The following is a 55,241-nucleotide window of genomic DNA, read 5'->3' as shown; positions in this document are numbered from 1 at the left end:
TGTCGTAGGCCTCCTTGGCCTTCACGGCGTACTCGGCGGCCACGCCGACCCCGCGCAGGGCCAGGTCCTGGGCGGTCTCCCCGAGCTTCTTCGGGTCGATCGCGCCGAGCACCTCGGCGACCTTGGCGGTGACCGCCTCCTGCGCCTCCTTGGCCTTCTCCTGCACGGCCTTCGAGTCGGTGTTGCGTACGGCATCGATGCGCGCCGGGGCCTCGGCGCGCAGCTGCTCGATGAGCCCGGGCACCTTCTTGGCCTGCTGCACCGCGAGGTCGGCGGTGCCGGCGGCGAAGTAGAGCGGGGTCGGGTCGGTGAGGGTCTTCTTCAGGTCATCGGCGATGGCCATGTGCTTGGTCCTCCCGGATCACAGTTCAGTTCGTGGCCGTAGGGGGCATCGCGTCGCCGACGCCGGCCGGATCGGCCGGGTCGACCGGGCCGGCCTCGAGCGCGTTCTCCTTGCGGAAGGATTCGTAGATCTGGAGCAGCACCTGCTTCTGCCGCTCGTTGACGGACGGGTCGGCGAGGATCGCGGCCCGCGTCTCCACCTCGTCCCGATCCCGCTCGTCCAGGATCCCGGCCTGCACGTACAGCGTCTCCGCGGAGATCCGCAGCGCCTTGGCCAGCTGCTGCAGGATGTCCGCGCTCGGCTTGCGCAGGCCGCGCTCGATCTGACTCAGGTACGGATTCGACACTCCCGCCGCGTCGGCCAGTTGCCGCAGCGAAAGTTGAGCCTGCCTGCGCTGCTCGCGCAGGTACTCGCCGAGATTTCCGACGTTGAGCGATGCCATGCTCCGATCCTGCCCGATACTGCTAACTATTGCAAGCAGTTGCTTGCAACATCACGCACGGGCAGGTGCGATTCGGGTCGTCACCAAACGGTCTTGTTCATCGCGCCCCTTGCGGTTACGTTCCGTGAACGTGCGTACGCTGCGTAACCGTAAGGAGTGTCCGAAAGCCCGGCAAGGGCGCACGGCAGCCCGAGGGGGGCGTGACCGCCTCAAGGGGGCGTGAGGGGGGCGCACGCACCGCGCCCTTCCTTCACTCCGTGGGCGCGCGGCCGATGATCACCGTCGCGTCGTACTCGTCCGAGGTGACCTCCTGGACCCACAGGCCCGCCGCCGACAGGGCCGAGGCCGTCACCGGGGACTGGCGGGAGCTCGTCTCGATCAGCAGGTGGCCGCCCGGGGCGAGCCACGCGAGGGCGCCCGCAGCGATGCGCCGGTGCAGGTCGAGGCCGTCCGCGCCGCCGTCGAGGGAGATCAGCGGCTCGTGGTCGCGCGCCTCCGGCGGCAGCAGGGCGATCTCGGACGTCGGCACGTACGGGGCGTTGACCACCAGTAGGTCGACCCGGCTCCGCAGGGCCTCGGGGAGCGGGTCGTACAGGTCGCCCTCCCACACCACGCCCCCGTACGGCGCCACATTGCGCCGTGCGTAGACCAGCGCCCCGGGGTCGACGTCCGCCGCGTGCAGCTCCACGCCCCCGGCGCCCGACACCGAGGCCGCCACCAGCGCGCCCAGCGCGCCGACCCCGCAGCACAGGTCCAGCACCACCGCGCCGGGCCGTACCAGCGCCACCGCCTCCTGCACCAGGAACTCGGTGCGCCGGCGCGGCACGAAGGCCCCCGCGCCGACCTCCACGCGCAGCCCCATGAACTCGGCCCAGCCCACCACGTGTTCCAGCGGTTCGCCCTGCACCCGGCGGGCCAGCAGCTCCGCCAGGTGCCGCTCGTCCCTGGCGGCGCCCTGCAGCAGGTCCGCCTCCTCCTCCGCGAAGACGCAGCCGGCCGCGCGGAGGTGTTCCACAAGTGACTTCAAATACCTCAGTCCTCAGTTCTCGGTCTCAGTTCTCCAAGACCGTCACATCGATACGGTCCAGCCTCGCCGGATCCGCCAGGATGTCGATCGCGACGATACGGCCGCCGCTCACCGTGAAGCCCATCACCGCAACCGCCTTGCCGCCCGGCGGGATCGTGACGATGCCCGGCGCCCCGTTGACCAGCGCGGCCCGCGCGTACGGCGCCATCCGGGCGAAGGTGAGCGCCTGCCGGGCCACCGCCCACGCACCCAGCGCCGTCTCCTCCAGGTCCACCCGCAGCACCACGTCCGGGTCCAGCACCGCGATCAGGCCCTCGAAGTCCCCGCCGCGCGAGGCCGCCATGAAGGCCCCGACCACCTCGCGCTGGCGCCGCAGGTCGCGGTCCGGCGCCGGCGCGCCGCCCTGCACCCGGCGCCGCGCCCGGCTCGCCAACTGCCGCGCCGCCGCGGGCGTACGCTCCACGATCGGCGCGATCTCGTCGAACGGCACCCCGAACATGTCGTGCAGCACGAAGGCCAGCCGCTCCGCCGGCGCCAGCTGTTCCAGTACGACGAGCAGCGCGAGCCCCACCGAGTCCGCGAGCAGCACCTCCTGCTCCGGGTCGAGCCCCTCCGGGCCGCTCAGCAGCGGCTCCGGACCGCTGAACACCATGCCGTCCAGGGACTCCTCGCGACGCGCCTTGCGGGTGCGCAGCTGGTCGAGGCAGACCCGGGCGACGACGGTGGTCAGCCAGCCGCCCAGGTTCTCCACCTCGCCGGTGTCCGAGCGGTCGAGCCTGAACCAGGCCTCCTGCACGGCGTCCTCCGCCTCGCTGAGCGAGCCGAGCATCCGGTAGGCCACCGCCCGCAGGTGCCCGCGCTTCTCCTCGAAGCGCGCCGCCAGGTACGCGATGTCCGCAGACCGGGTCTCCGCCGTGCCGTTCATCCCGTGCTCCCTCGTCCGTGCCGCCGGTGCCGTCCGTGCAGGCACCACGTAGACCTGACGGTCGGCGGCCCGCCCGTGTGACGGGATCGGCGGATCAGAAGATGTCCGGGCACCACGGCCTGCGGGCCGTGCGGAAGACCGTGTCCGCGAGCGCGACCGCCCCCGGCCGCTCCTCGTCGATCCGGCCGAGCGCGGCCAGCCGCAGCGCCGACTCGTCGCCGAGGTAGAGGGAACCGAGCGCGCCCACGTCCAGGCGCAGGTCGGCGGGGTCCCCGGTGACCTCGCACTCCCCCGTCGCGGCATCCAGCCGGTAGCGGCCGCCGGCCGGCCCGGCGGGGTCCGTCACCTCCAGGACGAGGACCCCGGGGCAGGCGTACGTCCTGGCGCCCAGCGCGCGGACGACGTCCAGCAGCCGCACCCACAGGAAGTCCGAGGCCGTCACGACCCTCGCGGCGCGCGGGTCGGGCAGCAGCTGTGCGACGAGGTCGTCAGGGGCGCGGTAGCCGGTACGGACCGTCTGCACCCAGTCGATGGAGCACAGGAAGTGCCACAGGGCCCGCTCCGCGGCCGGGGACAGCGCCAGCAGCCCCCTGACCTGGAGGGTGTTCTGCGGGGTCTTCGCGTCGGTCCACCGGTCGTCCACGGTGTAGGCGGCCAGGCCCTCCACCTCGCCCGCCGCAGTCCGGTACACGGCGTGGAACTTCTCCTTGTACGGGCGGTGCGACAGCTCCTCCAGCCCGGTCGTCAGGTTCCACCAGCGCTCGTCGCGGTCGATGAAGCCGTGGGTGACCGCCCGCAGCCGCTCGTGCAGTTCCGGGCCCACCCGCCGCACCTCGGCCGCGTCCACGAGGTCGATCCGGGCGCCGCCGGCGGGCGCGGACCAGCGCCGGTCGAGTCCGCCGCGCGGTACGTCGATCTCCCATTCCGCGGCGGAGGCCGCGGGCCCGTACCCGTACCGTCCGTAGATCGGGTACTCGGCGGCGATCAGCGTGCTCAGGACCTCGCCGCGCGCCTTCGCGGCGGCCAGTTCGGCGGCCATCATCCGGGTGAGCAGGCCTTGGCGGCGGTGCGTGGCCGTCACGGTGACGTTGGAGACGGCGCTGGCCGCAACCACCGCCCCGCCCGGCACGGTCAGTTGCTGGGCGAAGGAACGGAAGGACGCGACGCAGCGGCCGGTTTCGGTGTCGAACCCGCCCTGGAGGCGGGCGAGGTCGGTGTACTTGGCCCGTTGTACGACGTCCGACTCCGTCACCCGGGCCGGGGTCAGGAACCCCGCGTTCAGGGCGTTCAGCCAGTCGGCGAGCTCGGATGCGGCGATCGGCCGGACTTCAGCGGTCATGACCGGCCACGCTAATCGCGCCGCCCGGCCCCGTCGCCTGATTTTTGCCGGCCGCGGCCGTGGGCCTCAGGCCAGCAGGTCGTCCACCTGAGCCTCGCCCTCGCGGTAGCGCCGGGTGATCTCCGCGCTGGAGTCGTCCACCGTGCGCTGGAGTTGCCGGCGGCGCCGGGAGACCTGCTGCTCGTACCGCACGAGGCGGCCCATCGCCTCGTACAGCTCCTCGTCCGTGCGCGCCACGAGGTCCGACAGCTCCACGTCGGACAGCATCTCGGCGGCCAGCAGGCGAGACTCCTCGCCCTGCGGGGTGCCGAGGGTGAGGTGCCGGGCGGAGGCGCTGCGGCTGGAGGGGGCGTCGGCGAGGATCTCGGAAAGCCGGTCGACCACCGGCGTCTCGGGGTCCGTACGCCGCGCGAGTTCGGCGCGCAGGATGTCGATGCGGCCCTGGAGCAGCCGGCGTACGTAACTCAGGTCGGCCTCGTCGCGCTGCGCGTCGCGGCGCAGCGTGCGCAGCTCCGGCAGTCCGAGCGCGGCGGCCTGCGTCGCCGGCGCCTGGGGGTCGCCGGTGCGCTGCACGGGCGGCCGCAGGGCCCCCGCGACGTCTGAAGCGGGTACAGGTACGGAGGTACCAGAGATATTCATGTGAACGTGTCCGTCCCCTCGACCGGTGCTGGGGGCACCGCCTGCGTGCATCGTGCCACTCTCCGTGGTGCGGACGCAGTCCCGGACCACCCGATCAGCCCCGGACGGGCCAACGGTTGATTCGTTCTGCCTCTGGTTGGCCATCGGATACCTCGTACGGGTGAACGGGGGCTGCCGGGGCACGCCGCGCTTCGCGGGGACGTCAGTCTCAGTGGAGAACGAGTGCTGTGCGGGTGATGGAGAGAGGGCGGCCCGTGACACGCGGTGGGGGTAAGCAAAAGCAGAGGGGTGTACGGCGCGCGCTGGCGGATCCGTTCACTGTGTCGGCACCCGCCGGCGCCCGAATCCGGGACCGGCTGCGCCTGTCCACCCCTGATGGCGATGTCCTGCGCGTCGTCGGCCACCATCTGGGCGGGCACGCCCGTGCTGATCTGGCCGAGCGGGTACGGATCGGGATGGTTCCGGTGCGGAACAACCGACGGGCGGATCGCAAGCGCGCGCTGACGCACGTGTCCTCGTCCCGGTGGGCGGGTGCCATCACACGAGCCAGCGAGGACCAGTACCAACTGTCATTGCGCTGTCTGTTCGACGAGCGGGCGGCCCTGCGTCGAGCCATCGCGAAGACCAGCAAGCGTTTGGCCGTACCGTGCGGGCAGCGCTTGGGCGGTCTTCGCGGCTACGCGAACCGGGCTGAACGCGCCCAGAAGCAACGCCGGTTACCGGTGGCACGGTAACCCTCGTCCTGCCTGAGCCCTTGCGGCACTTGGCGAACGCCCCGCGGGGACGCTACCGACTGGCTTGCACCGTCACTTTCAGCCACCGCCGGGATGAATGGCTGGACCGGATCAGCTCCAACCGGGCCGTCCGCTACGACATCACGCACGACGCCGTTCGCGACCGCTGGTACCTCGACGCCTCCTGGTCCACCGCGAAAACCGTCCTGCCTACACCCGGCGAGTTGGCCGCCACGGGTGTCCGCATCCGACTGCTGGCCGTAGACCTCAACGCAGGTCATCTCGCCGCGTGTGTCGTGGACGCGCACGGTAACCCCGTCGGTGAGCCCATTACGGTGCCGACCGACCTGATCGGACCTACATCCCAGCGCGACGGGCGCCTGCGGGCCGCGATCACCGAACTGATCGACGTCGCCCGGACGAACGGCTGTGCCGGCCTGGCGATCGAGGACCTGGGCTTCGCCGACGCCCGCGATACCGGCCGCGAAACGATGGGACGCGGTAAACGCGGCAAGGCATTCCGTCGCACCGTCGCCGGACTGCCCACCGCACGCTTTCGGGACAGGCTGCGTTCCATGGCCCACCACACCGGCCTCGTCGTCATTGCGGTCGACGCCGCCTACACCTCCCGCTGGGGCAGCCGTCACTGGCAGGCCCCGCTGCGGCAACAGTCCAAGACCACCGTCGTCACTGGCCACCACGCGGCCGCGGCGGCGATCGGCAGGCGCGCCCTCGGCCTGGGGACACGGCGTCGGCCAGGTGTGACCGCACACGACCAGAGGATCGTGGCGCGGAGAGCTACCGGCCAGACCGTCCCCCACCCGAGGACACGCGGGACCGCAAGCCCGCCAAGGACCGCAGGCACGCCCTACCGGGGCACGAAGACCTGCCGGGACCGAAGCGACCAGCTCGCGCTGTTCCCGGTCTCCCAAGACCGTTCGGGGAGACAACCGGCCAGTCCGGTGGCAGGCGATTCGGCCAATACCGGCCGACATCGCTAGAGACGGTGCAGTCCTGGTACACAGGTGGTATGCGAGCAGTGGTGCAGAGGGTGGACGGCGCGAGTGTGGTCGTGGCCGGTGAGACCGTGGGCGAGATCGTCGGCGAGGGGTTGTGCGTGCTGGTGGGGGTGACCCACGACGACACACCGCAGAAGGCGGCGCAGCTGGCGCGCAAGTTGTGGTCCGTGCGGATCCTGGAGGCGGAGAAGTCCTGCAGCGACGTGGACGCGCCGCTGCTGGTGATCTCCCAGTTCACGCTCTACGGGGACGCGCGCAAGGGCCGCCGGCCCACGTGGAACGCGGCGGCGCCCGGCGAGGTGGCCGAGCCACTGGTCGACGAGGTCGTGGGGCAACTGCGGGCGCTGGGCGCGAGGGTGGAGACGGGCCGGTTCGGCGCGGACATGCGGGTCTCGCTCACCAACAACGGCCCGTTCTCCCTCGTCATCGACGTCTGAGGCATCCCACGCCGGCTACGGCGCGACGACGACCTCCTGCGCGGCGGCCGTCTTGCCGACCAGCAGCGGCGCGTCCACCGGAACGTTCCTCTTGACCAGCGCGAGGGCGATCGGGCCCAGCTCGTGGTGGCGGACCGCGGTGGTCACGAAGCCCAGCTGGCGGCCCTCCTCCCCGTCGGCGGCGAGCCGTACGGGCGCGCCGTGCGCCGGGAGCAGCACCTCGGAGCCGTCCAGGTGCAGGAAGACCAGGCGGCGCGGGGGCTTCCCCAGGTTGTGGACGCGGGCGACCGTCTCCTGGCCGCGGTAGCAGCCCTTCTGCAGGTGCACGGCGGTGCCGATCCAGCCGAGCTCGTGCGGGATGGTGCGGTGGTCGGTCTCGGCGCCGAGCCGCGGCCGGTGCGACTCGACGCGCAGCGCCTCGTACGCGAGCAGGCCGGCGGCCGGGCCGTGCGTGGCGGCGAAGGCCTCCAGCTCGCCGCGGGGCAGGAAGACGTCGCGGCCGTACGGGGTCTCCCGTACGGCCGGGCCCTTGGCGACTTCGGCGATGGAGCCGGCCGGCAGGTGCACGACGGCGAAATCGGCGGTGCGGTCGGCGACTTCGACGCGGTAGAAGAACTTCATCGCCTCCAGGTAGGCGATCAGCGCCTCCTGGGTGCCGGGCTCGACGTGCGCCCACACCGTCTCGCCGTCGTCCACGAGGTAGAGGGCGTGCTCGATGTGGCCGTTGGCGGAGAGGATCAGCGCCTCGGTGGCCTGCCCGGCCGGCAGCTCGGTGAGGTGCTGGGTGAGCAGCAGGTGCAGCCAGCTCAGCCGCTCCGGGCCGGAGACGGTGACGACGCCGCGGTGGGAGAGGTCGACGAAGCCGCGGCCGTCGGCGAGGGCGCGCTGTTCGCCGTACAGCTCTCCGTAGTGGGCGGCGACGCCCTCATCGCGGCCTTCGGCCTGCACGGCGCCGGGGAGATGGAGCAAAGGGCTGGTCATGAAACCAAGCCTACGACCCTATGGCGCGTCGCCGTCACGGTGTTTGGCGGCGCACTTCTTGCAGAGTCCGAAGATGGCGAAGTGCTTCATGTCGGTCTCGAAGCCGAAGGTCTCGCGGAGCTTGGCGGTGAACTCGGAGGCGATGTCCACATCGGCCTCGATGACGTCTGCGCATTCGCGGCACACCAGGTGGATGTGGTGGTGCCGGTCGGCGAGGTGGTACGTGGGCGCGCCGTGGCCGAGGTGGGCGTGCGAGACGAGCTTCAGCTCCTCCAGCAGCTCCAGCGTGCGGTAGACGGTGGAGATGTTGACCCCGGAGGCGGTCTTGCGCACCTCGGCGAGGATCTCGTCGGGGCTGGCGTGCTCCAGGGCGTCGACCGCTTCCAGGACGAGCTGGCGCTGCGGGGTCAGGCGGTATCCGCGCCGGCGCAGGTCGGTCTTCCAGTCGGCGCTCTCACTGGTCTCGTGTGCATCGGTGCTCTCGGCGCTCACCACTCGGCCAGTGTAAGCGCGGGAAGGGGACCGCGGGCTGCCCGGCGGTCCCCTTCTCGCACTGCGGTCAGCGGAAGAAGGCGATGCCGTCGTCCGGCATGTCGGGGAGGTTGCGCGCCATCTCGGCGACCTCCTCGGGGCTGACGACCTTCTTGAGCTGGGCCGACATGTACGGGCGCAGCTCGACCTCCGGGGTGGCCTTCTCGCCGACCCACATGAGGTCGCTCTTGACGTAGCCGTAGAGCCGCTTGCCGCCGCTGTACGGGCCGGAGGCCGCGGTGCGGGCGACCGCATCGGTGACCACGTCGATCTGGGGCTTCTGGTCGGCGAGCTCGCCGTACCAGACCTCGACGACGCCCTGGTCACGGACCATGACGATCTCGACCTTGCGGTCCTTGTCGATGCGCCAGTAGCCCGACTCGGACTCCAGCGGACGCACCTGCTTGCCCTCGGCGTCGAGGACCCAGGTGTGGGAGGTGTACTCCAGGAAGTCCCGGCCGTCGTGGCTGAAGACGACTTCCTGGCCGAAGTTGCACTTCTCCTCGCCCGGGAAGTCGAAGACGCCTGCGCCTTCCCAGGTGCCGAGGAGGAAGGCGAGGGGGACGAGGCCCGGGTTCAGGTCGGACGGGATCTGGATCATGGATGTCTGCTCAGGCGATCTGTGGGAGGGGTTCCGGTATCCGGGGGCAGGCGGTCAGCGCTGGCCCTGGTAGAGCTTCTTCACGGCCAGACCGGTGAAGGCGAGGACGCCGACGCAGACCAGGACCAGCAGGGAGGTGAAGACTGCCTCAAGCACGGTGTGCTCCTCGGAGGTTTCGTTCGGGGGTACGGGCCGGTCCCCAAGCCTACTGGCCTGGGGACCGGTGCACTCTGTGAGGTGGGCCGTACAGTCGGCGCCGGGCCGCCGTCAGCGCAGCAGCTGGTCCTGGAGGATCACCGTCTGGTGGAACGGGACGGCCGCCACCTCGCCCTTGCGGGTCTGGAAGACCACGGCCTGGAGGTCGCCGGACTGGATGCATCCGACCTTCACCTGGTCGTCGCCGAACGGGGCGGCCTCCGAGTAGAGGGACACCTCGCGCAGGTCGGGAGCGGCCTGGGTGGTCTTGGCCCTGCTCCAGGCGGGGTCGGGCTCGGTCCGGTTCACGCCGTTCACGCTCATGTTGAAGCCGCAGCCCTCGAAGGCGTCAGCGAAGCCGGAGGAGTGGAAGCGCAGCAGGTAGATCCGGGTGCGGGTGCCGTCCGGCATGACCCAGCCACGGGCCGCGATCTGGCGCAGGCCGTCGTCGACGAAGCCCTGCTTGAGCTGCTGGCGCGCGCCGGGGGCGTACTCCTCCAGGAAGGTGTCCTGGGACACCATCTGGTCCTTCTCCAGCTTCAGCGCGGGGTCCTGGGCGGATCCCTGCGGGGCCGGCAGGAGCAGCTCGCCGAGGGTGGCGTAGTGGACGCCTTCCTTGTTGTCCTCGGCGAAGGGCTGTGCGGCGCCGGGGGCCAGGGTGGGCTTGGCCAGCGCCGGGAAGACCCAGCGGCCGTCGTCCTTGGTGTGCAGGCCGGGGATGTCGGTGCGCTCGGGCTGGGTGATCCCGTACGCGACGCCCGTGCCGACGGCGCCGAAGGCGAGGACCGCGGCGGTCCAGCGCAGGGCGGCGAACAGCTTGCGGCGGTCCTTGGGCGCCTTCGGCGCCTCGGGGGCGGGCCAGGCCTCGGGGGTCTCCGGGGTCGCCTGCGTCTCGGGGGCCGCGGGGGCTGCGGGCTCCTGGGGAGCCGTCGCCTCGGTCACGGTCTCGGGGGCGGTGTTCTGCTCGGTCACACGGACTCCCCGGGGGACTTCAGGTGGGTCAGCTGGTTCTTGAAGAACTGCGTCGCGTCGGAGGTGGAGAAGGGCTTCGGCCCGTAGGCGCGGAAGTTGACCATCACGTCACCCTCGACCGCCACGCAGTCGAGCGAGTCGATCGTCTCGTTGTCCTTCTTGCCGAGCCCCGTCACGGAGCACTTCGCGTCGGGGAAACCGTCGACCTTGGGCGCGTCGCGGCCCTCGCCCATGAACTCGATGAGCTTCTTGGTGACCTCGGCGAACTTGCCCAGGGACTGCGGGTCGGCCTGCATGATGCGGACCTCCAGCACCATCTGGCCGCCGCCCTTGGTGTAGCTGCGTCCGGCCAGCCCCTTGAGCTTCAGCTCGGCCAGCGCCTCGTCGCGCTGCTTGCGCTCGGTGCTGGACAGGCCCTTGCGGGCGTCCTTGAAGCCCTCGACCGCGCTCTCGCCGGAGACGAAGAAGTTGTTTCCGTCGTCCGCGAGGTCCGGGCCCAGGGTGAAGGTGGTCGGTACCGGCAGCAGCTTGCCCGACAGCTCGTTCGCCGGCACGACGGCCGGCTTGTCGGGCTGCGCGGCGTGTCCGCCCGCGGCGGTCCAGTAGCGGGTCGGCGAGGTGCGGTCCGCGTCCGCGATGGCCGCGGACGCGGCGACGGCGCCGCCCGCGAGGACGGCCACGGCCACGCCCGCGGCGATGACGGCGGCCTTCTTACGGTTCACCGTGCGCGCGGGCTTCACCGGCGCGGCCTCGGCGACCGCATCGGCGACCGGCGCCGGGGCCGGGGCCTCGGTGACGGCATCGGCGACCGGCGCCGGGACCTCGGTGGCGGCCTCCGGAGCGGCCTCGACCGGGGTGTTCTCGTTCTGCGGCTCGGTCACAGTCGCTCCAGCTGTCGCTTGGCCAGGTCGATGACATCGCTCTCCGCGATCTTGCCGCGGTTGTTGAAGTAGCTGATGTCCAGGACGATGTCGCCGCGGCGGGCGATGGCCCGGGCCCCGCGGATCGGGTAGTACCCCGGCTCCTCGTCCACCTCGGAGTCCACCCACACATGGCCGAGGTCGCCGGCGAGGCCGGGGATCTCCACACCCGAGTTGCCCGCGTACTTCACCTGGGGCATGTACCGCGACTGGTCCTTCTCGTAATCGTCCGCGCCGGAGCGGTCGTTGAACTGCAGCAGCCGAACCTCGACGAACACGCGGTCGTCCTCGGACCAGACCGTGGACGCGACCCGGCGGACGCGGTCGCTCAGGATGCCGGGCAGACCGTGTTCCGGCTTCTCGAAGAACTTCGCGGCGAAGAAGTCCAGTGATTCGTAGCCGCTGCCCTCGACCTTGGCCCCGCCCGGGGCCTCGATCAGCAGCTTGGCCAGGTCGTCGTCGGTCTTGTGCCAGCGGTTGGCGTTGATCGTCTTGTTCGTCGTTGCACCGTCCGGCGCGAGCGCCTTCGGGGTGACCACCTTGGCCTGGGCCAGCGGCGCGAGCGGCGTGGGTTCGCGGTTGAACTGGATCGCGTAACCGGTGACCGTCCCGGCGAGGACGCCGAGGACGACGGCGCTCGCGATCAGGAAGGTCGTACGCCCGCGGCGGCGCGGCCGCGCCTGAGCAGAATTCACGGCCGGAAATTCCGGACTGTCCGATTCCGGTACGTTCTCCGTCTCTTTCCGCTGCTCAGGGATGGTCTGTTCGTGTTCCAAAAGAGTCCCCCCACAGGACTGGTGGCGCGGGCCAATTACCCGTGCACACACATGACAGCTTGCTGTGGGGAGATGTTGTACGCACTCTTATTACAGTTTTATATCGCCGCGTTTCACTCCTCGCGGTGCCGCTTTCCGTCGAGTTCGTCCCACCACTCGTCGGACTTCGGATCGCCCGAGGGATCGTCCCACCAGCGGTCGTCCGGACCCCGGCGGTTCGCGACCATCGCGGCCACCGGCGGGATGATCATCGCGACCACGCACAGGGCGACGGCGGCCTCGACCGACCACAGGCGCACGAAGGACCAGGCGGAGACGAAGAGGAACAGGCATCCGCCCATCAGCAGGAAGTAGGCGCGGCGCCGCCGGGCGTACATGTCTCCAGCGTAGGGCCGGCGCCTGCGAAAGACAGCTCGGCGAACGAGTACGGAGGGCACGAGCACGGACGGCACGAAGGGCCGCACCCCGTTCCAGTGGCGTCCAACCCCCTGGGGTGCGGCCCTCCGGCCGGTTCAGCTGACGATCAGACCGCGATGGCCACGTCCGTCACGCCGCCGGCGTCGGCGACGACCACGGCGCGGTCGGCCTGGCGGCCGCCGGGGACGAGCGCCCGCAGCGTCCAGGTACCGGTCGCCGCGTAGAAGCGGAACTGGCCGGTCGCCGAGGTCGGGACCTCGGCGGTGAACTCGCCGGTCGAGTCCAGCAGGCGGACGTAGCCGCTCACTCCCTCGCCGTCCTTGGTGACCTGGCCCTGGATGGCGGTCTCACCGGGCTTGAGCGTCGCGAGGTCGGGCCCGCCGATCTGTGCTCCACACATGTTCTCTGTCCTGTCCTAGAGAGGTCGTACTACTGGGCGTCGCGTGCCCGGGACTACTTGTTGGCGCCCAGCTCGATCGGCACGCCGACCAGCGAGCCGTACTCGGTCCAGGAGCCGTCGTAGTTCTTGACGTTCTCCTGGCCCAGGAGCTCGTGCAGCACGAACCAGGTCAGCGCGGAGCGCTCACCGATGCGGCAGTAGGCGATGGTGTCCTTCGCCAGGTCGACCTGCTCGGCCTCGTAGAGGGCGGTCAGCTCCTCGTCCGACTTGAAGGTGCCGTCGTCGTTGGCGTTCTTCGACCACGGGATGTTGCGGGCGCTCGGCACGTGGCCGGGGCGCTGCGACTGCTCCTGCGGGAGGTGCGCCGGGGCGAGCAGCTTGCCGGAGAACTCGTCGGGCGAGCGGACGTCGACCAGGTTCAGCGAGCCGATCGCGGCCACGACGTCGTCGCGGAAGGCGCGGATCGAGGAGTCCTGGGCCTTGGCCTTGTACGCGGTGGCCGGGCGGGCCGGAACCTCGGTGCCGTCGACCAGGTCGCGGGAGTCGAGCTCCCACTTCTTGCGGCCGCCGTCGAGGAGGCGGACGTCCTGGTGGCCGTACAGCTTGAAGTACCAGTAGGCGTAGGACGCGAACCAGTTGTTGTTGCCGCCGTAGAGGACGACGGTGTCGTCGTTGGAGATGCCCTTGGCGGAGAGGAGCTTCTCGAAGCCCTCCTGGTCCACGAAGTCGCGGCGGACCGGGTCCTGGAGGTCGCTCTTCCAGTCGATCCGGACGGCGTTGGTGATGTGGTTCTTGTCGTAGGCGGACGTGTCCTCGTCCACCTCGACGATGACGACGTTGGCGTCGTTCAGGTGGGCCTCGACCCAGTCGGCGTCTACGAGGACGTCGCTGCGGCTCATGGTGTTCTCCTCCGGGGCAGTGTGCGGCGGGGCTGTGCTGGTGGTGCTGAAGACGTGCTTCCGGGTGCGCTCGAGATCCTGAACGGGGAGCCGTCAGGGGGCAGGAGGCAAGTGGGGTCACACGGGAAAGCGGAAGGCCGTCGTCCGGCCATGGAGCGGGATGCGCTCACACGTCACATGGATCGACAGAGCATGGCGGCGACGCGACACAGGTCTACTGCCCGTCGCTTCGTGAGATCCGCCTGCTGATGCTTCATAGCCATGGATCGTAGGGACGAATCGACTGCCCTGTCACCGTCGTGTCATATTTCGAGACAGGATCGTCCGTATGGTGGGATGCGATCACCCCGGGAAGGCCGCCGCACCGCCTCGGGGGCCTCGGTGCGGTCCGTTCATCTGCGGATCGGACCGCACCGTCTCACTATCCGGTAAGCGCCACGTTCGAACCGCCCAGCGACAGGTGCACCCCGGCCTCGTCCGAGGTCAGCCCGGTCAGCTGGAGCCCGGAGGGCAGACCGCCGTCGAGCCGGCGGTCGGAGTCGGTCTTCTTGCGGATCGCCGTCTCGATCCCGGGGATCCCCTCGCCCGGCACCTCGTCGGCCCGCAGCCGGACGGTCTTGGAGCCCTGCCCGTCCTTGGAGTCGACGAGGGAGACGGTCGACACCACGCTGCGGGTGAAGGTCCTGCCCAGCAGCTCCACCGACGCGGTGACCTTCACCTTGCCCGGCGCCCCGCCGTAGCTCAGGGTCACACCGGGCTGCGCGCCCGTGGTCAGGTCGGCGTACGTGACGAGGGCCGAGCCGGCCGCGCGCCGGGCGGTGCCGCCGCTGTAGTCGCCGTTCAGCTCGACCCCGTGGAAGTCGGCGCGCAGCTGGGAGAGGCGGGTCTTGCGGCCGTCCGCGCTCACGTCGACGTTGTCCAGCTTCAGGTCGACCCGGTCGAGGTCGTGGCTGAGCGCCTGCGTCAGGAAGGGGAAGCCGTGGATGTCCACGCTCACTCCCCCGACGGCGGGCTGCCGGGCCTGGATCCGGTCGGCCAGCCGGTTCTCGGCATAGCCGACCGCCCAGCGGTCCGCGCCCACGAACAAGGCCCCGAGGACCACTGCGACGATCACGACAACGCGCAGGAAACGCACGCGTCCACCCCCCATGAGATTGGTACGTGCGTACTAGTTGACCATCCGCGCCGTCGGAGGCCGGTGAAGGGGCCGTGATCCCGACGCCTCGGCCGACCCCCTCAGCCCACCACCCGCCCCAGCAGGTAGACGGCGGGAGCGGCCACCGCCAGCGGCAGCGCGACACCGGCCGTCATGTGCACGAACTTCGACGGGTAGTCGTACGCCGCCACGCGCAGCCCGATCAGCGCGCACGCCCCGGCCACCACCCCCAGCAGTGCCCCGCCGACCCCGACCGAGGTCAGCCCGCCGACCGCGATGCCCGCGCCCGCGGCCGCGGCCAGCGAGACGCCGACCGAGGGGGCGGTGGGCAGCGGCAGCGCGCGGGCGAAGACGGCGACCGCGACGGCGGCCGCCCCGACGGTCACCCAGGCGGTGTCGGCGGCCAGGTAGCCGGCGCAGACGATGGCCAGTGCGGCGGAGGCCACCGACGCCATGAGCCCGTACATCCGCTCGTCCGGCTCGGCCCGGCTGCGCAGCTGGAGCACGAGGGTGAGCAGCACCCAGGCGCCCAGGGTGCCGACGATCGCGCCGGGGCCGTACGCGCGGTCCACGGCGAGCACCGCCGCATCCGCGGCGAGGGCTCCGGCGAAGGCGAGGGCGATGCCCTGGCGGGCCGGCCACATGCCGTTGAGGCGGAACCAGCCGGCCGCGGTGAGCGCCTGGAGGGCGATCAGCGGCACGAGCAGCGCGAGCTGCCCGAAGGCCGCGGCCGCGGCGATCAGCAGCCCGAGGGCGGCGGTCAGTATGGCCGGCTGCGGGCCGGGGTCGATGACCGGCGACCGGCCCTCGGCGCGGGCCTGGGCGGGGTCGACGGCGCGCAGGGTGTTGCCGGCGAGCGTGGGCGGGGAATACGCGGGCTCCTCGCCGGCGCCCTCCGCCGCAGGCGGCTCGGCCGCGACGGGGGCCGCGGGGGCCGCGGGGGCGGCCGCCTGGGGCGGGAGGTAGGCGGTGGCCTCGGCCCAGTCCTGGGCGGGGGCCGGTGCGGGCGCGGGCGCCTCGTCGCGGTACCAGCTGTCGGGGGCAGCCGTCTGCTGGTACTGCTGTTGTGCCTCCGGGCCCGGGTACGGCGGCAGGTACGCGGTCTCGCCCCACTCCTGCACCGGCGCGGGGGCCGGGGCCTGCGGCGCCTCCTCGCGGAACCAGCCCTCGGGAACCACGGGCTGGTAAGCGGTGTCCCAGGTCTCGGACTGCCAGGTCTGGGTCCCGTACGGATCCTGCTGTTGCTGTTGCTGTTGCTGCTGCTGGTAGTGCTGCTGTTGCTGCTGTTCCTCGGGAGTACTCATCGGACCGCGCTCACCCGCCCGCGAACGGCGGGAGCACCTCGACGGTGCCCCCCTCGGTCAGCTCGACGGATTCGTGCGCCCGCTTGCCCACGGGCTCTTCGTTCACGAGGAAGGAGCAGCGCAGCAGGACCCGGGTGAGCTCCCCGGGGTGGCGTTCCCGCACGCCGTCGAGCGCCTCGGCCAGTGTCCGCGCCGAATACGGCTCCTCCGCCGTCTTGGCCGCGGCCTTCGCCGCCGCCCAGTAGCGGATGGTTCCGGTTGCCACTGCAGCTCCTATCGTCGTCTCCGCGTCGGCCTCCATGATGAACCCTCGGACCGCCGGGCCCACGTGCCTGCGCACGACCCGCATGCACCCGGGCGGCCCCTCCGGGGTCCACCGAACCGGTGAAACCGGGGCATACGCAGGTCACAGGGGTGGTGCGAACCACAGAAGAGGCTGCCGCCGATCCCTCGGCCCCGCGGGCACGGGTGGGCTATTCTGCTGGCGAGAGGATCCGGGCAACGTTGCCCCCGGGTCCTTTTGTGCTTTCAGCGCGTTGAACGAACCGAGAACAGTGGTATCCATCCGGACCTCAGGGCGCGGGGACCGGGCGGGCACCAGGCAAGCCGTACGAAGCAGTGCCGCGAAAGTCCTCGACGGGACCGAGGAGGAACCGACGTGATGGACCAGCGAACCGTGCAGAACGACCCGACCCGGGCAGGTGTCGGGTCATGAGCTCTCTCCTGCTGCTGACCAATGCCCTGCAGCCGTCGACCGAGGTGCTGCCCGCCCTCGGCCTGCTGCTGCACAACGTCCGGGTGGCGCCCGCCGAGGGCCCCGCCCTCGTGGACACCCCGGGCGCGGACGTGATCCTCGTGGACGGCCGCCGCGACCTGCCGCAGGTGCGGTCGCTGTGCCAGCTGCTCCGCTCCACCGGACCGGGCTGTCCGCTGATCCTCGTCGTGACCGAGGGCGGCCTCGCGGCCGTCACCGCCGACTGGGGCATCGACGACGTCCTCCTCGACACCGCCGGCCCGGCCGAGGTCGAGGCGCGGCTCCGGCTGGCCACCGGCCGCCAGCAGCTCGGTTCGGACGACTCCCCGATGGAGATCCGCAACGGCGACCTCTCGGTGGACGAGGCCACGTACTCGGCGAAGCTCAAGGGGCGGGTCCTGGACCTCACCTTCAAGGAGTTCGAGCTGCTCAAGTACCTCGCACAGCACCCGGGCCGGGTCTTCACCCGCGCCCAGCTGCTCCAGGAGGTGTGGGGCTACGACTACTTCGGCGGCACCCGCACGGTGGACGTCCACGTACGGCGGCTGCGCGCCAAGCTCGGCCCCGAGCACGAGTCCCTGATCGGTACGGTCCGCAACGTCGGCTACCGCTTCGTGACCCCGGAGAAGGTCGAGCGGGCCGCGGCGGAGGCCGCGGCACAGGCCGCGGCCAAGGCGGCCGCCTCCGCGGCGGCGCAGACGGCGGCGCAGGCGGCGGCCGCCACCCGGATGGCGGAATCGCCTGTGGGAATCCCCTCTTCCGGACGCCCTGCCCAGAGGTAGGTCACCCCGCGTAGACTGCCGCGCGTGGCCAAGGTGACGCGGGATGACGTGGCACGACTGGCGGGTACCTCTACCGCCGTCGTGAGCTACGTCATCAACAACGGACCCCGGCCGGTTGCCCCGGCCACGCGCGAGCGTGTCCTCGCCGCGATCAAGGAGCTGGGCTACCGCCCGGACCGGGTCGCACAGGCGATGGCGTCGCGGCGCACCGACCTCATAGGCATGATCGTCCCGGATGCCCGTCAGCCGTTCTTCGCGGAGATGGCACACGCGGTCGAACAGGCCGCGGCCGAGCGCGGGAAGATGGTGCTCGTCGGGAACTCCGACTACCGCGACGAGCGCGAGGTCCACTACCTGCGGGCCTTCCTCGGCATGCGGGTCTCGGGCCTGATCCTGGTCAGCCAGGGCATGAGCGAGCGGGCCGCGTCCGAGATCGAGGCGTGGGACGCGCGGGTCGTGCTGCTGCACGAGCGCCCCGAGGCCATCGACGACGTGGCCGTCGTCACCGACGACATCGGCGGCGCCCAGCTCGCCACGCGTCACCTGCTGGAGCACGGGCACGAGTACGTCGCCTGCCTGGGCGGGGTCGAGACGACCCCGGAGGTCGGCGACCCGGTGGCCGACCACGTCGAGGGCTGGCGCCGGGCCATGCTGGAATCCGGCCGGTCGGTCGAGGGCCGGCTCTTCCAGGCCCCGTACAACCGCTACGACGCGTACCAGGTGGCCCTGGAGGTCCTCTCCGGCCCGGACCGCCCGCCGGCCATCTTCTGCGCGACGGACGACCAGGCGATCGGGCTGCTGCGGGCCGCGCGCGAGCTGCGCATCGACGTGCCCGGGGAGCTGGCCGTCGCCGGCTTCGACGACGTGAAGGAGGCGGCCCTCACGGACCCGCCCCTCACCACGATCGCCTCGGACCGTCCGGCGATGGCCCGCGCGGCGGTGGACCTCGTCCTGGACGACGGGCTCCGCGTGGCCGGCTCCCGCCGGGAGCGCCTGAAGCAGTTCCCGTCGGCGCTGGTGATCCGCCGCTCCTGCGGCTGCCGGTAGCTGCCGGCGGTTCGTCGGATCACCCGCTCGGCGGACGCGCCCCGTTCGCCTGCGCCGCCGCTTGGCAGCGGCGCCGCGGAGGCCGGTCCGGGCCCGGTCCTTATGTCGGGCATACGCGGTTCTGTCGGGCTTCTCACCTCGGACTCAGATTGCTCTCATGATCCGCGCGCAGAGTCATAGGCATGACCGAGAGCTTCCGCCGCGAAGGCGAGTACCCGCAGGAGAACTTCCCGACTCAGTACTCGCCGTTCGGCGAGGCCGCCGCCGGGGCGTATCCGCCGCCGCCCGCGTACCCGCCCGCCGCGCCGGGGTGGCACGAGGCGCACCAGCCCCCGGTCATCCCGGGCGAGACCGTGCCCGCCGGCGCCGGCGGAGCCCAGGGCCCGGCCCACGCCGCCACCCCCGCCCCCCGCGCCAAGCGGCCGGTCGCCCTCCTCGCCGCCGTCGCCCTCGCTGCGGCCGTGGTCGGCGGCGCCTCCGCGGCCGCCCTCCAGCAGCTGGTCGGCAACACCACCGGCTCCGCCACCGGCGTCAACGGCACGAACGTCTCCCAGTCCAGCAACGGCACGGTCTCCGGCGTCGCCGAGAACGTCAGCCCCTCCGTCGTGCGGATCGACACCCGCACCGGCTCCGGCCAGGGCACCGGCTCCGGCATCGTCGTGACCGCCGACGGCGAGATCGTCACCAACAACCACGTCATCGACGGCGCCTCCGAGATCCAGGTGACGATGAGCGACGGCAAGAAGTACGCCGCCAAGGTCGTCGGCACCGATCCGGACAAGGACCTGGCCCTCGTCAAGCTCCAGGGTGCGAGCGGCCTCAAGCCCGCCAAGCTCGGCGACTCCGGCAGCCTCAAGGTCGGCGACCAGGTCGTGGCCATCGGCTCCCCCGACCGCCTCACCGGCACCGTCACCAGCGGCATCGTCTCCGCGCTGGACCGCGAGGTGAACGTCCCCAAGTCCGAGCAGCAGCAGACCCCGCAGCGCGGCCAGGGCGGCCAGGGCGGCTGGCCGTTCAGCTACGACGGCCAGCAGTTCAACGGGAACACCGGCTCGAACACCACCTCGTACAAGGCCATCCAGACGGACGCCTCCCTCAACCCCGGCAACTCCGGCGGCGCCCTCGTCAACATGAACGGCGAGATCGTGGGCATGCCCTCCGCGATCTACTCCCCCTCCAGCGACAGTTCCTCCGCCGGCAGCGTCGGCCTCGGCTTCGCCATCCCCGTCAACACCATCAAGGCCGACCTCCCCTCCCTCCGCAAGGGCGGCGCCGCCACCGGATCCGGCGGCTCGAACAGCGGCAACGGCGGCGGCACCGCCGCCGACGGCTTCGGCACCTCCTTCTGACCCGCCCGTGCGACGCTGGGAGGCGCCGCGCACCGACCGAGACCACTGGGGTGGACCGAGATGAATCCCGCCGAAGGCGACCAGCAGCGGATCCTCGTCGTCGACGACGAGCCGGCCGTACGTGAGGCCCTGCGCCGCAGCCTCGCCTTCGAGGGCTACGGCACGCAGACCGCCGTCGACGGGCTCGACGCCCTCGACCAGGCGGGCTCGTACGCCCCCGACCTGATCGTGCTGGACATCCAGATGCCCCGGATGGACGGCCTGACGGCGGCCCGGCGGCTGCGCTCCGCGGGCAGCACCACCCCGATCCTGATGCTCACCGCCCGCGACACCGTCGGCGACCGCGTCACCGGCCTCGACGCGGGCGCCGACGACTACCTCGTCAAGCCGTTCGAGCTGGACGAGCTCTTCGCCCGCGTCCGCGCGCTGCTGCGCCGCAGCTCGTACGCCGCCCCTTCCGGCGTCGCGGACGGCGCCGGCGAGGACGTCCTGACCTTCGGTGACCTGCGGATGGACCTGGCCACCCGCGAGGTCACCCGGGCCGGGCGCCCGGTGGAGCTGACCCGCACCGAGTTCACCCTGCTGGAGATGTTCCTGGCACACCCGCGGCAGGTGCTGACCCGCGAGCAGATCCTCAAGACCGTCTGGGGCTTCGACTTCGAGCCCAGCTCCAACTCCCTGGACGTGTACGTGATGTACCTGCGCCGCAAGACCGAGGCCGCGCGCGAGCCCCGCCTGGTCCACACCGTGCGCGGTGTGGGCTACGTACTGCGCCAGGGCGAGAGCGGTCCCGAGTGAGCCCCACCGCCAGATTCCGCGCCCTGCCCCTGCGCTCCCGCCTCGCGCTGCTGGTCACCGTGGCGGTGGCGCTCGCCGTGGCCGCCGTCGCGGCGGTGTCCTGGGTCATGGTGCGGGCCCAGCTGAACGACCAGCTCAACCAGTCCCTCAAGGCCACGAACCCGACCGCCCAGGTGCTGCGCACGCTGCGCGAGGGCTGCTCGACCCGCCCCGACCAGCAGGCGCAGCCGGAGATCGCCGGGCAGCTGAACGCGACCGTCCAGATCATCGCGGCCGACGGCAGCCACTGCACGGTGAGCGGGCGCACCGATCTGCCCGCCACCGGGACCGACAAGGAAGTGGCCGCGGGCGGACGCGGCAAGGCCCTGTACGACGCGTCGACGACCGGCGGCGTCGAGATGCGCGTCTACACCTTCCCGGCGCAGGCGCAGCCCGGTTCCCCGGTCTTCGCGATCTCCGTGGCGAAGCCGCTCGCCGATGTCACCAAGCCGCTGTCCACCCTCGCCTGGGTGCTCCTGCTCGTCTGCGGCATCGGCGTCGTCGGTGCGGGCGCGGCCGGGCTGTGGGTGGCCCGTACGGGGCTGCGGCCGGTGGACGAACTGACCGGCGCCGTCGAGCACATCGCCCGTACCGAGGACCTCACCGTCCGGATCCCCGACGAGGGTGACGACGAGATCGCCCGCCTGTCGCGGTCCTTCAACTCCATGACGGCCGCGCTCGCCTCCTCCCAGGAGCGGCAGGCGCAGCTGATCGCGGACGCCGGACACGAGCTGCGCACCCCGCTCACCTCGCTGCGCACCAACGTCGAGCTGCTCGCGCGCAGCGAGGAGACCGGCCGGGCGATCCCGCCCGAGGACCGCCGGGAGCTGCTGGCCTCGGTCAAGGCGCAGATGACGGAGCTGGCGTCGCTGATCGGGGACCTTCAGGAGCTGTCCCGCCCGGACGCCGGGTCCGGGAGCCCGCTCCAGGTGGTGGCCCTGCACGAGATCGCCCGGGCGGCGCTGACCCGCGCCCGGCTGCGCGGTCCGGAGCTGGTCTTCCGCTCCGACCTGGCGCCCTGGTACGTACGGGGCGAGGCGGCGGCCCTGGAGCGGGCGGTGGTCAACGTCCTGGACAACGCGGTGAAGTTCAGCCCGCCCGGCGGCGCCGTCGAGGTGTCGCTGCGGGCGGGCGCGCTGACCGTACGGGACCACGGGCCGGGCATCCCGGCCGACGACCTCCCGCACGTCTTCGAGCGGTTCTGGCGTTCCCCCTCGGCCCGCGCCCTGCCCGGCAGCGGCCTCGGCCTGTCGATCGTGGCCCGTACGGTGCACCGCGCGGGCGGCAGCGCCGAACTGCGGGCGGCGCGGGACGGCGGCCCGGGCACGGAGGCGGTCCTGCGCATCCCGGGCGCCCCGACGCCGCCGCCGTCCGGGCCGTCAGTTGTGCCGGATCAGTGAGGCGACCAGGCCGGAGCGGGTGTTCGGGAAGTCCATCGGGACGATGCCGAGCCCGGTGCGGCCGGCCAGTTCGCCGCCGTCGACGAAGGCGTGGACCTGGGGGTTGAGCCGGTCGGAGTTCCAGCGGGGCGGCATGTAGGCGGCGGTGCTGACGTAATTCACGAAGAGCTTGCCGGGCTGCTGGACGGCCTTGCGGAAGTGGTCCTCGATCCGGCCGCGCTTGGCGAAGGGCTCGGTGTTGTAGTCGTCCTGGATGTCGAAGACGTTGCCGTCGCCGTAGCGCAGTCCGGGCAGGCCGCCGTTGTCGGCGAGCAGGACGACTTTGCCGCGGGCCTGGCCGAGGGCGGGCAGGGTGTCGGACATGCGGAAGAGCGGGCGCCAGCCGCGGTTGTCGAGGTAGTCGTCGAAGATCGCGCGGAAGGTAGCGTCGCTGTCGCCGGAGTACTCCTGCTTGACGCGCATCAGCACGGTCTCGGAGGGGTGCGCGGCGAGGAAGTTCCAGCAGGCGACGAGGACGTCCCCGAACATCAGGTCCTGGAAGAAGGCCGCGTGGTGGATGGCGAAGGAGCCGCCCGACACCCGGCAGCGGACGTCGAGGAACCGGATCCCGGAGTCGAGCTGCTGGGCGATCGAGGTGTTCTGGCAGGCGACGTAGAGCCCGCCCTTCGTGGCGCCGGAGTCGTGGCTGCCGGGGATCGTCATCCGCTGGAGGGCGGTGGCGTCACCGAGCCCGGCCATCCAGTCCTGCGTGCCGAGGGTGCCACGGGTCCCGGTGGTGCCGAGCGCGCCGCGCGTGCCGGTCGTACCGAGAGTGCCGGCGGAGGCCGGAGCCGCCGCAGTCAGGCCGAGGGCGGCGCTCGCCGCCAGCGCCCCCGCCCCGGTCAAGAACGCCCGCCGGTCCAGTCCCATGCCCATGCCCGCCCCTTTGCCGACCCAGTGGTGGGACCGGATTATGGCGTGGACACCTCAGCTTTACCATCGACCGGCAGCGGTCAGTTCTCCAGCAACTCCGCCATCGCCCGCAGCCCTCGGGCGAGCTCCCGCCCGGACGGCGCCTGCTCCGGGTCGGTCAGGCACTGCACCATCACCCCGGTCAGCAGCGCGAGGTGCACCGACCCGAGGGACCGTACGTCCTCCTCGCCGACCTCGTCCTCCGGCACCCCGCGCAGTTGCGCGGCCACCATGGGGCGGGAGCGGCGCTGGCTCTCGGCCAGGGTCGCGAGGAGTTCGGGCGAGGACTGCGCGGCGACGAAGGCCTCGACGTTGGCGGTCCAGAGCCAGCGCATGTCGGCGAAGTCCTGGATCTTGCGGTCCCACGTGTCGGCGTACCGCTCCGCGGCGGTGCCGCCCTCCCCCGCGAGGCGGCCGGAGCCCGCGGCCCACTCGTCCATCGCCGCGAACAGCGCCTGGTTGAGGAGGGCCTCGCGAGAGCCGAAGTGGTAGCCGATCGCGGCCATGCTCACCTGCGAGGCCGCGGCGATGTCGCGCACGGTCGTGCGCAGGTACCCCTTCTCCTCCAGGCAGCGGCGCGCCCCGGCCAGCAGGTCCTCACGATTTCCCATGCCCGGATCGTATCCGCGCAGCATTTTGGGCAAGCGCGCTACACGAACGTATTGCGCGCTTGCCCAAATCCTGTCAGGCTGACGAGGGGCCGATCACACGGCCCACCGACCAGGACACCGGGGAGCCACGCCATGCGCCACGAGCTGAAGATCGACGACCGCACCCTGTCCTACCTCGACTTCGGCGGCGCGGGCCGGCCGCTACTCGCCCTGCACGGCGGCCTCTCCGAAGGCGCGCACTTCACCGGCCTGGCCGCCGCCCTGGGCGACGAGTGGCGGGTCATCGCCCCCGACCAGCGCGGCCACGGCGACTCCGCACTGGCCTGCGAGTACAGCCGCGAGGGCTACGTCCGCGACGCCGCCGCCCTGCTGGAACACCTCGACCCCGGCGGCCCGGTGCCCGTGCTCGGCTTCTCCCTCGGCGGGATCAACGCCTACCACCTGGCCGCCGCCCGCCCCGACCTGGTCTCCGCGCTCGTCAACGTCGACGCCCCCGTGGAGAGCCCGCGCCAGGACGGCCCGTCCTTCTGGGACTTCCTGCGCGACCTCCCGTACACCGCGCCGACCCGCGAGGAGCTCGTCGCCGCCCTCGGCCCGCTCGGCGAGGGGGTCGCGCCGTTCCTGCGCCCGCTGCCCGAAGACACCGGCTGGCGGCTGCCGTTCCACCCGCAGGCCACCCTGGCCACCCTGGCCGAGGGCGACGGCTCCCGCTGGGACGTCTGGCTCGCCGGCCGCTGCCCGGCGCTGCTGATCCACGGCCTGCGCAGCGAGGTGCTCCCGCTGGAGCTGGCCGAGGCGATGGTCGCCCGGCGGCCCGGGACCTCGTACGCCGGGCTCGACACCGAACACTTCGTGCCCTTCCAGGACCCCGACGGCTTCGCCGAGGCCGTCCGCACCTTCCTGGCGGGGCTCCCGTAACGCCGAAGGGACGGCGGGCCGATGGCCCACCGCCCCTCCGGGCGTGCTGTACGCAGGTGTTACTTGACGACCGTGATCCGGTCCGCCGCCGGCGGGGCGATCGGGTTCGCCGCCGTCGACTTCGCCAGGAGCTCGTTGAAGCAGTCCAGGTCGGGGGCGCCGACCAGCTTGTTCTTGTGCTCCTTCAGGACGGTGAAGCCGTCACCGCCGCCCGCGAGGAACTCGTTCATCGCGACCCGGTAGGTCTTGGCGGGGTCGATGGCCGCGCCGTTCAGCTTCACCGAGTCCACGACGACGCGGTCCGCGCCCGTCTTCGTCGCGTCCAGGGTGTAGGTGAAGCCCTTCGAGACCTGCAGGATCTTCGGGTTCGGGCCGTTGACCGGACCGCTGACCTGCTGCTGGAGGGCGGTGATGAGCTGCGCGCCCGTCAGGTCCACGACGTTCATCAGGTTGTTGAAGGGCTGGACCGTGTAGGACTCGCCGTACGTCACGACGCCGTCGCCCTCGTCACCCGCGGCCTTGTAGGCCAGGTCGGCACGGATGCCGCCCGGGTTCATGATGGCCAGCTGCGCGCCGCCCTTGGCGGCCGGTGCCAGCGCCTCCAGCTGCGCGTCGGCGATCAGGTCGCCGAGCGGCTTCTCCGGGGCCTCCGAGCCGCGACCCGGGATGTCCGCCGAGATGTAGCCCATCGTGCGGTTGGCGACCGGCGCCGCCAGGGCCTTCCAGCGGTCGACCAGCTCGGTCATGTCCGGGGCCTTGGGCTGGTCACGGGAGACGAGCTTGTTGACCGGCTTGGGCGAGGAGACCGGCGTACGGACGATGTCCTTGGTCTGCCGGTCGTAGGTGAGGGTGGTGTCCGTGAACAGCCGGCCGTAGGAGGCCGCGGAGGTCACCATGCGCGGGTTGCCCGCAGGGTCCGGGATGTTGCAGGCGTACGCCTGGTGCGTGTGACCGGTCACCAGCGCGTCGACCTTCGCGTCCACGTTCTTGGCGATGTCCACGATGGCACCGGAGACGCCGGCGCCCGCACCCGGGGCGTCGCAGTCGTAGTTGTACGCGCCGCTCGCGGGCAGACCGCCCTCGTGGATCAGCGCGACGATCGACTTCACGCCCTGCTTGTTCAGCTCGGCGGCGTACTTGTTGATCGTCTCGACCTCGTCGCCGAACTTCAGGCCCTTGACCCCGTCGGCGGTGACGACGTCCGGCGTGCCCTCCAGGGTGACGCCGATGAAGCCGATCTTCACGTCCCCCTTCTGCCAGATGAAGGTGGGGTTCATCATCGGACGCTTGGTCTTCTCGTCCGTGACGTTCGCGGCGAGGTACTTGAACTCGGAGCCCGTGAACTCCTTGCCGTACTCGAAGCAGCCCTCGACCGGGTGGCAGCCGCCGTACGCCATGCGGCGCAGCTCGGTCTTGCCCTCGTCGAACTCGTGGTTGCCGACGCTCGTGACGTCCAGCTTCAGCTTGTTCAGCGCCTCGACGGTCGGCTCGTCGTGGAAGATCCCGGACAGCATCGGGCTGCCGCCGATCATGTCACCGGCCGCGGCGGTGACGGAGTACTCGTGGCCCTTGCGGGCTTCGCGCAGGCTGGTCGCGAGGTACTCGACCCCGCCCGCGGGTATGGCCTTGGTGGTGCCGTCGGCCTGACGTTCGCTCACCGTTCCGGAGGAGCCCTGCGGGGGCTCGAGCGTGCCGTGGAAGTCGTTGAACGACAACATCTGCACGTCGACGGTCCGGCTCTTGGCGGCACCGCCACCACTCGCGGCCCCGGCCGGCAGTGCGGCGGCGACCATCGCCCCGGCCCCGGCCGTGACGGCGAGAGCGGTGAGGGTCAACCGGCGGGCTCGGCGGTGCCGTTGTGGCGTCGCTGACATTTAATCCCCTTTGTGGACAGCGATACTGCTTGGGAGGTCCGCCGAAGCCTATGGTCAACGCGCGTAGCACGACAGGGGGTAACGGGTATCGAGCTGGTTACGCGCACGAGGCGGACAGCCGTCGAGGCCCCCGGGGCGGGGCACCGGCACCCGTGCTCCCGCCCACGCCCTCCGCGGTCGTAGGCTCGGCGCATGACTGACGACGCAGCAGCGGCCCTGGAGCCGGGACGGCAGATTGAGACCCTCGACGAGCTGACGGAGGAACAGGCCGACGCCGTGCTCGGCCTGATCGAGGACGCGGCGCGTACGGACGGCACCACCGCGGTGTCCGAGCAGGGCCGCCTCCAGCTGCGCGGCGGACCGCGCGAGGGCATCCGGCACTTCCTCCTCACGGAGAAGGGGCGGCTCGCCGGCTACGGGCAACTCGAGGACACCGACCCGGTGGAGGCCCCGGCCGCCGAGCTCGTCGTACACCCCGCGCTGCGCGGGCGCGGCCACGGGCGGGCCCTGGGCAACGCCCTGCTGGCCGCCTCCGGCAAGCGGATCCGGGTGTGGGCGCACGGCGGGAAGTCGGCTGCCCGCCACCTCGCCCAGGTGCTCGGCCTGACCCTCTTCCGCGAGCTGCGCCAGCTGCGTCGGCCGCTCGGCGCGGAGGCGCCCCCGCTGCCGGAGCCGGCGCTCCCGGCCGGGGTGACGGTCCGCACCTTCGTGCCCGGCGCCGACGACGCGGCCTGGCTCGCGGCCAACGCGGCCGCCTTCGCGCACCACCCCGAGCAGGGCTCGCTGACGCAGCGGGACCTCAACGACCGGATCGCGCAGCCGTGGTTCGACGCCAAGGGCTTCTTCCTCGCGGAGCGCGACGGCGAGCTCGTCGGCTTCCACTGGACGAAGATCCACCGCGAGCAGCGCCTCGGCGAGGTCTACGTCGTGGGCGTGCGCCCCGGCGCGCAGGGCGGCGGCCTCGGCAAGGCCCTCACCGCGATCGGCCTGCGGCACCTGGCCGAGGCGGGCCTGCCGACGGCGATGCTCTACGTCGACGCCGACAACCCGGCGGCCCTCGCCGTCTACGAGGCCCTCGGCTTCACCACCCACGAGGTCGACCTGATGTACCGCACCGAAAGCTGACCCTGGGGGCACGGGCCAAAAAATCAGCCCCGCCGGCGTTTGAGGCGCGGGGGTGCGGGGGCGGAGCCTTCTGGGGCTCCCCCGGACGGCGGCCGGGGAAGGGCCGCACCCGCCCCCGGCCGCCAGGCAACGGCTCAGCCGTCCAGGCGGAGCCTGGAAGCCACACGCCATTAACCAGGCATTAAGACGCGCTTGCGACTCTCCCCGCATGCAACCCCGCCTCCGCCTGACGGCTGACACTTCCGACGCGCCTGTCCTGCCGCGTGCGCGGAAGAATGGAGTCATGAGCCACAAGCCCAGCGCAGGCCCCACCGAGGTCCCCGCCCAGCAGCCGTCCCAGAGCTCCGCGGCCTCCGCCGCCTCCGCGGAAGCGGTAGCCGCCCGCGCGGTGTCGGGAGCGCACGCGCGCCTGGGCTCCATAGCCGCGCACCGCCCGCACGTGGACCTCGAACCCGATCTCGACGCGGATGTGGACACCTACGAGGACAAGGACGGCGGAGAGCTCCCCCCCGGCCGCTTCCTCGACCGGGAGCGCAGCTGGCTCGCCTTCAACGAGCGCGTGCTGGAGCTCGCCGAGGACCCGACGACCCCGCTGCTGGAGCGCGCGAACTTCCTGGCGATCTTCGCGAGCAACCTCGACGAGTTCTTCATGGTCCGCGTCGCCGGCCTCAAGCGGCGCATCGCGACGGGCGTCGCCACCCGTTCGGCCTCCGGGCTCCAGCCCCGTGAGGTGCTGGACCTCATCTGGACCCGCTCGCGCGAGCTCATGGCCCGGCACGCCGCCTGCTTCCAGCAGGACATCTCCTCCGCGCTGGCCGAGGAGGGCATCCACCTGATCCGCTGGCCCGACCTCACCGAGAAGGAGCAGGCCCGCCTCTTCACGCTGTTCCGGAACCAGATCTTCCCGGTGCTCACCCCGCTGGCCGTGGACCCCGCGCACCCCTTCCCGTACATCTCGGGCCTCTCGCTGAACCTCGCGGTCGTCGTCCGCAACCCCGTCAGCGGCCACCGCCACTTCGCCCGCGTCAAGGTCCCGCCGCTCCTCTCCCGCTTCCTGGAAGCCTCCCCGCAGCGCTACGTCCCGCTGGAGGACGTCATCGCCGCGCACCTGGAGGAGCTGTTCCCCGGCATGGAGGTGCTCGCGCACCACATGTTCCGCGTGACCCGCAACGAGGACCTGGAGGTGGAGGAGGACGACGCCGAGAACCTCCTCCAGGCCCTGGAGAAGGAACTCATGCGGCGCCGCTTCGGCCCGCCGGTGCGCCTGGAGGTCGAGGAGTCCATCGACCCCGGCGTGCTGGACCTCCTCGTCCAGGAGCTGAAGGTCTCCGCCGCCGAGGTGTACCCGCTGCCCGGCCCGCTGGACCTGACCGGGCTCTTCGAGATCGCGTCGCTGGACCACCGGCCCGAGCTGCGGTTCCCGAAGTTCATCGCCGGCACCCACCGCGACCTCGCCGAGGTCGAGTCCGCGTCCGCGCCGGACGTCTTCGCCGCGCTGCGCGAGCGGGACGTGCTGCTGCACCACCCGTACGACTCCTTCTCCACCTCGGTGCAGGCCTTCCTGGAACAGGCCGCCGCCGACCCGGACGTCCTCGCGATCAAGCAGACGCTGTACCGGACCTCCGGTGACTCCCCGATCGTGGACGCCCTGATCGACGCCGCCGAATCCGGCAAGCAGGTCCTCGTACTCGTCGAGATCAAGGCCCGCTTCGACGAGCAGGCCAACATCAAGTGGGCGCGCAAGCTGGAGGAGTCCGGCTGCCACGTCGTCTACGGGCTCGTGGGCCTCAAGACCCACTGCAAGCTCTCGCTCGTGGTCCGCCAGGAGGGCGACACGCTGCGCCGCTACTCCCACGTCGGCACCGGCAACTACCACCCCAAGACGGCCCGGCTCTACGAGGACCTCGGCCTGCTCACCGCCGACCCGCAGGTCGGCGCGGACCTCTCGGACCTGTTCAACCGACTGTCCGGCTACTCGCGCCGCGAGACCTACCGCCGGCTGCTCGTCGCCCCGCGCTCGCTGCGCGACGGCCTGATCGCGCGGATCGACAAGGAGGCCGCCCACCACCGGGCCGGCCGCCCCGCGTACGTGCGCCTCAAGATGAACTCGATCGTCGACGAGGCCCTCATCGACTCGCTCTACCGGGCCTCCCAGGCGGGCGTCCCGATCGACATCTGGGTACGCGGCATCTGCGCCGTGCGCCCCGGCGTCCCCGGGCTCTCGGACAACATCCGGGTCCGCTCGATCCTCGGCCGCTTCCTGGAGCACTCCCGGCTCTTCGCCTTCGGCAACGGCGGCGAACCCGAGGTGTACATCGGCAGCGCCGACATGATGCACCGCAATCTCGACCGCCGTATCGAAGCACTGGTCAGGGTCGCCGACCCGGCCCACCGCGCGGCACTGGACCGGCTGCTCGCGACCGGCATGTCCGACGCCACCTCCTCCTGGCACCTGGGACCGGACGGCGAATGGACCCGGCACAGCACGGACAGCGAGGGCCAGCCGCTGCGGCACGTACAGGAGATGCTCATAGACGCCCGGAGGCGCCGGCGTGGCTCAGCCAAACCATGACCCGACAGCGCGCGCGGAGGGCTCCGCGGGTGACGTGCTCGGCGCGTACCTACGGGCCCAGGCCACCGCTTTCCTGCGCGGGCTCCGCCTGCACGAGGAGAGCGGGGCCGACGCCGCGGAAGGCGGTGACGCGGCGCGCGGCCTGCGGGGGGCCGCGCGCCGGATCAGCGGATCCCTGGCCACGTTCCGGGTGGTGACCGAGTCCTCCTGGGCCGACGCGCTGCGCACCGAGCTGGTGTGGCTGTCCTCCACGCTGGCCGACGAGCACGCGTACGCCGCCCGCCTCGCCCGGCTCATGGAGGCCCTGCACCGGCTCTCGGGGACCCCCGAGGTGCCGGCCCCGCGCGGCGCGTCCGGGTCGCTCACCGTGGGCTCGGCCCGGGCGGGGGCGCTGCTGGAGCGCCAGCTGACCCTGGCCCGGACCCGCGCGCACTCCGCGACCCTGCAGGCGCTGGGCTCCTCGCGGTTCCACGCGGTGGCGGACGCGGTGGCGGTGCTGGCCTCGGAGGTCCCGCTGGACCCCGTGGCGGCCCGCGGGCGGGTGGGCGAGGTCCTGGCCCCGCTGGCGGCGGTGGCCGAAACCCGTCTGACGGCGGCGGTGGAGGCCCTGACTCCGGCCCCGCAGGCGCACCCGTACAACCCGGACCACGACGGCCCCTGGAACGAGGTACGCCGCCTGCTGCGGGTCCACCGCTACGCACGCGAGGCACTGGGCGAGGACGTGGCCCGGCTGGCGGCCGCGGGCGAGGCCCTGGACCGCCACCATGACGCGGCCGAGGCGGCGGCCGCCTCGGCTACGGCCGCGCGCACCCCGCGGATCGCCCCGGCGACGGCGTACGCGCTGGGCGTGCTGCACGCCGACCAGCGCCACGAGGTGGAGGCGGCCCGCTTCACCTTCCACGACCTGTGGCTGCCGGCCCCGGCCGTTCCGTAGCCCGACCGGCGTATTCCGGCCATGCGAGCTGTGCATCCGGACGGTCACGCCGGGGTAACGGACGAATAACGCCCGCTTACGTCCGGGGGCCGACCGGGGTACCCGCACCATGCCGTCCGCCATGGTTCACCATCCGTTCACCCGGCCCGGTCGGCCGCTTCACCTGTTCTGCCTAATTTCAGTGGTGCACGGTGCGAGTCGCGGCACGAGGAGCGGCGGACCGGGCAAACCGACGTAGTCCTCTTCGCACGCCGCCCCGATTCAGAAAGCGGCCGGCGGCTTCTGGAAGGAACACCCGAAAGTGAAGCTTCAGCGCAAGAACATGCTTCGTGCCTCCGCCCTCGGGGCGCTTGTCGTGTCCGGCGCCCTGGTCCTCACGGCGTGCGGCTCGGACGACAACACCAACGCGAACGGCGGCGCCAGCGGCAAGCCGTCCGCCGCGGCGGGTGACATCAAGTGTGACGACGCCAAGGGCAAGCTCCTGGCCTCCGGCTCCTCCGCGCAGAAGAACGCGGTCGAGCTGTGGGTGAAGAACTACATGGCCGCCTGCTCCGGCGTCGAGGTGAACTACAAGTCCTCCTCCTCGGGCGAGGGCATCGTCTCCTTCAACCAGGGCACCGTCGGTTTCGCCGGCTCCGACTCGGCGCTGAAGCCGGAGCAGGTCGAGGAGTCGAAGAAGGTCTGCACCGGTGGCCAGGGCGTCAACCTGCCGATGGTCGGCGGCCCCGTCGCCCTCGGCTTCAACCTCTCCGGCGTGGACAAGCTGAACCTCGACGCCGCCACGGTCGCCAACATCTTCAACGACAAGATCAAGAAGTGGGACGACGAGGCGATCAAGAAGCTGAACCCGGGCGTCACGCTTCCCTCCACCGCCATCCAGGCCTTCCACCGCTCCGACGACTCGGGCACCACCGAGAACGTCACCAAGTACCTCAAGGCCACCGCGCCCGACGCCTGGCCGTACGAGGCCGCGAAGAAGTGGGCCGCCCCGGGCGGCCAGTCCGCCTCCGGCTCCGCCAGCGTCGCCGCCCAGGTCAAGCAGGTCGACGGTGCGATCGGCTACTTCGAGCTCTCCTTCGCCAGCTCGCAGAGCATCAAGACGGTCGACCTGAACACGGGCGCCACCGCCCCGGTCAAGGCCACCGGCGAGAACGCCTCCAAGGCCATCGCCTCCGCCAAGGTCGCCGGCACCGGCTCCGACCTGGCCCTGAAGCTCGACTACACCACCAAGGCCGAGGGCGCCTACCCGCTCGTCCTGGTGACGTACGAGGTCGTCTGCGACAAGGGCAACAAGGCCGAGACCCTCCCGACCGTGAAGTCCTTCCTGAACTACGCCGCCTCCGACGCGGGCCAGAAGGTCCTCCTCGAGAACGGCTACGCGCCGATCCCGGCCGAGATCAACACCAAGGTCCGCGAAGTCATCAAGACGCTGGGCTGATCCTGACCCCCGGGTGCGGGCCTCTTCCGTCCGATGAGGCCCGCACCCGGGGACCCTCCCCCTCCACCCGGGGGGAAATCCGGTGCACCGCCGCCAGGGGGCCTGCCCCCCAACCAGACCGGAAAGACCATGGCTTCCACGACACCCACCCAGATAGACCAGGCTCCGCCTGTCGCCAAGAGCGGAAGGTCCACCGGCCGCGCCGGTGACAAGATCTTCGCAGGGCTCTCCAAGGGTTCCGGCATCCTGCTCCTGGTGATCATGGCGTCGATCGCCGCCTTCCTCGCCTACCGCGCCTCGATCGCCCTGTCGAAGAACGAGGGGAACTTCCTCACCACCTTCGACTGGAACGCGTCGGCCAACCCGCCCGTCTTCGGCATCGCCGTCCTGCTCTTCGGCACCGTCGTCAGCTCGATCATCGCGATGGCCATCGCGGTTCCGATCGCTGTCGGCATCGCCCTCTTCATCTCGCACTACGCGCCGCGCAAGCTGGCCGCGCCCCTCGCCTACGTGGTCGACCTGCTGGCCGCCGTGCCGTCGATCGTCTACGGCATCTGGGGCGCCCTCTTCCTCGTGCCGCAGCTGAACGGGCTCAACCTCTGGCTCGACGAGTACATGGGCTGGACCTACGTCTTCGAGAAGACCCAGGTCGGCGTCGCCCGCTCGCTCTTCACCGTCGGCATCCTGCTCGCGATCATGATCCTGCCGATCGTGACCAGCGTCAGCCGCGAGGTCTTCCTCCAGGTCCCGCGCATGAACGAGGAGGCCGCCCTGGCCCTCGGCGCGACCCGCTGGGAGGTCATCCGGATGTCGGTGCTGCCCTTCGGCCGCTCCGGTGTCATCTCCGCCTCGATGCTCGGCCTCGGCCGGGCGCTCGGCGAGACCATGGCCGTCGCGACCGTCCTCTCCCCGAGCTTCCTGATCTCGTTCCACGTCCTGAACCCGGGCGGCGGCACCTTCGCGCAGAACATCGCCGCGAAGTTCGACGAGGCCAACGAGTTCGGCCGCGACGCGCTGATCGCCTCCGGTCTCGTGCTCTTCCTGCTCACCCTGCTGGTCAACGGTGCCGCTCGCCTGATCATCGCTCGCCGCAAGGACTTCTCGGGGGCGAACGCCTGATGAGCCACGCAATCCAGGACCAGCGCCCCAGCCGGGCCACCAAGTCCGCAGCGCCCACCAGCCTCACCCGAGGCGGCCTGCCCCGCTGGGCACCGGCCGGCATCGCGGCCCTCTCGGTCGCCCTCGGCTGCGGCATCGGCGCCGTCTTCGGCCTCGACAGCAAGATCCAGTGGGGTCTGCTCGCGGCCGCCCTCTTCGTCGCCGTGACGTACACCTCCAGCGCGGTGATCGAGAACCGCCGGCAGGCCAAGGACCGTGTCGCGACCTCCGTCGTATGGGTCTGCTTCCTCCTCGCGGTCATCCCGCTGCTCTCGCTGATGTGGACCACGATCAGCCGCGGCATCAAGCTCCTCGACGGGAACTTCCTCAGCCACTCCATGAACGGGGTGACCAGCTTCGACGAGGGCGGCGGCGTCTACCACGCACTGCTCGGCACCATCGAGCAGGTCGCCCTGGCCACCGCGATCGCGGCTCCCATCGGCCTGCTGACGGCCGTCTACCTGGTCGAGTACGGCCGGGGCGCGCTCGCCAAGGCCGTGACGTTCTTCGTCGACGTCATGACCGGCATCCCCTCCATCGTCGCGGGTCTGTTCATCCTGACGACCTGGAACCTGATGCTCGGCTTCGGCCCCTCCGGCTTCGCCGGCTCGATGGCCCTGTCGATCCTGATGATGCCCGTCGTGGTCCGCTCCACCGAGGAGATGCTCAAGCTCGTACCGAACGAGCTGCGCGAGGCCGCACTGGCCCTCGGTGTGCCGAAGTGGCGCATGATCCTCAAGGTCGTGCTGCCCACGGCCATCGGCGGCATCGCCACCGGTGTCATGCTGGCAGTGGCGCGCATCGCCGGTGAGACCGCACCGATCATGCTGCTCGTCTTCGGCACCCAGCTGATCAACACCAACCCCTTCGAAGGTGCTCAGTCCTCGCTCCCCCTGTACATCTGGGAGCAGTACAAGGTCGGCAGTGAAGCCTCCTACGACCGGGCATGGGCCGCGGCGCTCGTCCTGATCGCCTTCGTCATGATCCTCAATCTGGTGGCTCGCGGCATCGCCCGCTGGAAGGCCCCGAAGACCGGTCGCTGACGCGACCCCCTGAAAGCGAAGTGACCCCTCATGGCGAAGCGAATCGACGTCAGCGGACTGTCCGCCTTCTACGGCACCCACAAGGCCATCGACGACATCTCGATGACCGTGGAGCCCCGCTCCGTGACCGCCTTCATCGGCCCGTCCGGCTGCGGCAAGTCCACCTTCCTGCGCACCCTGAACCGCATGCACGAGGTCACCCCCGGCGGCCGCGTCGAGGGCAAGGTGCTCCTGGACGACGAGAACCTGTACGGCCCCGGCGTCGACCCGGTCGCGGTCCGCCGCACGGTCGGCATGGTCTTCCAGCGCCCGAACCCCTTCCCCACCATGTCGATCTTCGACAACGTGGCGGCGGGCCTGCGTCTGAACGGCTCGTTCCGCAAGTCCGAGCTCACGGACATCGTGGAGAGGTCCCTCCAGGGCGCCAACCTCTGGAACGAGGTCAAGGACCGCCTGAACAAGCCCGGCTCCGGCCTCTCCGGCGGCCAGCAGCAGCGCCTGTGCATCGCCCGCGCCATCGCGGTCGAGCCGCAGGTCCTCCTCATGGACGAGCCCTGCTCGGCCCTCGACCCGATCTCCACCCTCGCGATCGAGGACCTGATCGGCGAGCTCAAGGAGCGCTTCACGATCGTCATCGTGACGCACAACATGCAGCAGGCGGCCCGCGTCTCGGACCGCACCGCCTTCTTCAACCTGTCGGCGGTCGGCCAGCCCGGCAAGCTCATCGAGATCGACGACACGGACCGGATCTTCTCGAACCCGTCCGTCCAGGCGACCGAGGACTACATCTCGGGCCGCTTCGGCTGAACCGGGATGTTCTGAACGTCCTGCGGTGCTGCATGGCGGTGCCACCGCAAGGCGAAAGAAAGAAAAAGGGCCGGCTCCCCCTGGGTGGGGGGAGCCGGCCCGATTTCGTACGGCCGCCATGCGTTCGGCCGCTACACGAAGGCGAGGTCCACGATCCAGAAGCTGACCGCGGCGACCAGGGCCGCGGCCGGCATCGTGATGAACCAGCCCAGGATGATGTTCTTGGCGACGCCCCAGCGGACCGCGTTCACGCGCTTGGTCGCGCCGACGCCCATGATCGCCGAGGTGATCACGTGCGTGGTCGAGATCGGCGCGTGGAAGAGGAAGGCCGAGCCGAACATGATCGAGGCACCGGTGGTCTCCGCCGCGAAGCCCTGCGGCGGGTCCAGCTCGATGATCTTCCGGCCGAGCGTACGCATGATCCGCCAGCCGCCCGCGTAGGTACCGAGCGACAGCATCACGGCGCAGGCGATCTTGACCCAGACCGGGATCGCGTCGCCCGCGGCCTGCACATCTGCGATGACCAGGGCCATCATCACGATGCCCATCGTCTTCTGCGCGTCCTGCAGGCCGTGGCCCAGCGCCATGCCGGCCGCCGACACCGTCTGCGCTATGCGGAAGCCGCGCTTGGCCTTGTGCGGGTTGGCGCGGCGGAACATCCACAGGATGGCGACCATCACCAGGTAACCGACGATCAGGCCCACGACCGGCGAGACGAACATCGGGATGACGACCTTGTCGACCACACCCGACCAGATCACCTCGGTGCCGCCCGCCAGCGCCGCGCCCACCATGCCGCCGAAGAGGGCGTGCGAGGAGGACGAGGGGAGGCCGAAGTACCAGGTGATGAGGTTCCACACGATCGCCCCGACGAGCGCCGCGAAGAGGATCCACATGCCCCGGTTGCCGTGGGGCGTCTCGATCAGGCCCTCACTGACGGTCTTGGCGACGCCGCTGCCCAGGAAGGCACCGGCGAGGTTCATCACCGCGGCCATCGCGAGCGCGGCGCGCGGGGTCAGTGCCCGCGTCGAGACGGAGGTCGCGATCGCGTTCGCGGAGTCGTGAAAACCATTCGTATACGTAAAGCCGAGCGCGACACCGATGGTCACGATCAGAGCGAAGGTGTCCACGAGGTTCAGGACTCCTTGACCGCGATGGTCTCCACCGTGTTCGCAACGTGCTCGAACGCGTCGGCCGCCTCTTCGAGCACGTCGACGATCTGCTTGAGCTTGAGCACCTCCATGGCGTCGTACTTGCCGTTGAAGAGCTGGGCGAGCAGCTTGCGGTGGATCTGGTCGGCCTGGTTCTCGAGGCGGTTGACCTCGATCCAGTACTCGGTCAGGTTTTCCATGGTGCGCAGGTGGGGCATGGCTTCCGCGGTCAGCTCGGCCGCGCGCGCCAGCACCTCGATCTGCTGCTCGACGCCCTTGGGGAGCTCCTCCACGTTGTAGAGGACGACCAGGTCGACCGCCTCCTCCATGAAGTCCATGATGTCGTCGAGGCACGAGGCGAGGTTGTAGATGTCCTCGCGGTCGAACGGCGTGATGAAGGAGGAGTTGAGCTGGTGGAAGATCGCGTGGGTGGCGTCGTCCCCCGCGTGCTCCGCTGCCCGCATCCGCTCCGCGATCTCGGCCCGGGCGGAGGAGTCCGCTCCGAGCAGTTCCATCAGGAGCTTCGAGCCCGTGACGATGTTGTCCGCGGATGCGGCGAACATGTCGTAGAAGCTCGTCTCCCTGGGGGTCAGACGAAATCGCACGTGAGGTCCTCGGGGTGCATTGGATTCGGTCAGGCTGATGCTAGGCGCATCCCCCGGCCACGGCTAACCGGCGGTTCCCCAGTGTCCTCCATCAGGCAGAGTGGGGGCGAGCGCCCCCTGCTCCTGCGGCCGGGGCCCGTTACCCTATACCCATGAGGGGTATGCATCCCCTCGTTCCGGACCACGGGAGGACGCATGACCACCATCGAGGCGGGGGGCTCCGGAGCCGAAGCGGCCACGGCACCGGTGCACGGCTACCACCACCAGAAGGACGAGCACCTCAAGCGGCTGCGCCGGATCGAGGGCCAGATCAGGGGCCTCCAGCGGCTCGTCGACGAGGACGTCTACTGCATCGACATACTCACCCAGGTCTCGGCGAGCACGAAGGCCCTCCAGTCCTTCGCACTCCAGCTCCTGGAGGAACACCTCCGCCACTGCGTGGCCGACGCGGCGATCAAGGGCGGCGCCGAAATCGACGCGAAGGTCGAAGAAGCCACCAAGGCCATCGCCCGCCTGCTGCGCACGTAGCCCTAGACGCCCCAGCCGAGCCCCGCGAACCCGCACAGCCCGGCGGGCCCTCTCAGCCCCGCGGGCCTCTCAGCCTCGCCGGCTCTCCCAGTTCGCCGTCCCACCCGGCCCCGCCCGGCCCCGCCCGGCCTCTCAGCCTCGCCGGCGTTTGAGGCGCGGGGTCCGGGGCGGAGCCCCTGGACGCGGCGGGGCGGGGGCTACAGCCCCAGGCTCATCAGGACCTCGTCGATCCGAGCCTGGCTGAGCCGATCCTCCTCGGCCGCCGACGCCGCGATGATCAACTCACCGCACAGCTCGATCTCGGCGAGAGCCACGTGGTCCTGCACCGTCGTACCGCCTGCGGGAGTCACGCGTGTCACCTCTATCTGCCGATCTGCCGCCATCGGTCGTGGGGCGCTCGGCTTCTCAGCGTAGGGAGAGCGGCATGCGGTGCGCATGACACGGATGGACCATTTCCGGCTACCCGCCCATGACCCGATCGCGCCGCCCCGAAAGGGCCCGCCCGGCTAGTCGGCGATCTTCCCGGCGTAAATGTCCCCGCTTGCCGGCAATACGACGGTCACCGGAGTCCCGAAGCCGTACAGCAACGTGGTGGAGGACACATCGATCACGCCATCGTTGACGTACGTGAAACGGTGGCGGACCTTCCGCAGCCGCCCCTGCTCGTCGAGGTACGCGTCGAACGGCACGGTGTCCTTGCTGAACCCTTTCGCCGCCGCTTCCAGTGCACCCTTCACCCCCGGCGAAGCACTCCGCGCGGCCCGCGCGATGTCGGTGGTGCCCCGGTAGTGCCGCACCTTGGTGCCCGCCACCTCGGTCTCCCCGACGTACGTCACGTCCTGCGCGCCGCGCAGCAGCTCGGCCGCGGCCAGCGGATCGGTGGCCCCGCCCGTGACGAGGTTCCCGTCCGTGAGGGCCGTGATGTCGACCCGTACCCACTTGTCGTCCGGGACGCCGGCCCCGCGGTTCTTCATGTACAGCGCCCCCGGCACCAGCAGCTCGGTGATGGGCCGGTGCTCGGCCTGGCCCTTCACATCGGCCGGAAGCATCACCAGGAGCTGACCCATCCGGTTCTTGAAGTCGACCCCGCCCTCGCCCCGGATCGTGACCCGGGTGCCGCCGGTGGCCATCTCCATGGCCGTGCGGGCCCGGGCGCTGCCGGTCTTCGCCAACGCGTCCGCGGCGCCCCGGACCGTCGCGGCCGGGTCGGCGGGGGGCCGGTCGTCGCTGTCCGCGCCGCCGCACCCGCCCATCGCCGCCACGGCCAGGGCCACGCCGACGGTGAGCGCCGCCTCACCCACACGCCCGCGCCGCCGCCTGTGCTGGTGCACCACCATCGCCTGCCAACCCCCAACGCGTGACCGCTGTTTGCCCGAGGCCCCACCCGCTCCGCTTAACGAGGTCCGGGGTTTCCCGTCACGGGGCCGGGCTTTCGGGCAGCGGCCCCGCGGGCATTCCGGCAGCCGGTCCGCCCCGGGTAACGTGGTGGCGTGGACCCGCACACCAAAGCGACCCCCGCCCCTCCGCTTGGCTGCATGCCGTTGCCCCGCGACTCCGCGGGCCCGGTTCAGCCGCCTTCCGGGCACACCACGAGCACCGCCGACCGCGGCTCGTTCTGCCTCGCCGTCTGCGTCTGCGGCTGGAAGGGCCCCGCGCGCCGCTCCCGTGACCTGGCCCGCAAGGACGCCACCCGCCACACGGCGGGGTAGGCCCTGCACCCCTGCACCGATCGCCCGTTCGGACGGCCCCGCTGGCCGACGCGCGCGGGAGCGGATGCCCTTGACTCATGCCCGGACCCGCGCCCCGCTTCGCCGCCCTCCTGTGGGCGTTGCTCCTCTCGTTCGCGTCGGCCGCCGCGGCGGTGGCCACCGGGCTGTGGCTGCGCTCGCGCCACCGCCGCGACGAGGACGAGGGCGGCGACCCGTGAGCCCGCGCCCCCGCCCGGCGGCGGTGCGGTGGTGCTTCGGGGTGGCGGGGCTGTGCCTGCTGGCGGCCGTACTGCTCTGCGTATGGGAGTCGTACGGGCACGCGTGAGCCCGTATCAGGCGGCCAGGTCGCTCTCGTGCCCGCGCCCCGGCGGGGCCGTCTGCGCCTGCGCGAGGTCCACCGGCAGGGGCACCGCGCGCGCCCGGGCCCGTACCAGCACGCCGAGGCGCGGGGAGCGGACCACCGTGCGCACCACCGGGGTCAGCAGCGCCATCGCGAGCGGAGCGAACAGCAGCACGACCGCGGTACCCAGGGCGAGTCCGCCGATGACGTCGGTCGGGTAGTGCACGCCCATGTAGATCCGGCAGAGGCCCTCCAGCATGGCCACGCCGATGCCGAGGTACCCGAGCTTGCGGTTGGCGACGAACAGGCCGACGGCCAGGGCCATGGCGAGGGTGGCGTGGTCGCTGACGAAGGAGAACTCGCTGCGGCCGAGCACGAGTCCGGGATCGAGCACCTCCACCCCGGCCTGCTGCCGCAGCGGCCGCGGCCGTCCGACGAACTCGCGCAGCGGGATGTTCACGAGCAGCGCGGCCGCGGCGCCCAGCGGGGCCCATACGAGCGCGGCGAACGACTCGACGGCCGCGGCCTCGTCCTGCCGGCGGAGGCCGCGCCAGCACCACAGGAACAGGAGCACCAGGGCGGCGAGGAACCCGTACTCACCGATGATGCCGACGGCGCGGTCCACGGCGCCCGGGGCGTGCCGGGACAGGCCGTTGATCTCGTCCAGCAGGCTTACATCCAGGTTCGGCCCACCAGTTGTGAGTCCAGCCATGGTGATGCGGCCCCTTGCCCTTGCCTTGGTTCGCGTGCGGGCGCACGCCGGTGTGCGCCCCTTCGCCCCCTGTTGATCAACCCTGCGCCCATGGAACGCCGGTTCTGACGGCTAGGTTCCATTCTCCACCGAATGATCACCTCAACGTTATCGAAGAGTGACTCATTGTCGCAGCCCAGGGCCTTTGCCTCACGGAGCGTTGCCGCTGCCGACGCGCTTGGGCAGCGCCTCCGCGCCGTCCTTCGTCACGCGGGTCGCCCCGAAGTAGTCGGGAGTGTCGATCTTGTCGAAGCGGATCACAGCGCCGGTATAGGGAGCATTGATCATGTAGCCGCCGCCGACGTACAGCCCGACGTGCCGGATCTCCCGAGAGTTCGTCAGATCGTCGGAGAAGAACACGAGATCACCGGGCAGCAGATCCGCCCGCGCGGGATGCGACCCGGCGTTGTACTGATCGTTCGCCACGCGCGGCAACTCGATCCCGACGGTCTCATAGGCCGCCTTGGTCAACCCGGAACAGTCGAACCGCCCGCCCTGATCGGGCGTCCCGTTCCCACCCCACAGATACGGCGTCCCAAGCTGCTTCTGCGCAAAGTAAATCGCCCCGGCAGCCTGCTGCGACGGCGCCACCCGCCCGACGGGCGCCTCGAAGCTCTTCGCGAGGGTCGTGATGGTCTTCACGTACCCCTCGGTCTCACGGAAGGGGGGCACTCCCTGGTGCTGGATGACCGCGCCGGGACCGGCGTTGTAGGCCGCCAGCATGTTCTTGACGGGGTCTCCGGGCACCTTGCCCACGTAGCGCGCGAGTTCACAGTCGTACGAAGCGGCCGAAGGGATCGCGTCGTTCGGGTCCCAGATGTCGCGATCGCCGTCGCCGTCCCCGTCGATCCCGTGCGTGGCCCAGGTCCCCGGGATGAACTGGGCGATGCCCCGCGCGTCCGCCGGACTGACGATGTCCGGGTCCCAGCCGCTCTCCGAGTAGAGCTGCGCCGCGAGCAGGGCCGGCGTGAGGGCCGGGCAAAGAGCGCCCCACTTCTGCACGAGCGGCTGGTACTTCGCCGGTACGGCTCCCTTGGCGAGCCCCACGAGACGTCCTCCCGCGCCGCTCGCCAGGCCGGCGGCCGCCGAGTACGTGCCGACCACGAGCAGGGCGACGAAGCACAGGCATGCCCCGAAACCGATCCCGCCCATCACCCAGAATCTGCGCACCCGGCAACCCTCCCCCATCGAGCGGCCTTTATCAGGCATTCGCCCCCCGTGTCGAATCATCCCTTCTGCCGACCCTCCCGGTCAGCCCTTGGGGCCGATCCCTTCCGCCTCAGCTGATGAATCCCGTACAAAACATGCTCTTGTGCTCCGTGTCCGAAGTGGCATGACGGAACACCACCGTCCAGCCGCCCGGCTCCTGCGCGAGCGACGGCGCCTTCACCTTCTTGCCGTTCAGCTCCATGGAGAAGTCGTCCGGGTAGGTGAGGTCCTTCCACTTTGTCCCGACGCCCTCGTACACATTGCGGGCCTTGGCGACGAAACCCAGCTGGCGGTTGTTCGTCACCGAGGTGGACCGGCCGTTCTCGTCGATCTCGTGCTGCGGCTTCACGACGACGGCCACGTAGTACGGAGGCATGTCGTCCGGGGCGTACTTCATCCGGAAGCCGATCTGGACGGTTCCCGGCTTCACCTCGTGCAAGTAGTCGCTCTCCGCCGTGGTCACGGCGATCTGAAAATCCGACTTGGCTTGCTCCTCCACGGGTTCCTTGCAGGTGTTCTTGGTGGGGTCGAAATCGTCGATGTTCGGCCCGGTCTGCTTGATGAACACGGGAGGGCCGGCCGGAGACTTGGCGACGGGCGACTGTGCGGCCGGGGTCCCGGACGGCCCGCCGGCGCCCGGGCTCTGCGCGCCGGTCCGGGGGTCCTCGCCGCCTTTGCCTCCCCACGGGAGGTTCCACACGGCCACCGCCCCCACCACCGCCAGAGCCACCGCGGCGGCCACCCAGAGCGCCGTCCGCCGCTGCCGCGGGGCCGGGGTGGGGGTCGGGGCCGCGGTCCCGGCAGCGTGCCGGGTCGGCGTGTACCGGTACGGCATGCCGGGGCCCTGCGTACGCATCTCGTGCACCGGCACGGCCTCGCCCAGCACACCCAGCCCGACGTACACCGGATCGTCGGGCAGCGCGTCCCGCACCCCGCAGCGCCGGATGACCTCGGCCGGATCGGGCCGCTGCGCCGGGTCCTTCGCCACGCACGCCCCGATCAGCGCGGCCAGCCCCGACTCCACCCCCGACACGTCGATCGGCTCGTGCACCGCGCGGTAGCTCACCGTCGCCGCCGCGCCCGTGCCGAACGGCGGCCGCCCGGTCGCCGCGTACGCGAGTGTCGCGCCGAGCGCGAAGACGTCGGCGGCCGCCCCGGCCTCGGCGCCCAGCAACACCTCGGGCGCCGTGTACCCGGGAGTACCCGGCGCCTGCCCGTCCTGGGTGAGGGCCGTGTCGCCCACGCCGCGCGCGATGCCGAAGTCGATGAGCTGCGGCCCCTGCGCGCCCAGGATGACGTTCTGCGGCTTGAGGTCCCGGTGGGTCACCCCGTACGCGTGGACGCTCGCCAGCCCCTCCGCCAGCGCCGCGAACAGCCGCCGGCAGGTGTCCGCCGGCAACCCGCCCCGCTCCGCCACGGCGTGACTGAGCGTCGGGCCCGCCACGTACTCGGTCGCGATCCAGTACGGGGGCGCCGCCAGCGAGGCGTCGATCAGGTTCGCCGTGTACGCCGACCGCACCGCGCGTACCGTCTCCGCCTCCCGGCGGAAGCGCGCCAGTGCCTCCGGGTGGCCGGTGATCTCGTCCCGGATCACCTTGACGGCCACCAGCCGCCCGCCCGGCGAGCGCCCCAGATACACCTGACCCATGCCGCCGGCGCCGAGCCGGGCCAGCAGTGCCTGCGCCCCGATGTGGGCGGGGTCGGTGTCTCTCAGGGCCTCCATCCGCACGAGACTGCCACACCGACTCGCCCGCCCGGAAGGCGGGTTGGAGTCAGCGCGGGGCCACGAACAGGCTCTGCGCGCTCCGCCCGATCGGGCCCTTCTCGTCGTGCAGCCGGGCGTCCGCGAGGCCGATCCCGGCCGCGTCCACGCTCGTACGGGCCTCCACGCAGGCCCACTCGCCGACCGGGTGGCGGTGCAGGTGGACGGTGAGGTCGCCGTTGACGAAGACGTAGCGCCCGAAGTCCATGACCGCGCTGATGCCGTTGCCGGAGTCGGCGGCGATCAGCACACGGTCCAGGGGCTTGACGTCCTCATCGGCGATGAGCGGGACCCTCATCCGCATCCAGCAGGTGCCCGGACCCGGCGATACGAAGGCGCCCTCGGTGAAGCGGGTTTCCATGGCGGAGTGGTAGCCGGTCTCCCACGGCACCGGGAAGAACGGGGTCTCCTCCACCTCCCCCGGCGGCGGCAGCACCGGGCCCTCCGCCACCGCGGGCACGGGGTCGGACGCCACCCGGATGCGCAGGGCCCGCGCCAGCATCACGGGCGGGGCGCCGGCCGGCCCGAGGGCCGCCTCGACCACCTCGGTGCTGCGCCCGGCCCGCAGCACGCTGGTGGTGATCTCCAGCGGGCCGATCGGCACCGGGCGCAGGATCTCGTACGTGATCCGGGCGATCCGCATGTCCTCGCGCGCACCCGGCCGCTCCTCCACGGCCCGCCCGAGCAGCGCGGCCGGCGGCCCGGCGTGCTGCGAGCCGGGGTCCCAGGGTCCGCGCGTGTACTCGGTGGCCTGGAACCGGCCCGTGTCGATCCGCTCGAAGAACGCCTCGGGAGTACCCATACCCCGCACGCTACCGACAGGTAACCAGCCCCGCCAGCCCCTCGACCGGGGTCAGCGGGCGAATCCCAGACCCACCCCGAGCCCCACCAGCACCGAGCCGATGGTCCGGTTCAACGCCTTCTGCGCCTTCAGCATCCGGTCGCGCAGGCGGGAATCGGAGAAGAAGAGCGCCACCGCCGAGAACCAGCCCAGGTGCGCCGCCGACATGAACAGCCCGTACCCGGCCTGCTGCCACAGCCCGGTCTGCGGGTCGACGACCTGCGTGAAGGTGGACACCACGAACAGCGTGGTCTTCGGGTTCAGGACGTTGGTCAGGAAACCGGAGCGCATCGCGCCGAGCGGGGTCAGCCGCGGCTTCGACTCCAGGTCCACGGTCACCTCGGCGCGCGTCCGGAAGGTGCGGATGCCGATCCACACCAGGTACGCGGCCCCGGCCAGCTTGATCGCCGTGAACAGCGCGGTGGAGGAGGCGATCAGCAGACCCACGCCGAGCATCGTGTACGAGACGTGGACCAGCACCCCGGCCGCGACCCCGGCGGCCGCGAACAGCCCGGTGGGCCGCCCGTAGAGGTAGCTGTTGCGGACCACCATGGCGAAATCGGCGCCGGGGCTGATCACGGCGAGGAGGGTGATGACGGCGACTGCGATCACTTCTGTCATGCGGCGATGCTCACCGAACCCCACCATCCGATCAAGTCCCGCCCGGAATACGCATACTTGCCCCATGACCACACCGACGACCGGCCCCACTCCCCCCACTCCGGGCTCTGCCCCCGCGCCTGCCCCGGGTGTGGCCCTGCGCCCCTTCCGCCCCGAGGACCACGCACTCCTGCGCGAGTGGATCACCACCGAGGCCGAGCTCGTCACCTGGGCCGGCAACTCGTTCCGCTGGCCCCTGGACGACGCACAGCTCGACGCCTACGCCGCGGAGCCCGGCCGCCACGTCTGGACCGCGGTCCCGGCGCACACCGCGCACGACCCCGAAGCCCGCCCCATCGGACACGTCTCCCTCGGCGGCACCCGCCTCGGCCGCGTCCTGATCGCCCCCGAGGCCCGCGGGCAAGGCCTGGGCGGGGCCCTCGTCTCCCTCGTGATCGAACGCGCCTTCGGCGAGCTGGCCCTCCCGTCCCTCGGGCTCGGGGTCTGGGCGCACAACACCCCGGCGCTGCGCATCTACGAGAAGCTCGGCTTCCGTACGGAGGAGATCCTGGCGGACGTGGAGGAGGTCGACGGCGTCCCGTGGACCGCGGTCCAGATGCGGCTGGCCTCCCCCGCCCGATGACAGGGGACAATGGCCCGGTGTCCACCTCCTCCACCTCTGACCCCACCCTGCACGCGGACTGCGCCAACTGCTTCGCGCTCTGCTGCGTCGCCCTGCCCTTCGCGAAGTCCACCGACTTCGCCGTGAACAAGGCCGCCGGAACGCCCTGCAAGAACCTCCGGCAGGACTTCCGCTGCGGCGTCCACACCCAGCTGCGCGACAAGGGCTTCCAGGGCTGCACCGTCTTCGACTGCTTCGGCGCGGGCCAGCAGGTCTCACAGGTCACCTTCGGCGGGCGCGACTGGCGGACCCACCCCGGCACCGCCGGTCAGATGTTCGAGGTCTTCCCGGTGATGCGGCAGCTGCACGAGCTGCTCTTCTACGTCACCGAGGCGCTCACCCTCCCCGATGCCCGGCCCGTCCACGCCGAGCTGCGCCTGGCCCTGGCCGAAACCGAGGCCCTGACCCGGGCCGACGCCGAGACCCTGGCCCCCTTCGACGTAGGCGCGCTGCGCCAAGGAATCAACGCCCTGCTCCTGCGGACCAGCGAGCTCGTACGCGCCAAGGTGCCGGGCCGCACCAAGAACCACCGCGGCGCCGACCTCATGGGCGCCCGACTCTCCGGCGCGGACCTGCGGGGCGCGAACCTCCGCGGCGCCTACCTGATCGCGGCCGACCTCAGCCGCGCCGACCTCCGCACGGCCGACCTGATCGGCGCGGACCTCCGCGACACCAACCTCCGCGGCGCCGACCTCCGAGGCGCCATCTTCCTCACCCAGCCCCAACTGAACGCCGCCCAAGGCAACAAAACCACCCGCATCCCCACCCCCCTCACCCACCCCACCCACTGGACCTGACCCCACCGCAGACCCCGACCCTCCCGCCCACCCCCGGCACCGGCAGCCCTCCCCACAACGGCGCGTGAGGCGCGGGGCCTGGGGCGGAGCCCCAGCAGCGCGGCCGCCCCCACCCCCGCACCCCGGGCATACGGCCCCCGCGCCCTCCCGCGCCCCGCCGCCCCACCAGCCCCGCCGGCGTTTGAGGCGCGGGGCCCGGGGCGGAGCCCCAGCAGCACCGCCGCACCCACCCACCCACACCCGTCGGGCACCCGCACCAGCAGCATCGGCTGCCGCACCGCCAGCCAGCCCTCCGGGGGCACCCCCCGGCGTACGACATGCAGACGGAATGACTGTCGAAACATCGGACACGTGTAAGCGAGTTGGCCCAACTCCCCACACCCCCGTTGCGCCGAACGGCCCCGCCTCGATCCGCCCCCCGTACGCCGGGACGACAATCATTGCCCGGGGTCACCCCCCGTGATACACAGAGTGACCCCAGGTTCTTTCGCGGACACACCACTGCACGCCCAGGTCAGAGGACACGGGCGGGGCGCGGGCCGGGAGATCGGGCAAAGAGAGCCGCCAAGTCGACGTACGGCGGCGGTTTCATCAGCGAAGATAGTGCGTGACCCCTGCCGTCGGGCACGGGCTATTCGGAACTACCCATACAGGGGCGGTGAGTTACATGATCCTGGCAGCCGAAAAGGGCGACATCACCACCATCATCGGCGGAATCGCCCCGAATTGGGGGCCGTTCGGCAGTCTCGGCAACGAAGCGAAGGTCATGATCGAGGTGGTCATGGCAGTCGCGATCCTCCTCTGCCTCGGCATCGCCATCTGGGGCGCGGCCAAGCAGCGCATCGGCGCGACCGCGCTGCGCGACACGTTCAGCGCGGAACAGGGCAAGGGCCTGATCGTGGCCGGCCTGACCGGCGTCTTCATCATCGGATCCCTCGGCACCCTGTTCACGATCGTCTACGGGATGGCCGTTTAGCCGGGTGGGTCCCCGGACTCCGGACCTGATGAGGACTCACCACGCCGCGCGTGCGCGGGAACGAGCGCTACCGTCGTACGAGGCGGAGGGGGCGGACACGCAATGAGCAACGACGACCAGTACGGCGGCGGCGCAGGCCACGGCGAGGTCGGCGGCACGGGCCAGACCCGTACCCGCCTCCCGGAATCCCCCTCCGACCCGTACGGCTCCCCCCGTCGCACCCCCCGCGCCTCGCGAGGCCTGGTCACGGTGGTCGGCGTGGTGGTCCTCCTGATCGCGGCCATCGCGTTCGCGAACCAGTCCTCCGACACCCCCACCACCCCCGCCTCGGACAAACCCCCGGCCACCACCCCCACCTCCGCCACAGGCGTCCCCCCGGTAACGGACAAATCCGCAGGCATCCCCAAGGGCTTCGCGCAGGACCAGCAGGGAGCCCAGTCAGCGGCGACCAACTACGCGGTGGCACTGGGCTCCGACGGGATGTTCAACACGCCCAGACGCCACAGCATCGTGGACGCGGTGGCGGACGACAGCACCCGAGCCAAGGTCCAGGCCGGGTTCGACGCCGACTATTCGGCTGGCCTGCTCTCCCAGATCGGTTTGACGAAGGACGGTCTCGCCCCGGCGGGCTCCACCTTCGTCAACCGGACCGTCCCGGCAGGGGCCAAGGTGAAGAACTTCGCCCCCGGCAACGCCTCGGTCGACGTGTGGTGCATCGGCATGTTCGGTCTGACCGGCGACAAGTCCACGCGTCCGGTCACCAGCGGCTGGTTCACCATTTCCATGACCCTCAAGTGGAACGGGTCCGACTGGAAGATCGTCGAGACAGCTCAGAAGACAGGCCCCACCCCAGTCACCGGCGACAACCCGGTGTCCACCTCCGACGAAATCGGCAGCGCCGTCACCGAATTCGGAGGCTTCACCTATGCCCGGTAGCACCCGGCTCTCGGTCCGCCGGATCGGCGCCACCGCAGCAGCCGTCCAGACCGCGGTCGTCCTCCTCGCCGCTCGCGCGGTGGCAGCACCCACTCCGAGCACCACTCCATCCCCAGGCGCGAGCGACAACCCCTGCGCGCTGATCGCCGGCCCGGCCCGGGACTACTGCGAGCGCGGCCAAAACGCCACCACCGGCGGAGCCCCCCGCACCGGCCTGGCCCCCAACGACCCCGCCGACGCCCTCAACCCCCTCGCCTCCCTCGCCAAAGGCTGCGCCGACGCCGCCGCCTGGATCGTCACCGAGCTCAGCAAGGCGGTCAACGGCTCCGCGAACGTCGACTTCACCAACGGCGCCTTCCTCAAGCAATACTCCATCGTCTTCGCCGCCTCCACCATCCTCACGCTCGTCCTCTGGCTCTTCGCCGTCGCCAAGCGCGCCATCCGCGGCGTCCCCTTCACCACCGCCATCTCCGAAGCCGTCGGCTTCCTCTGGCTCACCGTCCTCGCCTCCGCCTTCACCCCCCTCATCCTCTACACCGTCGTCTCCGCGACCGACGGCGTCACCGAGGTCATCGCCTCCGCGAGCGGCGGCCAGACCGACGTCTTCTTCGGCTCCTTCACCGAGGCCCTCAAAAAGGGCGACTCCATCGGCGGCGGCCCGATCATGCTGATCGTGGTCTCCCTCGTCACCGTCCTCGCCGCCGGCATCCTCTTCCTCGAGCTGTTCATCCGCGCCGCCCTGCTCTACGTCGGCGCGCTCCTCGGCGTCGTCGTCTACGCCGGGCTCGTCGACCGGAACCTCTGGGGCCACGTCCGCCGCTGGGCGGGCATCATGATCGCCGTGATCCTCGTGAAGCCCGTGATCGTCATCGTCCTCGGCCTCGCCGGGGCCCTGGCCGGCGAGAAGGGCCCGAACGCCTTCTCCGCCGTCGTCTCCGGCCTCGCCATCATCCTGCTGGCGATCTTCGCCTCCGCGATGATCTACCGCTTCGTCCCCGGCTTCGGCGACGAGATCGCCTCCGCCCGCGCGGGCCGCAGCTCGGCCACCGACGGCGCCCAGGCCGCCGCCGTCATCAGCTCCCCCGCCTCCCTCGTCTCGCAGGGCATCAAGACCCACAGCAGCCGCGGCAACCACCGCGCAGGCGACGGCGGCGGCGCGAGCAGCGCCCCCCGTCCCGCCAATCCGATGTCCGGAGGCGTGGCCGCCCACAGCAGCCGCCCGTCCTCCGGCGGCGGGGCCGGCGGCGGATCCGTCCCCTCCGCCGCGCCCCCGCCCCGCACGAGCTCGCGTACGAGTACGAGGAACACAGGAGGTGACGGGCGTTGACGACCCAGTCCCACCAGATCCACCCGGTCGCGCCCCGCCGCACGTATCTCATCGGCCGCGCCCGGCCGAACGCGATCGTGGGCAAGAACCGCGAGACCGGCGAGATCGCCCTGATCATCGCCGGCGCGTTCCTCGGAATGATGAGCGGACTGCTCGTCCCCGGCCTCACCCTACGCATCGTCACCCTCGCCGGGTTCCCCCTGCTCGCGCTCGCCGCCGTGTACGTCCCGTACAAGGGCCGCACCTTCTACCGCTGGTTCGAGATCAGCCGGAGCTACAAGCGGACCCTGCGCCGCGGTACGACGTACCGCTCGCCCGCCATGGAGGCAGGCGTCCGCGGCTCCGACGGCCGCGAGGTCGAGGTCGGCCCGCCCCCCGGCATCGGCCGCATCAACTGGCTCGCCGCGCCCTTCGGCCCCGACGAGATCGCCGTACTGCTCCACGCGGACCGCAGAACCGTCACCGCCGCCATCGAGATCGAAGGCCCCGGCGTCGGCCTGCGCGACAGCGAGGACCAGGAAGCCCTCGTCGACCGCTTCGGCACCCTCCTCAAGCACGTGGCCAACGGCGACGGCTTCGTCACCCGCATCCAGATGCTCGCCCGTACGCTGCCCGCCGACCCCGACGCCCACGCCAAGGACGTCGCCCAGCGCGGCGACACCCACGCCCCCGGCTGGCTCCGCGACTCCTACGACCAGCTCCAGTCGATGGTGTCCACCTCCTCCGAGCAGCACCGCGCCTACCTCGTCGCCTGCATGCACTTCACCCGCGACCTGGCCGCCGAAGCCGTCACCATCGCCCGCGCCGGCACCCCGCACAAGGGCCGCAAGCTCGACCGCGACGCCGGCCTCGCCATCGTCATGGCCCGCGAGCTCACCGACATCTGCGCCCGCCTCGCCGAGGCCGACATCCGCGTCCGCCAGCCGCTGGGCCAGGGCCGGCTCTCCTCCCTCGTGCACTCCATGTACGACCCGGACCACCCCATCGACCACATCCAGGCCATGACCAAGCGCAATGCCTGGCCGGCCGAACTCGACGCGGTGGAACCGACGTACCTCCAGGCCAAGACCCGCGAATCCTCCACCCGCGCACCCTGGTGCCACGCCACGGCCTGGGTGAAGGAATGGCCCATGACCCCCGTCGGCGTCAACTTCCTCGCCCCGCTCCTCGTCCACACCCCGGACGTGATCCGCACGGTCGCCGTCACCATGGACCTGGAGCCCACCGAGGTCGCCATCGAGCGGATGCTCACGGAGAAGACCAACGACGAGGCCGACGCCTCCCGCGCCGCCAAGATGAACCGCACCGTCGACCCCCGCGACATCGCCGCGCACGGCCGGCTCGACCAGAGGGGTGAAGATCTCGCCAGCGGTGCGGCCGGAGTCAACCTCGTCGGGTACATCACGGTGTCATCGCGTTCCCCCGAAGCCCTCGCCCGCGACAAGCGCACGATCCGCGCCTCCGCCGGCAAGTCCTACCTGAAACTGGAGTGGTGCGACCGCGAGCACCACCGCGCCTTCGTCAACACCTTGCCGTTCGCCACCGGCATCCGACGCTAGCTGGAGGGAAGTGCCGCCCATGCGAGATCCCATGTCCGCCCTGACGGACGCCTTCACCAGCTTCCTCTTCGGCAAAGTCGAAACCACGCGCCTGCCCGTACGCACCTCCACCGGGCAGGCGCAGGCCGTCTACCTGCCCACCGCCGCCCCCGGACTCGGCGACTCCGGCGTCATCATCGGCCGCGAGGTCTACAGCGGCAAGGGCTACATCTACGACCCCTTCCAGCTCTACGGGCAGCAACTCCCCGCCCCGCACTGGCTGGTCCTCGGCGAATCCGGCAACGGCAAGTCCGCGCTCGAGAAGACGTACGTCCTGCGCCAGCTGCGCTTCCGTGACCGCCAGGTCGTCGTACTCGACGCCCAGGGCGAGGACGGTGTCGGCGAGTGGAACCTGATCGCCCAGCAGTTGGGAATAACCCCCATCCGCCTGGACCCCGTCGCCGCCAACGACGACGGGATCCGCCTCAACCCCCTCGACCCGGCGATCACCACGACCGGCCAGCTCGCGCTGCTGCGGACCATCATCGAAGTCGCCATGGGCCACGGCCTCGACGAGCGCTCCGGCTTCGCGCTCAAGGTCGCCCACGCCTACGTCGTCGACACCATCCGCGACCGCCAGCCCGTCCTCACCGACATCGTCGAGCAACTGCGCCACCCCGAGCCCGAATCGGCCCTCGCCATGAACGTCGACATAGACGATGTACGGGCCTGGGGCCTCGACGTGGCGCTCGTCATCGACCGCCTCGTCGACGGCGACCTGCGCGGCATGTTCGACGGCCCGACCACCGTCGGCATCGACCTCGACGCCCCGCTGATCGTCTTCGACCTCTCCCACATCGACCGCAACTCCATCGCGATGCCGATCCTCATGGCCATCGTCGGCGTCTGGCTGGAACACACCTGGATCCGGCCCGACCGCAAGAAGCGCATCTTCCTGGTCGAAGAGGCCTGGCACATCATCAACAGCCCGTTCGTGGCCCAGCTGTTCCAGCGCCTGCTGAAGTTCGGCCGCCGCCTCGGCCTGTCCTTCGTCGCCGTCGTCCACCACCTCTCCGACGTCGTCGACGGCGCGGCCGCCCGCGAGGCCGCCGCCATCCTCAAGATGGCCTCCACCAGAACCATCTACGCCCAGAAGGCCGACGAGGCACGCGCCACCGGCCGCGTCCTCGGCCTGCCCCGCTGGGCCGTGGAGATCATCCCGACCCTCACCCCCGGCATCGCCGTCTGGGACGTCAACGGCAACGTCCAGGTGGTCAAACACCTGATCACCGAATCCGAACGCCCCCTCGTCTACACCGACCGCGCGATGACCGAGTCCTCGGCCCAACACCAACTCCCCGACGACCTGCTGGCGGCCGAACTGGAGGCGGAGGAGCGGGCCCTGCTCATCGAACGCCACCGCAACGGCGGCCCGGGGTCCGCGACCACGGTGGCATGAGCATGTACGACGCACGAGATGCCAGAGACGCACGAGACGCCCGCCGTACGGAAGGCCCCGCGCGCGGCGGCATCCCGGACGGGCTGCTCATCGCGCTGCTGGCCTTCCTCCTCGGCCTCGCGGCCCTGGTCTGGACAGCCACCGGCCTGGCGGCCCTCTTCTCCAAGGGCGCCTGGCCGGACAGCGTCACCTTCACCCGCACCCCGGGGGCGGTACGCGCCCTGATAGCGCAACCCCACGACCTCCCGGGCGCCTGGCCGGACACCGACCCGGCCGCGCTGTCGGGCTGGGGCCTGTTCTGGGGCGTGTTCATCAGCCAGCTATTGGTGATGTTCGTGCTGACCGTGTTCTGCATCGGCGTCATCGCCCGTACGAAGTCCCGCCGCGCGCTCGCCCGACAGCCCGCCCCGGACGCCGTACCCGCACCGACGCCTACGCAGGCGGCGCCCATGCCCGAGCCCGCCCCGTACGAGCCACCGCGCCCGGCCCCCGTACCCGCGACCGCCCCGGCCCCGGCCCCGGCCCCGGCCCCGGCCCCGGCCGACGAGGCGTACCGCTACGGCTTCGGCTACGCCCCGGCAGCCGCCCCCGTATCCACGTCACCGGCCGAACCTCCGCCCCGCATGGCCTACGCCGGCCCAGCCGAGCGCCACCGCCTCGCCGCGCAGAGCATCGCCACCGCCGAAGGAGCGGTGCTGGTGGTCACTTCCTCCCCCGCCCTGTGGGCCGAGACCAAGGACGCCCGCGCCAAACTCGGCCCGGTCCTCCTCTACGACCCCTCCCACCTGTGCGACACCCCCGCCCGCATGCACTGGAACCCGGCCGAGGGCTGCGCCGACCGCGACACCGCGGCCGCCCGCGCCGTCGCCCTGCTGGCCCCCGTCCGCCCGCAGGCCCGTATGGACGCGGCCGTCGCCGACACAGCGGAAACGCTCCTGCGCAGTTGGCTCCAAGCAGCCGCCCTCGACGCCCGACCGTTCAAACAACTGCACCGCTGGGCCCAGGGCAACAGCGCCCAGGACCCGGTCCGCATCCTGCGCACCCACCCCCAGGCAGCCCCCGGCGCCGCCGGCGAACTGGAGAACGCCCTCACCGCCCACCCGGAACGCCGCGAACTGGCCCAGCACCTGACGGCCCGGGCCCTGTCCTGCCTGACCTCGATCCACATCCGCGAGGCCTGCAACCCGAACCGAACAGATTCGCTCACCCTGGCATCGTTCGTCTCCGAAGGGGGCAGCCTCTACCTGGTGGGTGAACCGCTCGAAGATCCACGGACCCACCCGGGTGCGATGCCCTTGCTGACGGCGCTCGCCTCTGACGTGGTCGAGCACGGCCGCCGCATGGCCGCACGGTCATCCCGCGGTCGGCTCGACCCACCAGTCACGCTCGTCCTGGACGACGTGGCCGCCGTGGCTCCCGTCCCCCAGCTCCCGGAACTCCTCCAGGACGGGACGCTGCCCCTCCTCGCCCTGTGCCGCAGCCGCGAACAGGCCCGCTCCCGCTGGCCCGAGGCGGACCTCCCCTAAGGCCGGGTGAGCACGTACTCCAGCTCATGGGCGGACGGATCCGCGGCCAAGGGCACCCGCACGCCGCTGTCCTGGAACCCGATGCGCCGGTAGAAGGCCTGGGCCCGCTCGTTGCGCTCGTGCACGTAGAGCCGGACGCGTTCCAGCGCGGGATCCTCCAGCGACCAGGCCCACTCCAGCCCGGCCCGGAACAGGTCCTCGGCCAGCCCGGCGCCCCGCCGGCCCTCGCGCACGAAGACGCCGACGACGTGCCCCTGGGTCGTCTCGATCTCGCGGTCGAGGAAGTCGGTGCTCCCCCGCTCCTCGACGAGCACGGTCACGGTGCCGTCCCACACCCCGTCGGGCCCGACGGCCACGAACTGCCGCACGGCCCGCCCCGAGGCGGCGCCGGCGGTCCGCTCCTGCCAGAAACTGTCCGGCCGGGCCTCGGCGAGTTCCACGGTGTCGAGGAAAGCAATGGGAGCGACGGGATCGTGGAGCGAAGCGATCCGCAGCTCCTTGACCTGTTCCCACTCATCGCTGCGGACGGGACGTATCACATACGGATTCTGTTCTGCGCTCATGCCGAAATCCTAGCCCTGAACGCAGAAAAGCCCCGCACCATTAAAGGTGCGGGGCTTTCCCACAATGATTGTTCGGCGGCGTCCTACTCTCCCACAGGGTCCCCCCTGCAGTACCATCGGCGCTGAAAGGCTTAGCTTCCGGGTTCGAAATGTAACCGGGCGTTTCCCTAACGCTATGACCACCGAAACACTATGAAGTTAACCAACCGGATATGGACACAGTTCGTTACTTCAGAACTAACACAGTGGACGCGAGCAACTGAGGACAAGCCCTCGGCCTATTA

At 71.2% G+C, this 55,241-nt stretch carries 59 protein-coding genes and 1 rRNA gene (1 of these 60 running past the window's edge); 27 read left to right on the top strand and 33 right to left on the bottom strand.

Annotated features, from left to right (window positions below):
* The 6 genes from ACFWBF_RS06745 to ACFWBF_RS06720 all read right to left on the bottom strand — a co-directional run.
* Window positions 1–343 carry the 5' portion of a hypothetical protein gene (locus tag ACFWBF_RS06745; RefSeq protein ID WP_385596281.1) on the bottom strand. The gene continues 230 nt to the left of window position 1, outside the view, so 343 of the gene's 573 nt are visible here — the first part of the coding sequence; it begins with the start codon at window positions 341–343; the stop codon falls past the left edge of the window.
* A gap of 25 nt (window positions 344–368) precedes the next feature.
* Window positions 369–785, bottom strand: a complete 417-nt coding sequence (locus ACFWBF_RS06740) for a helix-turn-helix domain-containing protein (protein WP_385596278.1) — start codon at window positions 783–785, stop codon at window positions 369–371.
* Window positions 786–1,035: 250 nt separating this feature from the next.
* The gene (locus tag ACFWBF_RS06735) at window positions 1,036–1,812 is read right to left on the bottom strand and encodes a putative protein N(5)-glutamine methyltransferase (RefSeq protein ID WP_385596275.1); all 777 of its coding nucleotides are present in this window, start codon (window positions 1,810–1,812) and stop codon (window positions 1,036–1,038) included.
* A 25-nt stretch (window positions 1,813–1,837) separates the two neighbouring features.
* Window positions 1,838–2,737, bottom strand: coding sequence for a sigma-70 family RNA polymerase sigma factor (locus ACFWBF_RS06730; RefSeq protein ID WP_385596272.1), 900 nt, complete (start codon window positions 2,735–2,737; stop codon window positions 1,838–1,840).
* Between the two features lie 94 nt (window positions 2,738–2,831).
* Window positions 2,832–4,076: a GNAT family N-acetyltransferase gene (locus ACFWBF_RS06725; protein ID WP_385596269.1), complete on the bottom strand. Its 1,245-nt coding sequence runs from the start codon at window positions 4,074–4,076 to the stop codon at window positions 2,832–2,834.
* Between the two features lie 66 nt (window positions 4,077–4,142).
* Complete coding sequence (locus ACFWBF_RS06720) at window positions 4,143–4,715, bottom strand: AmfC protein (protein WP_385596266.1); 573 nt, start codon at window positions 4,713–4,715, stop codon at window positions 4,143–4,145.
* Window positions 4,716–5,035: 320 nt separating this feature from the next.
* On the opposite strand from ACFWBF_RS06720, the gene ACFWBF_RS06715 reads away from it, so the two are divergent.
* The 3 genes from ACFWBF_RS06715 to dtd are packed head-to-tail and all read left to right on the top strand — an operon-like array spanning window position 5,036 to window position 6,905.
* Window positions 5,036–5,449: a hypothetical protein gene (locus ACFWBF_RS06715; RefSeq protein WP_385596263.1), complete on the top strand. Its 414-nt coding sequence runs from the start codon at window positions 5,036–5,038 to the stop codon at window positions 5,447–5,449.
* A 29-nt stretch (window positions 5,450–5,478) separates the two neighbouring features.
* The gene (locus ACFWBF_RS06710; protein WP_385596261.1) at window positions 5,479–6,450 is read left to right on the top strand and encodes a hypothetical protein; all 972 of its coding nucleotides are present in this window, start codon (window positions 5,479–5,481) and stop codon (window positions 6,448–6,450) included.
* Between the two features lie 29 nt (window positions 6,451–6,479).
* Window positions 6,480–6,905: a D-aminoacyl-tRNA deacylase gene (gene dtd / locus ACFWBF_RS06705; RefSeq protein ID WP_385596259.1), complete on the top strand. Its 426-nt coding sequence runs from the start codon at window positions 6,480–6,482 to the stop codon at window positions 6,903–6,905.
* A 15-nt stretch (window positions 6,906–6,920) separates the two neighbouring features.
* Here the strand turns inward: dtd and ACFWBF_RS06700 are convergent, their stop codons facing one another.
* From ACFWBF_RS06700 to ACFWBF_RS06640, 13 genes are all read right to left on the bottom strand, one after another.
* Window positions 6,921–7,886 (bottom strand): YgfZ/GcvT domain-containing protein, encoded by a 966-nt coding sequence (locus tag ACFWBF_RS06700; RefSeq protein ID WP_385596255.1) that lies wholly within the window; start codon window positions 7,884–7,886, stop codon window positions 6,921–6,923.
* Between the two features lie 18 nt (window positions 7,887–7,904).
* A complete protein-coding gene (locus tag ACFWBF_RS06695; RefSeq protein ID WP_385596250.1) occupies window positions 7,905–8,378 on the bottom strand; it encodes a Fur family transcriptional regulator in 474 nt (157 codons plus the stop codon).
* Between the two features lie 67 nt (window positions 8,379–8,445).
* On the bottom strand, window positions 8,446–9,018 hold the full coding sequence (locus ACFWBF_RS06690; RefSeq protein WP_385596247.1) for an FABP family protein: 573 nt from the start codon (window positions 9,016–9,018) through the stop codon (window positions 8,446–8,448).
* Window positions 9,019–9,285: 267 nt separating this feature from the next.
* Window positions 9,286–10,185: a hypothetical protein gene (locus tag ACFWBF_RS06685; RefSeq protein WP_385596244.1), complete on the bottom strand. Its 900-nt coding sequence runs from the start codon at window positions 10,183–10,185 to the stop codon at window positions 9,286–9,288.
* Window positions 10,182–11,066 carry a hypothetical protein gene (locus ACFWBF_RS06680; protein WP_385596242.1) on the bottom strand — a complete coding sequence of 295 codons (885 nt, stop codon included), beginning with the start codon at window positions 11,064–11,066 and terminating at the stop codon, window positions 10,182–10,184. Before ACFWBF_RS06680 ends, ACFWBF_RS06685 begins: the two co-directional genes overlap by 4 nt.
* Complete coding sequence (locus tag ACFWBF_RS06675; protein ID WP_385596239.1) at window positions 11,063–11,800, bottom strand: hypothetical protein; 738 nt, start codon at window positions 11,798–11,800, stop codon at window positions 11,063–11,065. The genes ACFWBF_RS06680 and ACFWBF_RS06675 overlap by 4 nt, the downstream gene beginning before the upstream one ends.
* A 194-nt stretch (window positions 11,801–11,994) precedes the next feature.
* Window positions 11,995–12,258, bottom strand: a complete 264-nt coding sequence (locus ACFWBF_RS06670) for a DUF3099 domain-containing protein (protein ID WP_385596236.1) — start codon at window positions 12,256–12,258, stop codon at window positions 11,995–11,997.
* 146 nt (window positions 12,259–12,404) lie between these two features.
* The gene (locus ACFWBF_RS06665) at window positions 12,405–12,698 is read right to left on the bottom strand and encodes a DUF1416 domain-containing protein (RefSeq protein WP_385221771.1); all 294 of its coding nucleotides are present in this window, start codon (window positions 12,696–12,698) and stop codon (window positions 12,405–12,407) included.
* A gap of 53 nt (window positions 12,699–12,751) precedes the next feature.
* Entirely contained in the window at window positions 12,752–13,597 is an 846-nt protein-coding gene (locus tag ACFWBF_RS06660) for a sulfurtransferase (RefSeq protein ID WP_385596233.1), read from the bottom strand.
* Between the two features lie 173 nt (window positions 13,598–13,770).
* Window positions 13,771–13,854 carry a putative leader peptide gene (locus tag ACFWBF_RS06655; RefSeq protein ID WP_350206375.1) on the bottom strand — a complete coding sequence of 28 codons (84 nt, stop codon included), beginning with the start codon at window positions 13,852–13,854 and terminating at the stop codon, window positions 13,771–13,773.
* Window positions 13,855–14,018: 164 nt separating this feature from the next.
* Window positions 14,019–14,732 (bottom strand): DUF2993 domain-containing protein, encoded by a 714-nt coding sequence (locus ACFWBF_RS06650; protein WP_385596230.1) that lies wholly within the window; start codon window positions 14,730–14,732, stop codon window positions 14,019–14,021.
* Between the two features lie 101 nt (window positions 14,733–14,833).
* Window positions 14,834–16,057 (bottom strand): hypothetical protein, encoded by a 1,224-nt coding sequence (locus tag ACFWBF_RS06645; RefSeq protein WP_385596227.1) that lies wholly within the window; start codon window positions 16,055–16,057, stop codon window positions 14,834–14,836.
* A gap of 10 nt (window positions 16,058–16,067) precedes the next feature.
* Complete coding sequence (locus tag ACFWBF_RS06640; RefSeq protein ID WP_385221759.1) at window positions 16,068–16,322, bottom strand: MoaD/ThiS family protein; 255 nt, start codon at window positions 16,320–16,322, stop codon at window positions 16,068–16,070.
* Between the two features lie 446 nt (window positions 16,323–16,768).
* Here ACFWBF_RS06640 and ACFWBF_RS06635 point away from each other — a divergent pair, with 446 nt between their 5' ends.
* The 5 genes from ACFWBF_RS06635 (at window position 16,769) to ACFWBF_RS06615 (ending at window position 22,226) form a co-directional block, all read left to right on the top strand.
* Window positions 16,769–17,593 (top strand): response regulator transcription factor, encoded by an 825-nt coding sequence (locus tag ACFWBF_RS06635; protein ID WP_385596224.1) that lies wholly within the window; start codon window positions 16,769–16,771, stop codon window positions 17,591–17,593.
* Between the two features lie 24 nt (window positions 17,594–17,617).
* Window positions 17,618–18,640: a LacI family DNA-binding transcriptional regulator gene (locus tag ACFWBF_RS06630; RefSeq protein ID WP_385596221.1), complete on the top strand. Its 1,023-nt coding sequence runs from the start codon at window positions 17,618–17,620 to the stop codon at window positions 18,638–18,640.
* Between the two features lie 182 nt (window positions 18,641–18,822).
* Complete coding sequence (locus tag ACFWBF_RS06625) at window positions 18,823–19,989, top strand: S1C family serine protease (protein ID WP_385596218.1); 1,167 nt, start codon at window positions 18,823–18,825, stop codon at window positions 19,987–19,989.
* Window positions 19,990–20,049: 60 nt separating this feature from the next.
* A complete protein-coding gene (locus ACFWBF_RS06620; RefSeq protein ID WP_385596214.1) occupies window positions 20,050–20,787 on the top strand; it encodes a response regulator transcription factor in 738 nt (245 codons plus the stop codon).
* The gene (locus ACFWBF_RS06615) at window positions 20,784–22,226 is read left to right on the top strand and encodes an ATP-binding protein (RefSeq protein ID WP_385596211.1); all 1,443 of its coding nucleotides are present in this window, start codon (window positions 20,784–20,786) and stop codon (window positions 22,224–22,226) included. Before ACFWBF_RS06620 ends, ACFWBF_RS06615 begins: the two co-directional genes overlap by 4 nt.
* Here ACFWBF_RS06615 and ACFWBF_RS06610 read toward each other — a convergent pair.
* Both ACFWBF_RS06610 and ACFWBF_RS06605 read right to left on the bottom strand, forming a co-directional pair.
* The gene (locus tag ACFWBF_RS06610; RefSeq protein WP_385596208.1) at window positions 22,206–23,141 is read right to left on the bottom strand and encodes a phosphatidylinositol-specific phospholipase C; all 936 of its coding nucleotides are present in this window, start codon (window positions 23,139–23,141) and stop codon (window positions 22,206–22,208) included. The two genes, ACFWBF_RS06615 and ACFWBF_RS06610, sit on opposite strands and share 21 nt — an antisense overlap.
* A gap of 77 nt (window positions 23,142–23,218) precedes the next feature.
* A complete protein-coding gene (locus ACFWBF_RS06605) occupies window positions 23,219–23,788 on the bottom strand; it encodes a TetR/AcrR family transcriptional regulator (protein ID WP_385596205.1) in 570 nt (189 codons plus the stop codon).
* A 132-nt stretch (window positions 23,789–23,920) separates the two neighbouring features.
* Here ACFWBF_RS06605 and ACFWBF_RS06600 point away from each other — a divergent pair, with 132 nt between their 5' ends.
* Complete coding sequence (locus tag ACFWBF_RS06600; RefSeq protein ID WP_385596202.1) at window positions 23,921–24,706, top strand: alpha/beta fold hydrolase; 786 nt, start codon at window positions 23,921–23,923, stop codon at window positions 24,704–24,706.
* A gap of 59 nt (window positions 24,707–24,765) precedes the next feature.
* On the opposite strand, the gene ACFWBF_RS06595 is transcribed toward ACFWBF_RS06600, so the two are convergent.
* Window positions 24,766–26,580, bottom strand: a complete 1,815-nt coding sequence (locus ACFWBF_RS06595; RefSeq protein ID WP_385596198.1) for a bifunctional metallophosphatase/5'-nucleotidase — start codon at window positions 26,578–26,580, stop codon at window positions 24,766–24,768.
* Between the two features lie 192 nt (window positions 26,581–26,772).
* Between ACFWBF_RS06595 and mshD the strand changes: the two genes are divergently transcribed.
* The 7 genes from mshD (at window position 26,773) to pstB (ending at window position 35,657) form a co-directional block, all read left to right on the top strand.
* On the top strand, window positions 26,773–27,705 hold the full coding sequence (gene mshD, locus ACFWBF_RS06590; RefSeq protein WP_385596195.1) for a mycothiol synthase: 933 nt from the start codon (window positions 26,773–26,775) through the stop codon (window positions 27,703–27,705).
* 283 nt (window positions 27,706–27,988) lie between these two features.
* Window positions 27,989–30,277: an RNA degradosome polyphosphate kinase gene (locus ACFWBF_RS06585; protein WP_385596192.1), complete on the top strand. Its 2,289-nt coding sequence runs from the start codon at window positions 27,989–27,991 to the stop codon at window positions 30,275–30,277.
* Window positions 30,258–31,211, top strand: a complete 954-nt coding sequence (locus ACFWBF_RS06580) for a CHAD domain-containing protein (RefSeq protein ID WP_385596189.1) — start codon at window positions 30,258–30,260, stop codon at window positions 31,209–31,211. Before ACFWBF_RS06585 ends, ACFWBF_RS06580 begins: the two co-directional genes overlap by 20 nt.
* Window positions 31,212–31,512: 301 nt before the next feature.
* The gene (gene pstS / locus ACFWBF_RS06575; RefSeq protein ID WP_385596186.1) at window positions 31,513–32,649 is read left to right on the top strand and encodes a phosphate ABC transporter substrate-binding protein PstS; all 1,137 of its coding nucleotides are present in this window, start codon (window positions 31,513–31,515) and stop codon (window positions 32,647–32,649) included.
* Between the two features lie 129 nt (window positions 32,650–32,778).
* Entirely contained in the window at window positions 32,779–33,768 is a 990-nt protein-coding gene (gene pstC, locus ACFWBF_RS06570) for a phosphate ABC transporter permease subunit PstC (protein ID WP_385596183.1), read from the top strand.
* Window positions 33,768–34,850: a phosphate ABC transporter permease PstA gene (gene pstA / locus ACFWBF_RS06565; RefSeq protein ID WP_385596180.1), complete on the top strand. Its 1,083-nt coding sequence runs from the start codon at window positions 33,768–33,770 to the stop codon at window positions 34,848–34,850. Before pstC ends, pstA begins: the two co-directional genes overlap by 1 nt.
* Before the next feature lie 30 nt (window positions 34,851–34,880).
* Window positions 34,881–35,657: a phosphate ABC transporter ATP-binding protein PstB gene (pstB, locus tag ACFWBF_RS06560; protein ID WP_385221714.1), complete on the top strand. Its 777-nt coding sequence runs from the start codon at window positions 34,881–34,883 to the stop codon at window positions 35,655–35,657.
* Window positions 35,658–35,788: 131 nt separating this feature from the next.
* Here pstB and ACFWBF_RS06555 read toward each other — a convergent pair whose 3' ends face one another.
* Both ACFWBF_RS06555 and ACFWBF_RS06550 read right to left on the bottom strand, forming a co-directional pair.
* Window positions 35,789–36,787: an anion permease gene (locus ACFWBF_RS06555; RefSeq protein WP_385221711.1), complete on the bottom strand. Its 999-nt coding sequence runs from the start codon at window positions 36,785–36,787 to the stop codon at window positions 35,789–35,791.
* Window positions 36,788–36,792: 5 nt separating this feature from the next.
* A complete protein-coding gene (locus tag ACFWBF_RS06550) occupies window positions 36,793–37,413 on the bottom strand; it encodes a DUF47 domain-containing protein (protein WP_214952272.1) in 621 nt (206 codons plus the stop codon).
* Window positions 37,414–37,608: 195 nt separating this feature from the next.
* Between ACFWBF_RS06550 and ACFWBF_RS06545 the strand changes: the two genes are divergently transcribed.
* Window positions 37,609–37,941, top strand: coding sequence for a metal-sensitive transcriptional regulator (locus tag ACFWBF_RS06545; protein ID WP_385596178.1), 333 nt, complete (start codon window positions 37,609–37,611; stop codon window positions 37,939–37,941).
* A gap of 197 nt (window positions 37,942–38,138) precedes the next feature.
* Here the strand turns inward: ACFWBF_RS06545 and ACFWBF_RS06540 are convergent, their stop codons facing one another.
* Window positions 38,139–38,324, bottom strand: a complete 186-nt coding sequence (locus ACFWBF_RS06540; RefSeq protein ID WP_385221702.1) for a hypothetical protein — start codon at window positions 38,322–38,324, stop codon at window positions 38,139–38,141.
* Between the two features lie 123 nt (window positions 38,325–38,447).
* Window positions 38,448–39,278 (bottom strand): hypothetical protein, encoded by an 831-nt coding sequence (locus ACFWBF_RS06535; RefSeq protein WP_385596175.1) that lies wholly within the window; start codon window positions 39,276–39,278, stop codon window positions 38,448–38,450.
* Between the two features lie 198 nt (window positions 39,279–39,476).
* Here ACFWBF_RS06535 and ACFWBF_RS06530 point away from each other — a divergent pair, with 198 nt between their 5' ends.
* Together ACFWBF_RS06530 and ACFWBF_RS06525 are read left to right on the top strand one after the other, a co-directional pair.
* Window positions 39,477–39,650, top strand: a complete 174-nt coding sequence (locus ACFWBF_RS06530; RefSeq protein WP_385596172.1) for a hypothetical protein — start codon at window positions 39,477–39,479, stop codon at window positions 39,648–39,650.
* Between the two features lie 77 nt (window positions 39,651–39,727).
* The gene (locus tag ACFWBF_RS06525) at window positions 39,728–39,868 is read left to right on the top strand and encodes a hypothetical protein (RefSeq protein ID WP_385596170.1); all 141 of its coding nucleotides are present in this window, start codon (window positions 39,728–39,730) and stop codon (window positions 39,866–39,868) included.
* Window positions 39,869–39,982: 114 nt separating this feature from the next.
* Here ACFWBF_RS06525 and ACFWBF_RS06520 read toward each other — a convergent pair whose 3' ends face one another.
* The 5 genes from ACFWBF_RS06520 to ACFWBF_RS06500 all read right to left on the bottom strand — a co-directional run bounded on the left by ACFWBF_RS06520 (window position 39,983) and on the right by ACFWBF_RS06500 (window position 45,174).
* Window positions 39,983–40,702 (bottom strand): phosphatase PAP2 family protein, encoded by a 720-nt coding sequence (locus tag ACFWBF_RS06520; RefSeq protein WP_385596168.1) that lies wholly within the window; start codon window positions 40,700–40,702, stop codon window positions 39,983–39,985.
* 189 nt (window positions 40,703–40,891) lie between these two features.
* The gene (locus ACFWBF_RS06515; protein ID WP_385596462.1) at window positions 40,892–41,896 is read right to left on the bottom strand and encodes an NlpC/P60 family protein; all 1,005 of its coding nucleotides are present in this window, start codon (window positions 41,894–41,896) and stop codon (window positions 40,892–40,894) included.
* Between the two features lie 124 nt (window positions 41,897–42,020).
* Entirely contained in the window at window positions 42,021–43,673 is a 1,653-nt protein-coding gene (locus ACFWBF_RS06510) for a serine/threonine-protein kinase (RefSeq protein WP_385596165.1), read from the bottom strand.
* Window positions 43,674–43,722: 49 nt separating this feature from the next.
* On the bottom strand, window positions 43,723–44,514 hold the full coding sequence (locus tag ACFWBF_RS06505) for a thioesterase family protein (RefSeq protein ID WP_385596161.1): 792 nt from the start codon (window positions 44,512–44,514) through the stop codon (window positions 43,723–43,725).
* Between the two features lie 51 nt (window positions 44,515–44,565).
* A complete protein-coding gene (locus ACFWBF_RS06500; protein WP_385596157.1) occupies window positions 44,566–45,174 on the bottom strand; it encodes a LysE family translocator in 609 nt (202 codons plus the stop codon).
* Window positions 45,175–45,238: 64 nt separating this feature from the next.
* On the opposite strand from ACFWBF_RS06500, the gene ACFWBF_RS06495 reads away from it, so the two are divergent.
* From ACFWBF_RS06495 to ACFWBF_RS06460, 8 genes are all read left to right on the top strand, one after another.
* Window positions 45,239–45,796 carry a GNAT family N-acetyltransferase gene (locus ACFWBF_RS06495; protein ID WP_385596154.1) on the top strand — a complete coding sequence of 186 codons (558 nt, stop codon included), beginning with the start codon at window positions 45,239–45,241 and terminating at the stop codon, window positions 45,794–45,796.
* Window positions 45,793–46,632 (top strand): pentapeptide repeat-containing protein, encoded by an 840-nt coding sequence (locus tag ACFWBF_RS06490; protein WP_385596151.1) that lies wholly within the window; start codon window positions 45,793–45,795, stop codon window positions 46,630–46,632. Before ACFWBF_RS06495 ends, ACFWBF_RS06490 begins: the two co-directional genes overlap by 4 nt.
* Window positions 46,633–47,299: 667 nt before the next feature.
* A complete protein-coding gene (locus ACFWBF_RS06485; RefSeq protein WP_008742356.1) occupies window positions 47,300–47,608 on the top strand; it encodes a hypothetical protein in 309 nt (102 codons plus the stop codon).
* Window positions 47,609–47,710: 102 nt separating this feature from the next.
* A complete protein-coding gene (locus tag ACFWBF_RS06480; protein WP_385596148.1) occupies window positions 47,711–48,544 on the top strand; it encodes a hypothetical protein in 834 nt (277 codons plus the stop codon).
* A complete protein-coding gene (locus tag ACFWBF_RS06475) occupies window positions 48,534–49,871 on the top strand; it encodes a hypothetical protein (protein WP_385596145.1) in 1,338 nt (445 codons plus the stop codon). The genes ACFWBF_RS06480 and ACFWBF_RS06475 overlap by 11 nt, the downstream gene beginning before the upstream one ends.
* Window positions 49,868–51,430, top strand: a complete 1,563-nt coding sequence (locus tag ACFWBF_RS06470) for an SCO6880 family protein (protein WP_385596142.1) — start codon at window positions 49,868–49,870, stop codon at window positions 51,428–51,430. The genes ACFWBF_RS06475 and ACFWBF_RS06470 overlap by 4 nt, the downstream gene beginning before the upstream one ends.
* 19 nt (window positions 51,431–51,449) lie before the next feature.
* Window positions 51,450–52,868, top strand: a complete 1,419-nt coding sequence (locus ACFWBF_RS06465; protein ID WP_385596139.1) for an ATP-binding protein — start codon at window positions 51,450–51,452, stop codon at window positions 52,866–52,868.
* Entirely contained in the window at window positions 52,865–54,394 is a 1,530-nt protein-coding gene (locus ACFWBF_RS06460) for a type VI secretion protein (RefSeq protein WP_385596136.1), read from the top strand. The genes ACFWBF_RS06465 and ACFWBF_RS06460 overlap by 4 nt, the downstream gene beginning before the upstream one ends.
* Here the strand turns inward: ACFWBF_RS06460 and ACFWBF_RS06455 are convergent.
* Window positions 54,391–54,957 carry a GNAT family N-acetyltransferase gene (locus tag ACFWBF_RS06455; protein ID WP_385596134.1) on the bottom strand — a complete coding sequence of 189 codons (567 nt, stop codon included), beginning with the start codon at window positions 54,955–54,957 and terminating at the stop codon, window positions 54,391–54,393. The two genes, ACFWBF_RS06460 and ACFWBF_RS06455, sit on opposite strands and share 4 nt — an antisense overlap.
* A gap of 70 nt (window positions 54,958–55,027) precedes the next feature.
* Window positions 55,028–55,144: ribosomal RNA gene (gene rrf, locus ACFWBF_RS06450) — 5S ribosomal RNA — on the bottom strand.
* Window positions 55,145–55,241: the final 97 nt, after the last annotated feature.

The sequence above is a fragment of the Streptomyces sp. NPDC060028 genome, assembly GCF_042736725.1.
In the GTDB taxonomy this organism is placed as follows: Bacteria; Actinomycetota; Actinomycetes; order Streptomycetales; family Streptomycetaceae; genus Streptomyces.
This window is presented reverse-complemented; position numbering and strand designations above follow the sequence as displayed.

Coding starts and splice junctions, on each gene's coding strand:
- ACFWBF_RS06490 (WP_385596151.1), top strand. CDS start 45,793: ATGACAGGGGACAATGGCCCGGTGTCCACCTCCTCCACCTCTGACCCC.
- ACFWBF_RS06465 (WP_385596139.1), top strand. CDS start 51,450: ATGCGAGATCCCATGTCCGCCCTGACGGACGCCTTCACCAGCTTCCTC.
- ACFWBF_RS06585 (WP_385596192.1), top strand. CDS start 27,989: ATGAGCCACAAGCCCAGCGCAGGCCCCACCGAGGTCCCCGCCCAGCAG.
- ACFWBF_RS06480 (WP_385596148.1), top strand. CDS start 47,711: ATGAGCAACGACGACCAGTACGGCGGCGGCGCAGGCCACGGCGAGGTC.
- ACFWBF_RS06600 (WP_385596202.1), top strand. CDS start 23,921: ATGCGCCACGAGCTGAAGATCGACGACCGCACCCTGTCCTACCTCGAC.
- ACFWBF_RS06670 (WP_385596236.1), bottom strand. CDS start 12,258: ATGTACGCCCGGCGGCGCCGCGCCTACTTCCTGCTGATGGGCGGATGC.
- pstC (WP_385596183.1), top strand. CDS start 32,779: ATGGCTTCCACGACACCCACCCAGATAGACCAGGCTCCGCCTGTCGCC.
- ACFWBF_RS06725 (WP_385596269.1), bottom strand. CDS start 4,076: ATGACCGCTGAAGTCCGGCCGATCGCCGCATCCGAGCTCGCCGACTGG.
- ACFWBF_RS06505 (WP_385596161.1), bottom strand. CDS start 44,514: ATGGGTACTCCCGAGGCGTTCTTCGAGCGGATCGACACGGGCCGGTTC.
- ACFWBF_RS06665 (WP_385221771.1), bottom strand. CDS start 12,698: ATGTGTGGAGCACAGATCGGCGGGCCCGACCTCGCGACGCTCAAGCCC.
- ACFWBF_RS06475 (WP_385596145.1), top strand. CDS start 48,534: ATGCCCGGTAGCACCCGGCTCTCGGTCCGCCGGATCGGCGCCACCGCA.
- ACFWBF_RS06645 (WP_385596227.1), bottom strand. CDS start 16,057: ATGAGTACTCCCGAGGAACAGCAGCAACAGCAGCACTACCAGCAGCAG.
- ACFWBF_RS06720 (WP_385596266.1), bottom strand. CDS start 4,715: ATGAATATCTCTGGTACCTCCGTACCTGTACCCGCTTCAGACGTCGCG.
- ACFWBF_RS06520 (WP_385596168.1), bottom strand. CDS start 40,702: ATGGCTGGACTCACAACTGGTGGGCCGAACCTGGATGTAAGCCTGCTG.
- ACFWBF_RS06605 (WP_385596205.1), bottom strand. CDS start 23,788: ATGGGAAATCGTGAGGACCTGCTGGCCGGGGCGCGCCGCTGCCTGGAG.
- ACFWBF_RS06740 (WP_385596278.1), bottom strand. CDS start 785: ATGGCATCGCTCAACGTCGGAAATCTCGGCGAGTACCTGCGCGAGCAG.
- ACFWBF_RS06500 (WP_385596157.1), bottom strand. CDS start 45,174: ATGACAGAAGTGATCGCAGTCGCCGTCATCACCCTCCTCGCCGTGATC.
- dtd (WP_385596259.1), top strand. CDS start 6,480: ATGCGAGCAGTGGTGCAGAGGGTGGACGGCGCGAGTGTGGTCGTGGCC.
- ACFWBF_RS06525 (WP_385596170.1), top strand. CDS start 39,728: ATGCCCGGACCCGCGCCCCGCTTCGCCGCCCTCCTGTGGGCGTTGCTC.
- ACFWBF_RS06460 (WP_385596136.1), top strand. CDS start 52,865: ATGAGCATGTACGACGCACGAGATGCCAGAGACGCACGAGACGCCCGC.
- mshD (WP_385596195.1), top strand. CDS start 26,773: ATGACTGACGACGCAGCAGCGGCCCTGGAGCCGGGACGGCAGATTGAG.
- ACFWBF_RS06485 (WP_008742356.1), top strand. CDS start 47,300: ATGATCCTGGCAGCCGAAAAGGGCGACATCACCACCATCATCGGCGGA.
- ACFWBF_RS06495 (WP_385596154.1), top strand. CDS start 45,239: ATGACCACACCGACGACCGGCCCCACTCCCCCCACTCCGGGCTCTGCC.
- pstB (WP_385221714.1), top strand. CDS start 34,881: ATGGCGAAGCGAATCGACGTCAGCGGACTGTCCGCCTTCTACGGCACC.
- pstA (WP_385596180.1), top strand. CDS start 33,768: ATGAGCCACGCAATCCAGGACCAGCGCCCCAGCCGGGCCACCAAGTCC.
- ACFWBF_RS06655 (WP_350206375.1), bottom strand. CDS start 13,854: ATGAAGCATCAGCAGGCGGATCTCACGAAGCGACGGGCAGTAGACCTG.
- ACFWBF_RS06610 (WP_385596208.1), bottom strand. CDS start 23,141: ATGGGCATGGGACTGGACCGGCGGGCGTTCTTGACCGGGGCGGGGGCG.
- ACFWBF_RS06730 (WP_385596272.1), bottom strand. CDS start 2,737: ATGAACGGCACGGCGGAGACCCGGTCTGCGGACATCGCGTACCTGGCG.
- ACFWBF_RS06660 (WP_385596233.1), bottom strand. CDS start 13,597: ATGAGCCGCAGCGACGTCCTCGTAGACGCCGACTGGGTCGAGGCCCAC.
- ACFWBF_RS06535 (WP_385596175.1), bottom strand. CDS start 39,278: ATGGTGGTGCACCAGCACAGGCGGCGGCGCGGGCGTGTGGGTGAGGCG.
- ACFWBF_RS06540 (WP_385221702.1), bottom strand. CDS start 38,324: ATGGCGGCAGATCGGCAGATAGAGGTGACACGCGTGACTCCCGCAGGC.
- ACFWBF_RS06690 (WP_385596247.1), bottom strand. CDS start 9,018: ATGATCCAGATCCCGTCCGACCTGAACCCGGGCCTCGTCCCCCTCGCC.
- ACFWBF_RS06510 (WP_385596165.1), bottom strand. CDS start 43,673: ATGGAGGCCCTGAGAGACACCGACCCCGCCCACATCGGGGCGCAGGCA.
- ACFWBF_RS06530 (WP_385596172.1), top strand. CDS start 39,477: ATGCCGTTGCCCCGCGACTCCGCGGGCCCGGTTCAGCCGCCTTCCGGG.
- ACFWBF_RS06620 (WP_385596214.1), top strand. CDS start 20,050: ATGAATCCCGCCGAAGGCGACCAGCAGCGGATCCTCGTCGTCGACGAC.
- ACFWBF_RS06595 (WP_385596198.1), bottom strand. CDS start 26,580: ATGTCAGCGACGCCACAACGGCACCGCCGAGCCCGCCGGTTGACCCTC.
- ACFWBF_RS06700 (WP_385596255.1), bottom strand. CDS start 7,886: ATGACCAGCCCTTTGCTCCATCTCCCCGGCGCCGTGCAGGCCGAAGGC.
- ACFWBF_RS06625 (WP_385596218.1), top strand. CDS start 18,823: ATGACCGAGAGCTTCCGCCGCGAAGGCGAGTACCCGCAGGAGAACTTC.
- ACFWBF_RS06635 (WP_385596224.1), top strand. CDS start 16,769: ATGAGCTCTCTCCTGCTGCTGACCAATGCCCTGCAGCCGTCGACCGAG.
- ACFWBF_RS06545 (WP_385596178.1), top strand. CDS start 37,609: ATGACCACCATCGAGGCGGGGGGCTCCGGAGCCGAAGCGGCCACGGCA.
- ACFWBF_RS06455 (WP_385596134.1), bottom strand. CDS start 54,957: ATGAGCGCAGAACAGAATCCGTATGTGATACGTCCCGTCCGCAGCGAT.